The organism is Alcanivorax borkumensis SK2, from assembly GCF_000009365.1.
GTDB classification, from domain to species: domain Bacteria; phylum Pseudomonadota; class Gammaproteobacteria; order Pseudomonadales; family Alcanivoracaceae; genus Alcanivorax; species Alcanivorax borkumensis.
The window spans coordinates 407,501-464,357 of sequence record NC_008260.1 but is presented as its reverse complement, the minus strand read 5'-3'; the positions used below and the strand labels follow the sequence as shown (position 1 = coordinate 464,357).

At 53.8% G+C, this 56,857-nt stretch carries 60 protein-coding genes, 5 tRNA genes and 2 rRNA genes (2 of these 67 cut by a window edge); 4 read left to right on the top strand and 63 right to left on the bottom strand.

What is annotated here, in order from left to right:
* Together ABO_RS02210 and ABO_RS02205 are read left to right on the top strand one after the other, a co-directional pair.
* Positions 1 to 1,240 carry the 3' portion of a glycerophosphodiester phosphodiesterase family protein gene (locus ABO_RS02210; protein WP_011587712.1) on the top strand. It extends 86 nt beyond the left edge of the window, so 1,240 of the gene's 1,326 nt are visible here — the last part of the coding sequence; its start codon lies beyond the left edge, outside the window; the stop codon is at positions 1,238 to 1,240.
* A gap of 123 nt (positions 1,241 to 1,363) precedes the next feature.
* Complete coding sequence (locus ABO_RS02205) at positions 1,364 to 1,741, top strand: hypothetical protein (protein WP_035459313.1); 378 nt, start codon at positions 1,364 to 1,366, stop codon at positions 1,739 to 1,741.
* Positions 1,742 to 1,750: 9 nt separating this feature from the next.
* Here the strand turns inward: ABO_RS02205 and ABO_RS02200 are convergent, their stop codons facing one another.
* The 29 genes from ABO_RS02200 to rpsJ form a co-directional block, all read right to left on the bottom strand.
* Entirely contained in the window at positions 1,751 to 2,086 is a 336-nt protein-coding gene (locus tag ABO_RS02200; RefSeq protein ID WP_011587710.1) for a DOPA 4,5-dioxygenase family protein, read from the bottom strand.
* Between the two features lie 104 nt (positions 2,087 to 2,190).
* On the bottom strand, positions 2,191 to 2,574 hold the full coding sequence (rplQ, locus tag ABO_RS02195) for a 50S ribosomal protein L17 (RefSeq protein ID WP_011587709.1): 384 nt from the start codon (positions 2,572 to 2,574) through the stop codon (positions 2,191 to 2,193).
* A gap of 49 nt (positions 2,575 to 2,623) precedes the next feature.
* Positions 2,624 to 3,631: a DNA-directed RNA polymerase subunit alpha gene (locus ABO_RS02190; protein ID WP_011587708.1), complete on the bottom strand. Its 1,008-nt coding sequence runs from the start codon at positions 3,629 to 3,631 to the stop codon at positions 2,624 to 2,626.
* 20 nt (positions 3,632 to 3,651) lie between these two features.
* Positions 3,652 to 4,284 carry a 30S ribosomal protein S4 gene (gene rpsD, locus ABO_RS02185; RefSeq protein WP_011587707.1) on the bottom strand — a complete coding sequence of 211 codons (633 nt, stop codon included), beginning with the start codon at positions 4,282 to 4,284 and terminating at the stop codon, positions 3,652 to 3,654.
* 16 nt (positions 4,285 to 4,300) lie between these two features.
* Positions 4,301 to 4,699: a 30S ribosomal protein S11 gene (rpsK, locus tag ABO_RS02180; protein ID WP_011587706.1), complete on the bottom strand. Its 399-nt coding sequence runs from the start codon at positions 4,697 to 4,699 to the stop codon at positions 4,301 to 4,303.
* A gap of 36 nt (positions 4,700 to 4,735) precedes the next feature.
* A complete protein-coding gene (gene rpsM / locus ABO_RS02175) occupies positions 4,736 to 5,092 on the bottom strand; it encodes a 30S ribosomal protein S13 (RefSeq protein WP_011587705.1) in 357 nt (118 codons plus the stop codon).
* A 117-nt stretch (positions 5,093 to 5,209) separates the two neighbouring features.
* Positions 5,210 to 5,326 carry a 50S ribosomal protein L36 gene (gene rpmJ / locus ABO_RS14200; protein WP_008928865.1) on the bottom strand — a complete coding sequence of 39 codons (117 nt, stop codon included), beginning with the start codon at positions 5,324 to 5,326 and terminating at the stop codon, positions 5,210 to 5,212.
* A 17-nt stretch (positions 5,327 to 5,343) separates the two neighbouring features.
* Entirely contained in the window at positions 5,344 to 6,726 is a 1,383-nt protein-coding gene (gene secY / locus ABO_RS02170) for a preprotein translocase subunit SecY (RefSeq protein WP_011587704.1), read from the bottom strand.
* An 11-nt stretch (positions 6,727 to 6,737) separates the two neighbouring features.
* Entirely contained in the window at positions 6,738 to 7,172 is a 435-nt protein-coding gene (gene rplO, locus ABO_RS02165) for a 50S ribosomal protein L15 (RefSeq protein WP_011587703.1), read from the bottom strand.
* 3 nt (positions 7,173 to 7,175) lie between these two features.
* Positions 7,176 to 7,358 carry a 50S ribosomal protein L30 gene (rpmD, locus tag ABO_RS02160; RefSeq protein ID WP_007149547.1) on the bottom strand — a complete coding sequence of 61 codons (183 nt, stop codon included), beginning with the start codon at positions 7,356 to 7,358 and terminating at the stop codon, positions 7,176 to 7,178.
* Positions 7,359 to 7,382: 24 nt separating this feature from the next.
* Positions 7,383 to 7,880 carry a 30S ribosomal protein S5 gene (gene rpsE / locus ABO_RS02155; protein WP_035459318.1) on the bottom strand — a complete coding sequence of 166 codons (498 nt, stop codon included), beginning with the start codon at positions 7,878 to 7,880 and terminating at the stop codon, positions 7,383 to 7,385.
* A 12-nt stretch (positions 7,881 to 7,892) separates the two neighbouring features.
* Complete coding sequence (gene rplR, locus ABO_RS02150) at positions 7,893 to 8,243, bottom strand: 50S ribosomal protein L18 (protein ID WP_011587701.1); 351 nt, start codon at positions 8,241 to 8,243, stop codon at positions 7,893 to 7,895.
* Positions 8,244 to 8,260: 17 nt separating this feature from the next.
* Positions 8,261 to 8,794, bottom strand: coding sequence for a 50S ribosomal protein L6 (gene rplF / locus ABO_RS02145; protein ID WP_011587700.1), 534 nt, complete (start codon positions 8,792 to 8,794; stop codon positions 8,261 to 8,263).
* Between the two features lie 31 nt (positions 8,795 to 8,825).
* Positions 8,826 to 9,218 carry a 30S ribosomal protein S8 gene (gene rpsH, locus ABO_RS02140; protein WP_011587699.1) on the bottom strand — a complete coding sequence of 131 codons (393 nt, stop codon included), beginning with the start codon at positions 9,216 to 9,218 and terminating at the stop codon, positions 8,826 to 8,828.
* Positions 9,219 to 9,253: 35 nt separating this feature from the next.
* Positions 9,254 to 9,559 (bottom strand): 30S ribosomal protein S14, encoded by a 306-nt coding sequence (gene rpsN / locus ABO_RS02135; protein WP_011587698.1) that lies wholly within the window; start codon positions 9,557 to 9,559, stop codon positions 9,254 to 9,256.
* Between the two features lie 11 nt (positions 9,560 to 9,570).
* Entirely contained in the window at positions 9,571 to 10,110 is a 540-nt protein-coding gene (rplE, locus tag ABO_RS02130; protein ID WP_011587697.1) for a 50S ribosomal protein L5, read from the bottom strand.
* A gap of 12 nt (positions 10,111 to 10,122) precedes the next feature.
* A complete protein-coding gene (gene rplX, locus ABO_RS02125; protein WP_011587696.1) occupies positions 10,123 to 10,431 on the bottom strand; it encodes a 50S ribosomal protein L24 in 309 nt (102 codons plus the stop codon).
* Between the two features lie 15 nt (positions 10,432 to 10,446).
* Entirely contained in the window at positions 10,447 to 10,815 is a 369-nt protein-coding gene (gene rplN / locus ABO_RS02120; protein ID WP_007151625.1) for a 50S ribosomal protein L14, read from the bottom strand.
* 51 nt (positions 10,816 to 10,866) lie between these two features.
* Positions 10,867 to 11,130, bottom strand: a complete 264-nt coding sequence (rpsQ, locus tag ABO_RS02115; RefSeq protein WP_011587695.1) for a 30S ribosomal protein S17 — start codon at positions 11,128 to 11,130, stop codon at positions 10,867 to 10,869.
* Positions 11,131 to 11,132: 2 nt separating this feature from the next.
* A complete protein-coding gene (gene rpmC / locus ABO_RS02110; protein ID WP_011587694.1) occupies positions 11,133 to 11,324 on the bottom strand; it encodes a 50S ribosomal protein L29 in 192 nt (63 codons plus the stop codon).
* A 3-nt stretch (positions 11,325 to 11,327) separates the two neighbouring features.
* On the bottom strand, positions 11,328 to 11,741 hold the full coding sequence (gene rplP, locus ABO_RS02105; RefSeq protein WP_007150407.1) for a 50S ribosomal protein L16: 414 nt from the start codon (positions 11,739 to 11,741) through the stop codon (positions 11,328 to 11,330).
* A gap of 13 nt (positions 11,742 to 11,754) precedes the next feature.
* Complete coding sequence (gene rpsC / locus ABO_RS02100; RefSeq protein ID WP_007149325.1) at positions 11,755 to 12,447, bottom strand: 30S ribosomal protein S3; 693 nt, start codon at positions 12,445 to 12,447, stop codon at positions 11,755 to 11,757.
* A gap of 4 nt (positions 12,448 to 12,451) precedes the next feature.
* The gene (gene rplV / locus ABO_RS02095; RefSeq protein ID WP_007149326.1) at positions 12,452 to 12,796 is read right to left on the bottom strand and encodes a 50S ribosomal protein L22; all 345 of its coding nucleotides are present in this window, start codon (positions 12,794 to 12,796) and stop codon (positions 12,452 to 12,454) included.
* A 10-nt stretch (positions 12,797 to 12,806) separates the two neighbouring features.
* Positions 12,807 to 13,082, bottom strand: a complete 276-nt coding sequence (gene rpsS, locus ABO_RS02090; protein ID WP_007151633.1) for a 30S ribosomal protein S19 — start codon at positions 13,080 to 13,082, stop codon at positions 12,807 to 12,809.
* 22 nt (positions 13,083 to 13,104) lie between these two features.
* On the bottom strand, positions 13,105 to 13,929 hold the full coding sequence (rplB, locus tag ABO_RS02085) for a 50S ribosomal protein L2 (RefSeq protein WP_011587693.1): 825 nt from the start codon (positions 13,927 to 13,929) through the stop codon (positions 13,105 to 13,107).
* Between the two features lie 18 nt (positions 13,930 to 13,947).
* Positions 13,948 to 14,244, bottom strand: coding sequence for a 50S ribosomal protein L23 (gene rplW, locus ABO_RS02080; RefSeq protein ID WP_011587692.1), 297 nt, complete (start codon positions 14,242 to 14,244; stop codon positions 13,948 to 13,950).
* A complete protein-coding gene (rplD, locus tag ABO_RS02075) occupies positions 14,241 to 14,843 on the bottom strand; it encodes a 50S ribosomal protein L4 (RefSeq protein WP_011587691.1) in 603 nt (200 codons plus the stop codon). Before rplD ends, rplW begins: the two co-directional genes overlap by 4 nt.
* A gap of 14 nt (positions 14,844 to 14,857) precedes the next feature.
* Positions 14,858 to 15,493, bottom strand: coding sequence for a 50S ribosomal protein L3 (gene rplC, locus ABO_RS02070; protein ID WP_011587690.1), 636 nt, complete (start codon positions 15,491 to 15,493; stop codon positions 14,858 to 14,860).
* Positions 15,494 to 15,535: 42 nt separating this feature from the next.
* Entirely contained in the window at positions 15,536 to 15,847 is a 312-nt protein-coding gene (gene rpsJ / locus ABO_RS02065; protein ID WP_007148458.1) for a 30S ribosomal protein S10, read from the bottom strand.
* 400 nt (positions 15,848 to 16,247) lie between these two features.
* Between rpsJ and ABO_RS02060 the strand changes: the two genes are divergently transcribed.
* Both ABO_RS02060 and ABO_RS02055 read left to right on the top strand, forming a co-directional pair.
* Entirely contained in the window at positions 16,248 to 17,681 is a 1,434-nt protein-coding gene (locus tag ABO_RS02060) for a mannose-1-phosphate guanylyltransferase/mannose-6-phosphate isomerase (RefSeq protein ID WP_011587689.1), read from the top strand.
* Between the two features lie 370 nt (positions 17,682 to 18,051).
* Positions 18,052 to 19,347 carry a right-handed parallel beta-helix repeat-containing protein gene (locus ABO_RS02055; RefSeq protein WP_011587688.1) on the top strand — a complete coding sequence of 432 codons (1,296 nt, stop codon included), beginning with the start codon at positions 18,052 to 18,054 and terminating at the stop codon, positions 19,345 to 19,347.
* Here ABO_RS02055 and ABO_RS02050 read toward each other — a convergent pair.
* From ABO_RS02050 to ABO_RS01885, 34 genes are all read right to left on the bottom strand, one after another.
* Positions 19,304 to 20,374 carry a polysaccharide lyase gene (locus tag ABO_RS02050; protein ID WP_144412617.1) on the bottom strand — a complete coding sequence of 357 codons (1,071 nt, stop codon included), beginning with the start codon at positions 20,372 to 20,374 and terminating at the stop codon, positions 19,304 to 19,306. The genes ABO_RS02055 and ABO_RS02050 overlap by 44 nt on opposite strands.
* Positions 20,362 to 21,672: an alginate O-acetyltransferase AlgX-related protein gene (locus ABO_RS02045; protein WP_231483399.1), complete on the bottom strand. Its 1,311-nt coding sequence runs from the start codon at positions 21,670 to 21,672 to the stop codon at positions 20,362 to 20,364. Before ABO_RS02045 ends, ABO_RS02050 begins: the two co-directional genes overlap by 13 nt.
* Positions 21,673 to 21,805: 133 nt before the next feature.
* The gene (locus ABO_RS02040) at positions 21,806 to 22,435 is read right to left on the bottom strand and encodes an alginate O-acetyltransferase AlgF (RefSeq protein ID WP_011587685.1); all 630 of its coding nucleotides are present in this window, start codon (positions 22,433 to 22,435) and stop codon (positions 21,806 to 21,808) included.
* On the bottom strand, positions 22,368 to 23,507 hold the full coding sequence (locus tag ABO_RS02035) for an alginate O-acetyltransferase (protein WP_011587684.1): 1,140 nt from the start codon (positions 23,505 to 23,507) through the stop codon (positions 22,368 to 22,370). The genes ABO_RS02040 and ABO_RS02035 overlap by 68 nt, the downstream gene beginning before the upstream one ends.
* Positions 23,508 to 23,519: 12 nt before the next feature.
* The gene (locus tag ABO_RS02030) at positions 23,520 to 24,938 is read right to left on the bottom strand and encodes an MBOAT family O-acyltransferase (protein WP_011587683.1); all 1,419 of its coding nucleotides are present in this window, start codon (positions 24,936 to 24,938) and stop codon (positions 23,520 to 23,522) included.
* A gap of 2 nt (positions 24,939 to 24,940) precedes the next feature.
* Complete coding sequence (locus tag ABO_RS02025) at positions 24,941 to 26,323, bottom strand: alginate export family protein (protein WP_011587682.1); 1,383 nt, start codon at positions 26,321 to 26,323, stop codon at positions 24,941 to 24,943.
* The gene (locus ABO_RS02020; protein WP_041704780.1) at positions 26,304 to 27,650 is read right to left on the bottom strand and encodes an SEL1-like repeat protein; all 1,347 of its coding nucleotides are present in this window, start codon (positions 27,648 to 27,650) and stop codon (positions 26,304 to 26,306) included. Before ABO_RS02020 ends, ABO_RS02025 begins: the two co-directional genes overlap by 20 nt.
* Positions 27,632 to 28,768 carry a PilZ domain-containing protein gene (locus ABO_RS02015; protein WP_011587680.1) on the bottom strand — a complete coding sequence of 379 codons (1,137 nt, stop codon included), beginning with the start codon at positions 28,766 to 28,768 and terminating at the stop codon, positions 27,632 to 27,634. The genes ABO_RS02020 and ABO_RS02015 overlap by 19 nt, the downstream gene beginning before the upstream one ends.
* A gap of 48 nt (positions 28,769 to 28,816) precedes the next feature.
* On the bottom strand, positions 28,817 to 30,283 hold the full coding sequence (locus tag ABO_RS02010; RefSeq protein ID WP_011587679.1) for a glycosyltransferase: 1,467 nt from the start codon (positions 30,281 to 30,283) through the stop codon (positions 28,817 to 28,819).
* Positions 30,284 to 30,288: 5 nt separating this feature from the next.
* Positions 30,289 to 31,602: a nucleotide sugar dehydrogenase gene (locus ABO_RS02005; RefSeq protein WP_011587678.1), complete on the bottom strand. Its 1,314-nt coding sequence runs from the start codon at positions 31,600 to 31,602 to the stop codon at positions 30,289 to 30,291.
* A gap of 737 nt (positions 31,603 to 32,339) precedes the next feature.
* Positions 32,340 to 33,530 carry an elongation factor Tu gene (tuf, locus tag ABO_RS02000; protein WP_011587666.1) on the bottom strand — a complete coding sequence of 397 codons (1,191 nt, stop codon included), beginning with the start codon at positions 33,528 to 33,530 and terminating at the stop codon, positions 32,340 to 32,342.
* Between the two features lie 32 nt (positions 33,531 to 33,562).
* On the bottom strand, positions 33,563 to 35,662 hold the full coding sequence (gene fusA / locus ABO_RS01995; RefSeq protein ID WP_011587677.1) for an elongation factor G: 2,100 nt from the start codon (positions 35,660 to 35,662) through the stop codon (positions 33,563 to 33,565).
* 78 nt (positions 35,663 to 35,740) lie between these two features.
* Positions 35,741 to 36,211: a 30S ribosomal protein S7 gene (rpsG, locus tag ABO_RS01990; protein ID WP_011587676.1), complete on the bottom strand. Its 471-nt coding sequence runs from the start codon at positions 36,209 to 36,211 to the stop codon at positions 35,741 to 35,743.
* A gap of 133 nt (positions 36,212 to 36,344) precedes the next feature.
* On the bottom strand, positions 36,345 to 36,716 hold the full coding sequence (rpsL, locus tag ABO_RS01985) for a 30S ribosomal protein S12 (protein WP_011587675.1): 372 nt from the start codon (positions 36,714 to 36,716) through the stop codon (positions 36,345 to 36,347).
* A gap of 217 nt (positions 36,717 to 36,933) precedes the next feature.
* Positions 36,934 to 41,136, bottom strand: a complete 4,203-nt coding sequence (gene rpoC / locus ABO_RS01980) for a DNA-directed RNA polymerase subunit beta' (protein ID WP_011587674.1) — start codon at positions 41,134 to 41,136, stop codon at positions 36,934 to 36,936.
* Positions 41,137 to 41,230: 94 nt separating this feature from the next.
* Entirely contained in the window at positions 41,231 to 45,373 is a 4,143-nt protein-coding gene (rpoB, locus tag ABO_RS01975; RefSeq protein WP_011587673.1) for a DNA-directed RNA polymerase subunit beta, read from the bottom strand.
* A 146-nt stretch (positions 45,374 to 45,519) separates the two neighbouring features.
* Positions 45,520 to 45,897 carry a 50S ribosomal protein L7/L12 gene (gene rplL, locus ABO_RS01970; protein WP_011587672.1) on the bottom strand — a complete coding sequence of 126 codons (378 nt, stop codon included), beginning with the start codon at positions 45,895 to 45,897 and terminating at the stop codon, positions 45,520 to 45,522.
* Between the two features lie 64 nt (positions 45,898 to 45,961).
* Positions 45,962 to 46,492 (bottom strand): 50S ribosomal protein L10, encoded by a 531-nt coding sequence (gene rplJ, locus ABO_RS01965; protein WP_011587671.1) that lies wholly within the window; start codon positions 46,490 to 46,492, stop codon positions 45,962 to 45,964.
* A 306-nt stretch (positions 46,493 to 46,798) separates the two neighbouring features.
* Complete coding sequence (gene rplA, locus ABO_RS01960) at positions 46,799 to 47,494, bottom strand: 50S ribosomal protein L1 (protein WP_011587670.1); 696 nt, start codon at positions 47,492 to 47,494, stop codon at positions 46,799 to 46,801.
* Positions 47,495 to 47,497: 3 nt separating this feature from the next.
* Positions 47,498 to 47,926, bottom strand: a complete 429-nt coding sequence (rplK, locus tag ABO_RS01955) for a 50S ribosomal protein L11 (protein WP_011587669.1) — start codon at positions 47,924 to 47,926, stop codon at positions 47,498 to 47,500.
* Between the two features lie 115 nt (positions 47,927 to 48,041).
* On the bottom strand, positions 48,042 to 48,584 hold the full coding sequence (nusG, locus tag ABO_RS01950) for a transcription termination/antitermination protein NusG (RefSeq protein ID WP_011587668.1): 543 nt from the start codon (positions 48,582 to 48,584) through the stop codon (positions 48,042 to 48,044).
* A gap of 9 nt (positions 48,585 to 48,593) precedes the next feature.
* On the bottom strand, positions 48,594 to 48,968 hold the full coding sequence (gene secE, locus ABO_RS01945; RefSeq protein ID WP_035459622.1) for a preprotein translocase subunit SecE: 375 nt from the start codon (positions 48,966 to 48,968) through the stop codon (positions 48,594 to 48,596).
* 43 nt (positions 48,969 to 49,011) lie between these two features.
* Positions 49,012 to 49,087: transfer RNA gene (locus ABO_RS01940), tRNA-Trp, on the bottom strand.
* Positions 49,088 to 49,153: 66 nt separating this feature from the next.
* Positions 49,154 to 50,344, bottom strand: a complete 1,191-nt coding sequence (gene tuf, locus ABO_RS01935; protein ID WP_011587666.1) for an elongation factor Tu — start codon at positions 50,342 to 50,344, stop codon at positions 49,154 to 49,156.
* 156 nt (positions 50,345 to 50,500) lie between these two features.
* Positions 50,501 to 50,576, bottom strand: a tRNA-Thr gene (locus ABO_RS01930).
* Positions 50,577 to 50,620: 44 nt separating this feature from the next.
* Positions 50,621 to 50,694, bottom strand: a tRNA-Gly gene (locus ABO_RS01925).
* Between the two features lie 76 nt (positions 50,695 to 50,770).
* Positions 50,771 to 50,854: transfer RNA gene (locus ABO_RS01920), tRNA-Tyr, on the bottom strand.
* 77 nt (positions 50,855 to 50,931) lie between these two features.
* Positions 50,932 to 51,007: transfer RNA gene (locus tag ABO_RS01915), tRNA-Thr, on the bottom strand.
* 83 nt (positions 51,008 to 51,090) lie between these two features.
* A complete protein-coding gene (locus ABO_RS01910) occupies positions 51,091 to 51,711 on the bottom strand; it encodes an SPOR domain-containing protein (RefSeq protein ID WP_232501286.1) in 621 nt (206 codons plus the stop codon).
* Positions 51,712 to 51,755: 44 nt separating this feature from the next.
* Positions 51,756 to 52,493, bottom strand: coding sequence for a type III pantothenate kinase (locus tag ABO_RS01905; protein WP_011587664.1), 738 nt, complete (start codon positions 52,491 to 52,493; stop codon positions 51,756 to 51,758).
* Positions 52,490 to 53,452 (bottom strand): biotin--[acetyl-CoA-carboxylase] ligase, encoded by a 963-nt coding sequence (locus ABO_RS01900; protein WP_041704769.1) that lies wholly within the window; start codon positions 53,450 to 53,452, stop codon positions 52,490 to 52,492. Before ABO_RS01900 ends, ABO_RS01905 begins: the two co-directional genes overlap by 4 nt.
* 5 nt (positions 53,453 to 53,457) lie before the next feature.
* The gene (locus ABO_RS01895) at positions 53,458 to 55,140 is read right to left on the bottom strand and encodes an AMP-binding protein (RefSeq protein ID WP_011587662.1); all 1,683 of its coding nucleotides are present in this window, start codon (positions 55,138 to 55,140) and stop codon (positions 53,458 to 53,460) included.
* A gap of 760 nt (positions 55,141 to 55,900) precedes the next feature.
* Positions 55,901 to 56,016, bottom strand: a 5S ribosomal RNA gene (gene rrf / locus ABO_RS01890).
* A gap of 199 nt (positions 56,017 to 56,215) precedes the next feature.
* A 23S ribosomal RNA gene (locus ABO_RS01885) occupies positions 56,216 to 56,857 on the bottom strand; it runs 2,249 nt beyond the window's last position.

Here is a 56,857-nt window from a genome sequence, read left to right as displayed (position 1 = left end):
TCACAACACCCCACCAGGTGACGCCAATCGCACAGCCCCTCAGCACGCCACGGCTCATAGCAGTAGCGTATCGCTCGGCCCTCGCCCCTATTACTTGGTCTCTGATATGGATGCCGGGCCAGTCAAAGAGGCCCTACAGGCCTGCGCCGCGGAGCACCGCCCGCAGCGACGGACCGACTTTTCCATCGGCCACCGCGGTGCGCCGCTGCAATTCCCGGAGCACACCGAAGAATCCTACCGTGCAGCAGCACGTATGGGCGCAGGCATTGTGGAATGTGACGTTACCTTTACCAAAGACCGGGAGCTGGTTTGCCGTCACTCACAGTGCGACCTCCATACCACTACCAACATCCTGGAAACCGAGCTGGCCAACCAGTGCAGCGAACCGTTCAGCCCGTTTGATGGCACACACGCCGCCAGTGCGAAATGCTGTACCAGTGACATCACTCTGGCCCAGTTCAAAACCCTGAAAGGGAAGATGGATGGCGCCAACCCTCAAGCCACCACCGTAGACGAGTACCTGAATGGCACCCCCGACTGGCGCACCGAGCTCTACCGCCAACGCGGCACCCTGCTCAGCCACCAGGAAAGCATCGCCCTGTTCCGCCAGCTGGGAGTCAAAATGACCCCGGAACTGAAGGCCCCTCAAGTACCCATGCCCTATCAGGGTGATTACAGCCAGCAGGACTATGCACGGCAAATGATCCGTGACTACCAAGAGGCAGGCGTAAGCCCCCACCGCGTCTATCCACAATCATTCAACCTAGAGGATGTACGCTATTGGTTATCGGCCACACCAGCCTTTGGCCGCCAGGCGGTTTACCTAGACGGCCGCGACAGCAACGGACTCGACCCGCAAAACCCCGGCACCTGGCAACCCGACATGGCAACGCTGAAAGGCTACGGGGTCAACATCATCGCCCCGCCGTTATGGATGCTGGTTACCACAGATGCCCAGAACCGCATCATCCCAAGCGTCTATGCCCGCTCCGCACAACAGGCCGGCGTAAATATGATTGCCTGGTCCCTGGAACGCTCCGGACTATTGGCCAACGGTGGCGGCTGGTACTACCAAAGCATCCCTTCAGCCACCAATAACGACGGCGATGTCCTGACGCTACTGGATGTACTGGCCCGCCAAGTCGGCGTCATCGGTGTCTTTTCCGACTGGCCCGCCACCACCACCTTTTATGCCAACTGCCTGCGACAACACAACACCCCATCCCGCGCACGACAATAGCGCAGCCACACCGCTATTTACCCCGCCCGCCCTGTGGCTGTGCATTATCGCCACCAGGCGGGCTGAATTGATGGCACGTTTTCTGCTTTGTACCAAGCTATATACAGGCCGAGGAGTACGAGCATGGAATCCACCCTAGACCACCGTTGGCTGATGCAGTACAACATCGTTAATCTGGTCAACCAGTGCCGCCGCTTAATTCGCGCTGAATTTGATGAAAATCTTTCACTCACCGATCCGGAACTACGAATCAAACTGGCCCATTTTGCAGGCTACACCCGCTCACAAGGGCTTCAGCGTTTGTACGGTGAGGTTCGGCTCGCATTACTCAACCTGGAAGGTGCTGACCCACGGCCCCAGCGGTCAGCTCACCCTTCAGCCCGCCTCTATCGCGGGCAAAAAGTGATCAGCCCAAGGTCAGGTAACTCAGCCGCGAAGACACACCCGCGTCCTGAACAAAAAGCAATAATGTATCGAGGTAGAACCACCGCACAAAACTAACAGGGTGATTTACGGGGAAAGCCCAAAGGTGCTCAAATCCAGCGGCAGGCTGTCACCCAACCACATAACCAGTTCTGTATGATCCCGCAGGTCATCGCCGCTAAGGCCATGCACAAACACCGTGAGCCCATTTCGGCTGGCCATCAACCAGGGAATCACCTCTCCAACAAGACGCCGGGGGAGAGTCAACTGGCAGCTCCAGCATGGATGTGGGCCCACCGGTTTTCGGTGCATATGCCCCATGGGAATCGAAAAACGCTGGTGGGCCGCCTGGCAGAGCGCCGCAGCCTGGGAAAAGGTGTGCTCGTCGAAATAGACGTGAGCATGGAAGCCGTTGATCGCCATATGCTATGCCCGTTGATTACATCACCAGCATAGCCCATGGATTCGCACATGCAACAGGCATAAAAAAACCGGGCATCGCCCGGTTTTTTTAGAACAATTAACGCTTACTCTTCGTCAGCGTCAACCAGTTCAGGACGGTCAACAAGCTCAACATAGGCCATCGGTGCGTTATCGCCCGCACGGAAACCCATCTTAAGAATGCGGATGTAGCCACCCGGACGCTCTTGGTAACGAGGCCCCAGTTCGTTGAAAAGCTTACCAACCATTTCCTTAGAACGGGTACGGTCGAAAGCTAAACGACGGTTTGCAACTGAGTCTTCCTTGGCCAAAGTGATCAGCGGCTCAGCCACACGACGGAGCTCTTTAGCCTTCGGCAAAGTGGTCTTGATCGCTTCGTGCTCCAGCAGAGACACAGCCATGTTACGGAACATCGCCTGACGATGAGAGCTGTTCCGGTTCAGTTTTCTGCCGCTTTTGCGATGACGCATGATTCTGTTCCTATGTTCAGGGGCGCTTCACAGCGTCCACAACAACTAATTAGCGCAACTTGGCGTTCAACCGGTCATCGTCGCGAAGGCTGACCGGTGGCCAGTTCTCCAGACGCATACCCAGTGAAAGCCCTTTAGAGGCCAGCACATCTTTAATCTCGGTCAGCGACTTCTTACCCAAGTTCGGGGTTTTCAGCAGCTCGACCTCGGTACGCTGTACCAGATCACCGATGTAGTAGATGTTTTCCGCTTTCAAACAGTTAGCGGAGCGAACCGTTAGCTCAAGATCATCAACCGGGCGTAGCAAGATAGGATCGATCTCCTCACGTTCTTGCTTCGGCTCAGGCTTGGCATCCTGTTCCAAATCTACAAACACCGCAATTTGCTGCTGCAGAATTGTTGCTGCACGACGAATCGCTTCTTCTGGCTCAATGGTTCCGTCTGTTTCCAGATCAATGACCAGCTTGTCCAAATCAGTACGCTGCTCAACGCGTGCCGCTTCGACCACATACGCGACACGACGAACTGGGCTGTAACTGGCATCCAGCTGCAGACGGCCAATTCCGCGGGTTTCGTCATCTTCAGACTGACGGGAATCCGCTGCGACATAACCGCGTCCTTTCTGTACTTTCAGCTTCACACGCAGTTCGGTGTCGCCAGTAATCGTACAGATCAGGTGATCCGGGTTAACAATCTCAACGCTGTGATCACGCTGGATATCATTCGCGGTAACGACACCAGGACCTTTCTTGACCAGCTCAAGGGTCGTTTCTTCGCTATCTTCCATTTTTAAGGCAACGCCTTTGAGGTTAAGAAGAATATTGATCACATCTTCTTGCACCCCTTCAATGGAAGAGTATTCATGCTGCACACCGTCGATTTCCACCTCGGTGATCGCACAGCCAGGCATGCTGGAGATCAAGATGCGGCGCAGCGCAGTCCCCAGGGTGTGCCCAAAACCACGCTCCAGCGGTTCCAGAACCACTTTAGCGTGAGTCTGGTTGATCGCGTTGACCGCGATCGAGCGGGGCGTGAGAAAGTCGTTCACGGCGGTCATAGAGATCCCTCAGGCAGTCCTTACTTGGAGTACAGCTCGACGATCAGATTTTCGTTGATCTCGGCAGGCAGGTCGATACGCTCAGGCTTAGCCTTGTAGGTACCTTCCAGCTTCTTATCATCAACTTCAATCCACGGCATAAAGCCACGCTGCTGAGCGAGCTCCATGGCGTTTTTCACGCGCAGCTGGTTCTTGGACTTCTCACGAACGTTGATCTGATCGCCAGGCTTAACCTGGTAAGAAGCAACATTCACGGACTGACCGTTAACCAGAATGGCACGATGGCTAACCAGTTGACGCGCTTCGGAACGAGTAGAGCCAAAGCCCATACGGTAAACCACGTTATCCAGACGCCCTTCCAAAAGCTGCAGCAGAACTTCGCCTGTAGCACCTTTGGAGGCAGCGGCTTTTTTATAGTAGCTACGGAACTGTTTTTCTAACACACCATAGGTACGACGAACTTTTTGCTTCTCGCGCAGCTGCACGCCGTAGTCAGACAACCGTGCTGGGCGGCGGCCGCTCGCACCAGCAGCCTGACCAGGAGCCTGGTCAGCTTTACACTTGGATTCCAGAGGGCGAATACCACTCTTCAGGAACAAATCAGTGCCTTCTCGACGGGAAAGCTTGCACTTGGGACCGATGTATCTTGCCATCTTGCTCTAACTCCCGTTACACGCGACGCTTTTTAGGCGGACGGCAACCGTTATGGGGAATCGGCGTTACGTCCTCAATATGGGTGATCTTGTAACCGCAGCCATTCAGGGCACGAATAGAAGATTCACGACCCGGACCTGGGCCTTTCACCCGCACTTCAAGATTTTTCAGACCGTAGTCCTTCGCTGCGTTACCCGCGTTCTCAGCCGCCACCTGGGCAGCAAACGGGGTACTTTTACGGGAACCACGGAAACCAGCACCACCAGAAGTCGCCCAAGACAACGCATTGCCCTGACGATCAGTGATTGTGATGATGGTGTTATTGAAGGAAGCGTGCACGTGGGCGATACCGTCTGCAACGGTACGCGTTACCTTCTTACGACGTGCGCCACTATCTTTCTTTGACTTAGCCATAATGCCTATCCAAATCCAGCCGCTGTCTAATTCAGCTTATTTGCGAATCGGTTTACGCGGACCTTTACGGGTACGCGCATTGGTCTTGGTACGCTGACCGCGAAGCGGCAAGCCGCGACGATGGCGAATACCACGGTAACAACCGAGGTCCATCAGACGCTTGATGTTCATGTTGATTTCCCGGCGCAGGTCACCTTCGGTAGAGAACTTGGCAACCTCGCCACGAATGGCGTCAAGTTGCTCACCGGTCAGCTCGCGAACTTTCGCGGTCTGCTCAATACCGGTCGTTGCACAGATAGATTCTGCACGGGTACGACCGATCCCGAAGATGTAGGTGAGAGAAATCACCGTGTGCTTATTTTCCGGGATGTTAACGCCTGCAATACGGGCCATCCGAATATCTCCGATTCACAAAACGGGTGGCGCCAGGCTCATAGGCGCCGAAAGGCGGCAGAGTCTAGCGCTACGCCGACTGAATTTCAACCAAACACTTAAAAGAAGACTAAAACCTTAACCTTGGCGCTGCTTGTGCCGGGGTTCGGCACTGCAGATTACCATGACACGCCCCTTACGACGGATCACTTTGCAGTTACGGCAGATCTTCTTTACAGAAGCCTGAACTTTCATCGCACTCGCCTCGTTCGTTAACGCACCAGACCGGTGCCACCATACCCTTTCAGGTTGGATTTCTTCATCAACTTCTCGTACTGGGTGGACGTCAGGTGCGAATTAACCTGTGACCAGAAGTCCATTACCACAACCACGACGATCAGCAAAGAGGTACCACCCAAGTAGAAGGGCACATTGGCAACAGCTTGCAGACCCAGCGGCAGTAAGCACACCAGCGTCATGTATACCGCACCGATCAGAGTCAAACGGCCCATCACTGTGTCGATATAGCGAGCGGACTGCTCGCCCGGGCGAATGCCCGGAATATAAGCGCCGGATTTCTTCAGGTTGTCAGCGACATCCTTCGGATTAAACACCAGCGCTGTATAAAAGTAGCAAAAGAATACAATTGCCAAGGTAAACAGCAAAATATACAGCGGCGTACCCGGCAGCAGAGCTTCACTCACATTGCGCAATGCCTGACCCCACCAAGAATCCGGATTGGAGTCACTGAACCACTGGGTCAATGACGCCGGAAACAATAGTATTGAGCTGGCAAAAATCGCAGGAATAACGCCTGCCATGTTCACTTTCAGCGGCAGATGACTCTGCTGCGCCGCATACACTCGACGGCCTTGTTGGCGACGTGCGTAATTTACGGTAATACGACGCTGTCCACGTTCCACATAGACCACACCGAAAATCACGGCCATGGCAACCAGGAACACAAACAACATCATGATCAGGCTCAGATCTCCGGTTCGCGCAGACTCAAAGGTCTGTGCTACCGCACCAGGCAGGCCTGACACAATAGAGGCGAAAATCAGCATGGAAATACCGTTGCCGATACCGCGCTCTGTAATTTGTTCACCCAGCCACATCAGGAAAACGGTACCAGTAACCAATGTGCTGACAGCAACAAAATAGAAGCTGGCAAGCTGCATAGTGCTGGCCGTCTCCGGCAGCAGTGTAATGCCTTGGCTATTGAGACCGGCAACCATGCCAAAAGACTGGATCGCCCCCAAAACCACCGTTAGGTAACGTGTGTATTGGGTTATTTTACGCCGCCCCTGTTCACCTTCTTTGCGAAGCTGTTCTAGGGTTGGTACCACAGCAGTCATCAGCTGAATAACAATGCTAGCCGTGATATAGGGCATAATGCCCAACGCAAAAATACTCATGCGCTCCAGTGAGCCACCAGAGAACATGTTAAACAGGCCAAGAATGGTGTCCCGGTTGTTGTTGAACATCTGTTGCAACGCTTCCGGGTTCATGCCCGGGACCGGGATATGCGCCCCGACCCTGAACACCACCAAGGCGCCCAACAGAAAACCGATACGCCGCCAGAGTTCACGCATTGCGTTACCGTCTGCTTTGGGCGCACCACCATTTAGTGTTTGAGCGCGATTCTTCGCCATAAAGCGCAGCCTTACTCTTCGACTTTACCGCCAGCTTTTTCAACCGCTTCACGGGCGCCTTTAGTAAGGGCAACACCACGAACGGTCACTGCGCGATCGATTTCACCTTGCAGAACAATCTTAGCGCGCTTCATGTCACGACGAACAATGTTGGCTGCTTTCAAAGAAGCCAGATCGATCACGTCACCTTCCACTTTCGCTAGTTCAGCTAGACGGACCTCAGCGGTACCCATTGCCAATTTGGACGTGAAACCGAACTTCGGCACACGACGCTGCAGCGGCATTTGACCACCTTCGAAACCGGGCTTTACAGAACCACCGGAGCGAGACTTCTGACCTTTATGACCACGGCCACCAGTCTTACCCAAGCCGGAACCGATACCGCGACCTACGCGCTTACCTTCCGGACGGGAACCTTCAGCGGGATGCAAATCATTAAGACGCATCACTTATTCTCCCTCTACCTGCACCAGGTACGACACCTTGTTAATCATGCCGCGCACTGACGGGGTATCTTCAACTTCAACGGTGTGGCCAATGCGGCGCAGACCGAGACCACGCACACAAGCCCTATGCTTTTCAAGCCGGCCGTTGGTGCTCTTAACCAGCTTTACCTTGATCTTTTCAGCCATCGTATCGATTCCGCTTATCTGCGCTTAGTTCAGAATCTCATCAACAGACTTGCCACGCTTGGCAGCCACAGATTCCGGAGAAGCCATGGATTTCAGACCATTGAAGGTAGCCCGAACCACGTTTACCGGGTTTGTGGAGCCGTAGCATTTGGCCAGTACGTTCTGAACGCCTGCGACTTCCAGTACGGCGCGCATAGCACCGCCGGCAATCACACCGGTACCTTCATCGGCCGGCTGCATGTACACCTTAGAGGCACCATGACGGGCCTTCATTGGGTGCTGGATGGTGGTGCCATTCAGCTCCACCTGAATCATGTTGCGGCGGGCAGCTTCTAAGGCTTTCTGGATAGCAGCAGGCACTTCACGCGCCTTACCACGACCAAAGCCAACTTTACCCTTGCCGTCACCCACTACAGTCAACGCGGTAAAACCAAAAATCCGGCCGCCTTTTACTACTTTAGCAACCCGGTTTACCTGAACCAGTTTTTCCTGCAGACCTTCGTTGGGATCAACCTTCGCCATAACCAAGCACCCTTAGAATTCAAGCCCGTTTTCACGCGCGGCATCAGCCAGCGCCTTTACGCGACCGTGATATTTAAAACCAGAACGGTCAAAGGCTACGCGCTCAATGCCCGCTTCTTTAGCACGCTGAGCGATGATCTGACCAACTTTGGTCGCTGCATCAGCGTTGCCGGTAGCGTCAGCACGCAAATCTTTCTCCACTGTGCTGGCAGAAGCCAACACCTGGTCGCCTGCCGCAGAGATTACCTGCGCATAAATATGACGCGGGGTACGATGTACGCAAAGGCGAACTTCACCCAACTCGCGAATCTTCAGACGAGTGCGTTTGGCCCTGCGTAGACGTGCAACTTTTTTGTCTTTCATGGCATCAATCTCGACGATTATTTCTTCTTGGCTTCCTTACGGCGCACTTGCTCATCAGCATAGCGCACCCCTTTGCCCTTGTAAGGCTCAGGCGGACGGAAGGCCCGAACATTGGCAGCAACTTGACCTACCAGTTGCTTATCAATGCCTTTAATGACAATTTCTGTCTGGCTCGGAGTTTCAACGGTAATCCCTTCTGGCAATTGGTAAGCCACCGGATGGGAGAAACCGAGGGTCAGGTTAAGAACCTTGCCCTGAGCCTGCGCGCGGTAACCAACACCCAAGAGTTGAAGCTTACGCTCAAACCCATCGGCAACGCCGGTTACCATGTTATTCAGCAGAGCACGCGTGGTTCCAGCTAACGCCCAGCCCTTCTGAGAGTCGTCGTGGGGTTTAACCGACACCACGCCATCTTCCAAGGACACTGCTACCAGCTCGTGAACTTCATGCTCCAGGCTGCCTTTGCCACCTTTTACAGCGACTTTTTGGCCATCGATTTTAACCTCGACGCCTTTAGGCAGATTTACCGGACTTTTTGCTACTCTAGACATTGCTGCACCTAACCTGTCTACGCCGCTTCTGTTAGGACACTTCGCAGATCAGCTCGCCACCAATATTGGCTTTGCGCGCTGCGCGGTCAGAAATAATGCCCTGATTAGTGGATACGATCATAACACCAAGGCCATCTTTAACCTTGGGGATCTCACCCGCGGACTTATAAACCCGCAGACCAGGACGGCTTACCCGTGCAATCTTCTCGATCACCGGACTGCCTTCGTAATATTTAAGCTCAACCGTCATTACCGGTTTTTTATCGCCAGTTACTTCGTAACCTGCGATGTAGCCCTCGTCCTTCAGTACTTTGGCAACAGCTTCCTTTGCTTTTGAAGCAGGAATCTCTACCTGTACTTTCTTGGCCATCTGGGCGTTACGGATACGTGTAAACATATCCGCCAGGGTATCTTGCATGCTCATGCCGCAATCGCTCCGCTACCTAAACTCTTGGCTTATTACCAGCTGGCTTTAACCAGACCTGGAACGTCACCGCGCATCGCTGCTTCACGCAGCTTGATCCGGCTAAGGCCGAATTTGCGGTAGTAACCGTGCGGACGACCGGTCAGACGACAGCGATTACGCTGACGAACCGGAGAAGAATCGCGCGGCAATTTTTGCAGCTGAAGCTGAGCATCCCACTTCGCTTCAGGTTCTGCATTGGGATCCTGGATGATCGCCTTAAGCGCTGAGCGCTTGGCGGCAAAACGCTGAACCAGCTTTGTGCGTTTTGCTTCCCGGTTTTTCATGGATTCTTTAGCCATGATAAATCCTCTTAGCCCTTCAGCGGGAAGTTGAAGGCGCGCAGCAGCGCCCGTGCTTCGTCATCAGTCTTGGCTGTAGTGGTAATCGTAATATCCATACCACGCAGCTTATCGACCTTGTCGAAATCGATTTCCGGGAACACGATCTGCTCACGCAGACCCATGGAGAAGTTGCCCCGGCCATCGAAGGATTTCGGATTCAAACCACGGAAGTCACGAATACGTGGAATGGCAACAGAAACCAGACGCTCAAGGAATTCATACATTCTCTGATTGCGCATGGTCACCTTGCAGCCAATCGGCCAACCTTCACGGATCTTGAAGCCTGCAACAGACTTCCGCGCGTTGGTTACCAGCGGCTTCTGACCAGAAATGGCCGTCATATCCGACAAAGCACCTTCCATCGCTTTACGATCCGCAGAAGCTTCACCAACACCCATATTAAGGGTGATCTTGGTGATCTTCGGCACTTCCATGATGTTACCGAGACCAAGCTCTTCTTTCAGCTTGGGCGCGATTTCGTCTTGATAAATCTTTTTCAGATCACTCATGGGTCACCTAACCTACAGCGCTTCGCCGTTGGACTTGAAGAAGCGAACTTTTTTGCCGTCTTCAAACCGGAAGCCCACACGATCCGCTTTCTGCGTCTTGGGATTCCAGATGGCAACGTTGGAAGCGTTTAGCGATGCTTCCTGTTCTACGATGCCGCCTTGAGTACCACGGTTAGGATTGGCTTTAACATGCTTCTTGACCATGTTAACGCCAGCAACGATGAGGCGACCATTGTCCAGAACTTGCTGAACAGAGCCACGCTTACCTTTGTCCTTTCCCGCAATTACGATGATTTCGTCATCACGCTTAATCTTGAGCATTACCTTCACCCGCCTTTACAGAACTTCAGGTGCCAGGGAAATGATCTTCATAAATTGCTCAGTACGCAGCTCGCGCGTTACTGGGCCGAAGATCCGAGTACCAACCGGTGCTTTGTTGTTGTTCAACAACACGGCGGCATTTTCATCAAAACGAATCAAAGATCCGTCAGGACGACGTACACCTTTACGGGTACGAACAACCACAGCGGTCATCACGTCGCCTTTCTTGACACGGCCGCGAGGAATCGCTTCCTTTACTGTGACCTTGATGATGTCACCAATGCCTGCATAGCGGCGGTGAGAACCACCCAGCACTTTGATGCACTGTACTCGACGGGCGCCACTGTTATCAGCAACCTCGAGCATGCTTTCGGTCTGAATCATCGCTTAATCTCTCCAACTCTGCCCTTACAGGCAGCCACAGCAACGGTCCGTTTAGGCCTTAGACTGTTCAACTACGTTAACCAGCATCCAAGCTTTACGCTTAGACAGCGGCCGGCACTCCTCGATGGTGACCAGGTCACCTTCACGACATTGATTTTCTTCATCATGCGCCATCAGTTTAGTGGAACGCTTGATGATCTTGCCGTAAATCGGGTGCTGAACCCGGCGCTCTACCAACACAGTGATAGTTTTGTCACCTTTATTAGAGATGACTTTGCCGGTAGCGGTCCGGCGCATTGTGTTCGCCTCTGCCATGACTAGTTACCCTGTTTCTCTCTCAGAATGGTCTTTACGCGCGCAATATTGCGGCGAACCGTCCCAAGCTCATGGGTTTTAGAAATCTGACCGGACGCGCTCTTCATACGCAGCTTGAATTGTTCCTCAAGCAGCTCGATTTGCGTCTGCTGCAGCTCCTCGACACTCTTTTCTTTCAGCTCGCTCGCTTTCATGGCTTACATCACCGTCCGAGTAACGACACGGGTGCTTACCGGCAGCTTGGCCGCGGCCAGACGGAACGCTTCACGCGCAACGTCTTCTGACACACCTTCCATTTCGTAAAGCATTTTCCCGGGTTGAATTTGAGCAACCCAGTACTCTACAGAACCTTTACCTTTACCCATCCGCACTTCAAGAGGCTTATTGGTAATCGGCTTGTCCGGAAATACCCGGATCCAAATTTTACCGCCCCGCTTGATATGGCGGGTCATTGCACGTCGGGCTGCTTCGATCTGGCGCGCAGTAATACGGCCACGACCAGTCGCCTGCAGGCCAATGGTGCCGAAAGACACCTTGCTGCCCCGCTGTGCCAGGCCACGGTTACGGCCCTTCATCACTTTCCGGAATTTGGTACGCTTCGGCTGCAACATCGTTCGTTACCCTTTAACCGCGGCCGCGCTTCTTCGCGCCCTTGGACTGCTTCTGCTCTTCCTGTACCTGCTCCATGCCACCAAGCACTTCGCCGCGGAAGATCCAGACCTTCACACCGATGGTGCCGTAAGTGGTTTCAGCACGTACGCTTGCGTAGTCGATGTCAGCACGCAAAGTATGCAGCGGCACTCGGCCTTCGCGGTACCATTCGGTACGCGCAATCTCTGCACCACCCAAACGACCGGACAACTGAATACGAATACCTTCAGCACCAGACTTCATGGCGTTCTGTACCGCACGCTTCATAGCGCGGCGGAACATAACTCGACGCTCCAGCTGGCCGGCGACATTGTCACCTACCAAGCGGGCATCTAAGTCAGGCTTGCGTACTTCCTCGATATTGATGTGCACAGGCACACCCATCTTGGCCGCAACATCCCGACGCAGACGCTCAACGTCTTCACCTTTCTTGCCAATAACAATACCCGGACGCGCAGTAGCAATAGTGATGCGAACGTTTTCAGAAGGACGCTCGATCTTGATACGGCTTACCGATGCACTTTTAAGGCGCTTAAAAAGATATTCACGCACTTGTAGATCGGTAACCAGGCAGTCTGAATAAGACTTCGGTCCGGCATACCAAAGCGAATTATGCTCTTTGACAATGCCAAGGCGAATACCGACCGGATGAACTTTCTGACCCATCTGGTTACTCCTGACCTTCTGAGACTTTCACAGTAATGTGGCAAGTACGCTTTAGGATACGGTCTGCACGGCCTTTGGCCCGCGGACGAATCCGTTTCATCGTCATACCTTCATCCACGAATACCGTGGACACCTTCAGCTCATCTACGTCAGCGCCGTCGTTGTTTTCCGCATTTGCAATCGCGGACTCCAGCACTTTCTTAACGATTTTTGCCGCCTTCTTCGGGCTGAATTCCAGAAGATTCAGCGCCTTCTCAACCTCCAGGCCACGGACCTGGTCAGCTACGAGGCGGGCTTTCTGAGCCGAAATTCTTGCACCGCGCAGACGGGCTGCAACTTCAGTAGCCATAACTGTCACCTTATCGCTTAGCCTTCTTGTCCACGGCATGCCCGCGGTAATTGCGGGTCAGGGCAAATTCGCCCAGCTTGTGGCCAACCATATGCTCGGAAACCATTACCGGCACATGTTGCTTGCCGTTATATACCGCAATAGTCAGGCCCACCATCTCCGGAATGATCATGGAGCGGCGAGACCAGGTTTTAATCGGCTTACGGGAGCCGGCTTCCACCGCATCTTCCACCTTGCCTAGCAGGTGGTGATCCACAAAAGGACCTTTTTTCAGTGAACGTGGCACAGCCTGAACCTCTCTCTATCCCTTACTTACGACGGTCACGCACAATCATTTTGGTCGTGCGCTTGTTTGTACGGGTCTTGTAGCCTTTGGTCGGAACACCCCAAGGTGTAACCGGATGACGGCCACCAGAGCTGCGCCCTTCACCACCACCATGTGGATGGTCTACCGGGTTCATCGCCGCACCGCGAACGGTAGGTCGAACACCCCGCCAGCGCTTAGCGCCCGCCTTACCCAATGAGCGCAAGCTGTGCTCACTGTTGGATACTTCACCGATGGTAGCCTTGCAGTCAGCATGAACTTTGCGCATCTCGCCGGAGCGCAGACGCAGAGTCACATACTGGCCATCTTTTGCCAACAGCTGCACGGAAGTCCCTGCAGATCGAGCAATTTGACCACCTTTCCCAGGCTTCATTTCCACATTGTGGATAGTGGAACCTAGCGGAATATTACGCAGCGGAAGTGCGTTACCCAGCTTAATCGGTGCATCTTCACCGGACTGGATACGATCTTCTGCTTTCAGCCCTTTAGGAGCCAGAATGTATCGACGCTCACCGTCCAAGTACTTCACCAGCGCAATATGCGCGGTACGGTTCGGGTCATACTCCAGGCGCTCAACAACACCGGCGATACCGTCTTTGTTACGACGGAAATCGATCACACGATACTTCTGCTTGTGACCGCCACCCTTATGACGAGTGGTAATACGACCGTTGTTGTTACGACCACCGTTTTTCGCCTTGGCTTCTAACAGTGGCGCGTAGGGAGCACCTTTGTGCAGATCTTCGTTGACCACCTTGACTACAAAGCGGCGGCCCGGAGAAGTCGGCTTGCACTTTACAATCGCCATTATTCCTTACTCCCTTCCTTACTCTGCGCCCAGGAAGTCAATGTCCTGGCCTTCCGCGAGGGAAACATAGGCCTTCTTCCAGTCAACGCGCTTACCCGCTACGCGACCAAAGAATTTGGACTTGCCTTTCATGTTGGCGGTACGAACAGCTTCAACTTTCACTTCAAAAAGCGCTTCTACTGCTTTTTTTATTTCCAGCTTGCTCGCATCTTTAGCAACCTTAAATACAAAGGTGTTGTTCTGATCAGCCTGAACAGTGGCCTTTTCAGAAACATGCGGCGCACGCAGCACCTGCAAAATACGCTCTTGATTCATGCCAGGGCCTCCTCAAGCTTCTTCAGAGCCGGCACAGTAATCAGCACCTTCTCGAAAGCAATCAGACTCACCGGATCAACGCCCTGAGAATCGCGCACATCAACCTTCGGCAAATTACGTGAAGCCATAAACAGGTTCTCGTCAACATTGTCAGTGACGATGAGCACGCTAGTCAGCTCCATACCTTTCAGCTTTGCCGCAACAGCTTTGGTCTTCGGCGAGTCCACAGTAAACTCATCAACAACAACCAAGCGCTCCTGACGAACAAGCTCAGACATAATGCACTGCAGCGCACCGCGGTACATTTTACGGTTCACTTTCTGAGAGTGGTCCCGCGGTACCGCAGCAAAAGTCTTGCCGCCGCCACGCCAGATCGGGCTACGAATCGTACCCGCTCGCGCACGGCCAGTGCCTTTTTGACGCCACGGCTTACGACCACCACCACTCACATCGGAACGGTTTTTCTGAGCCTTAGAACCCTGACGGGCACCAGCCAGAAACGCAGTCACAACCTGATGAACCAGAGGCTCGTTAAAGTCCTTGCCGAAGGCGACTTCGGAAACGGTAACGGTACCTCCAGAGGCAGTATTGAGATTCATCCTCTATTCCTCTTTCAGGCCTTCGCCTTCACTGCCAGACGCACGATCACATCACCACCGGTAGCACCGGGGACCGCACCTTTAACCAGCAACAGATTCTTGTCAGCATCGACACGCACCACTTCCAAATTCTGGACGGTGACACGCTCTGCACCCAGATGACCGGCCATCTTCTTGCCTTTAAACACTCGACCCGGGGTCTGGTTTTGACCAATAGAACCCGGAGCACGGTGAGACAAGGAGTTACCGTGAGTGGCGTCCTGGGTACTGAAATTCCAGCGCTTAACACCGCCAGCAAATCCTTTACCCTTGGAGGTACCAGTGACATCAATCATCTGGCCAGCCTCAAACCCCTCAACAGTCACCGAAGAACCCGCCTCAAACTCACCAGCTTCAGCACGGAATTCCCAGACACCACGGCCCGCCTCAACACCAGCTTTCGCGAAATGACCGGCTTGCGCCTTAGTCACGCGGCTGGCACGGCGCTCACCGACAGTTACCTGCACGGCTTGATAGCCATCCGACTCTTCGGTCTTGACCTGGGAAACCCGGTTAGGGCCAACCTCAATCACAGTCACCGGCACACTGACACCTTCTTCAGTGAAGACCCGGGTCATGCCGCATTTTCGACCGATCACACCAATCGCCATTGTTTACCTCTTCACAACCTGTCGGGATAAACCCGCCCGTTGTTAACCCAGGCTGATCTGCACGTCCACACCAGCAGCCAGATCCAGCTTCATCAGCGCGTCTACGGTCTTATCCGTAGGCTCGACAATATCAACCAGCCGCTTGTGGGTGCGGATCTCATACTGATCTCGCGCATCTTTGTTTACGTGCGGAGAGACCAGCACTGTAAAGCGTTCTTTACGCGTAGGCAGCGGGATTGGCCCCGTTACTTGCGCGCCTGTCCGTTTGGCCGTATCCACAATCTCTTGGGCAGACTGATCAATCAGACGATGATCAAAGGCCTTGAGACGAATACGGATTCTTTGGTTAGCCATAGCTAACAAACTCCAGACCGTTTCGAGCCACATATTATATGGCAAAAAGCCCACTTACCTAATCACTATTGATAGGTGAGTGGTATCAAAACAAGCCCGGGAACAATGCCCCGGTTGGTTCTGCCCGAAGACAGGGGGCGAATAATAGAGAGCCCCCCCTATCTTTGCAAGGGGTAATTTCAATCAAAGTGCAAATTAGCCGTTAGGAGGAGCACTGCATCCGAAAACTACTCCTTTCGGGGCGTTACCAAATTATCCATGCGTACGTAATTTCGTAAAACCTGCGGTGCCGGCCTTCCCTGTATCACCAGCAACGGCGCATGTTTGGTGGTCAGGAGCACGCTTGTGCACCACCCCCACCATTTTGTGGGCTTGCTAGATAGGAAGGAAGAAATCGCTGATGCTGATTCCAGTCATTATTGCCGGCGGCACCGGCTCACGCCTGTGGCCGCTTTCTCGCTCTCATTACCCCAAGCAGTTGCTGCGCCTGAATGGCGAATTCAGCATGCTGCAGGCCACGATCCTGCGCCTCCCCGCAGAATTACGCGCTGTACGGCCTATTGTTGTCTGTAATCAAGAGCACCGCTTTCTGGTTGCAGAACAACTTCAAGATATTGGCATCGAGGCCGACATTTTGCTTGAGCCCTGCGGGCGCAATACCGCACCAGCTGTGGCTCTGGCCGCACTTCAGGCTCGCCAACGCAACACCAATGCGAAAATCTTTGTTTGCCCTGCAGACCATGCCATCCGTAACCCGGAGGCGCTCGAGGAAACGATCAACGTCGGCTGCGAAGCAGCTGAAACCGGCTTGCTCGTCACCTTCGGCATACAACCAACCCGGCCAGAAACCGGATATGGGTATATCTGCATGGGGGAAGCCCGCGGGAAACACCATCTGATTGAACGCTTTGTGGAAAAACCAGACGCTCCCACCGCGCAACAGTTCCTGGATGACGGCAACTATCTATGGAACAGTGGCATGTTCTTGTTCCGAGCTGAACGCTATTTACAGGAATTACGTGAACGGCATCCACATATGCTAGCCCACTGCACTCACTCCTTGCTTCAGGCTGAGGCCGACCTTGATTTTATTCGCTTAGATGAACCCAGCTTCGCCCGCTGCGAAGAACTGTCCATCGACTATGCCATTATGGAGCACACCGCTGACGGAGCTGTGGTGCCTGTAGAGCTACTCTGGAATGACCTTGGCTCCTGGCAATCCCTGTGGGATCATCTCGACAAAGATGGCGACGGCAATCATCTGCGCGGCGATATCATTACCCATGGGAGCAGCAATAATCTAGCCATTAGCGACGATCGCCTCGTTGCCCTGCTCGGCGTAGAAGATCTGGTGGTCGTAGACACCCCGGATGCCATTCTGGTGGCCCACAAGAGTCAAGCCCAGGAAGTAAAACGCATTACCGACACCCTCAAGGCTCGCAAACGACCAGAAACAGAGAATCACCGCCTTGTTCACCGCCCCTGGGGCAAGTACGATTCCTTGGACAAAGGCAATCGCTATCAGGTGAAGCACATAACCGTAAAACCCGGCGAACAGCTTTCTGTCCAGATGCACCACCACCGGGCCGAGCACTGGATTGTGGTTTCTGGTACTGCCAAAGTTACCTGCGGGGAGAAGACGTACTTGGTTGCGGAGAACCAGTCCACCTTCATTCCTATCGGCGAAGTGCATTCATTGGAGAATCCAGGCCGCATTCCTCTCGAACTGATCGAAGTCCAGTCCGGCACCTATCTGGGTGAAGACGATATCATCCGTATCAGCGATCGCTACGATCGCGATGACGCTTCAAAAAAAGTGGCGCTTCTGCCATGAGCCCGGCCGGCCTGGGAGGCACCGAGGAGGCATATGTCGACCCCCTCCACCTCCAGGCCGACCGCGGCCACGCCTTCATCTAAGGAGCACATGCGCAAGGATGATACCCTCTACGGAGGTACGATGAGTGCCACCACTGCTTCAGGAGCCGAAGACTATTCGGTATCCGAGGGAGTCGATTTCCCCGCGCCTGACAGCCGTTTGGCTCTACGAAAAATACTCGACCAGCCTTCATTCAGAATGACACCGATGGCGTAAGCCTAGCGTTCAGCGCCACCCTCCTTGTCCGACTGAATGAGGAAACCTAATCCAATCCGGAAATGCTAGCCAGCAAGACCGGGGAACTGAGCACCCTGCTACGGAATGCATAATGAAGACATTTCTCGCTGCACTGTTAGTCATGCTGACATTCCAGCCCGCCCTGGCTGCAGTTCAGCTGACGCCCATTTACGCAAACGAAGCCAGCAATTGGCCTCTCGAGACTTTTGCCAGCAACGGTCTATTCCGACAGATCGCCCGATATCAACAAGGCCATCCCCAAGCCATCGTCCTTAATGGCGGCGAATACACGCTTGCGCAATTGGCTCGCCAGCTGGACACCCGCGCCCTTAGCCGAACAGCATCCGGCTGGACGCTGCACTATCCGCTGATAATTGGTCCCGGCGCTCGGCTGATCCTCTCCGCCAGCACTTTGTTTATAGAAGGTCGTCACGGCGGCTGCCTGATCAACCGGGGCAAGCTGCTCATTGATAACAGTTCCCTGTCCAGTAACGGCGATCAAAACAGTGGCTTTATCCATGGCTGGGGCGGCTCGACTACCCGAATCAAGAATAGCGTCTTGGCAGACCTTGGCCGTGCCGATTACCGAGCCAACGGGGTCAGCGTAGCACGCCATCGGTATCAGGGCGCAGGCGCTCCTGCGCAACTGTTCATTCACGATTCCCGTTTCAGCAACCTCCACCGAGGCGTAGACGCAGAAGCAGGCAGCCGCGTCAGCATTGTCAATCTCTCTATCAGTGCCAGCCGAGAGCAGGGAGTCGTGCTGTACAACAGCCCAGCCCACATTGAGCGATTACAGGTCAACGATTCAAAAGGGCATGGCTTGCGCGCGGGCGGCAACCGCACCATTTCTATTGCCGATAGCCAACTTCAGAATAATGGTGGCAGTGGCCTGTTACTGGAGGACCACACCGGTGAGATACACATTAGCCAAGTGGCCAGCCTCAATAACCAAGAATACGGCATCCAGATCAAAAGCCAGCGCGGACAACAGATTACCCTAATGGATACACTGAACCTGAACGGCAATGGCAGCGACGGCCTGCGGCTGGATGGCAGCATGCACATCACCCTGAACAGCGCTGACATCAGCCACAATCAGCGCTATGCCATTTCCATTCAAGCAGAAGACGGTCGGCAGATCACCGGCAACATGGCGGAGCTGCACCTGCATCTCAACCGGCTGGCGGCCTTGCATACCGGCGGCGAAGGCTCGCTGCAGTTAAAGAGAGTGAGTCTGCGCCATCGCAGCAATCAGGGAAAATATCTGGCAGGTAACCTGGCCGGCAAGGAAGCCGACCTATTACCCACGTTGTTACAGACTCAGGAGGTGGTCGTCCCGTTTACGGAGTCGCTTGCCACAATCCCGCTAACGAGCCCCCTGTGAATCGAGAGCCAAACCGATCAGCATCGCCTGCCGGTAACGGCAGGCGCTCAGGAAAGCGATGGGCATACACCGGCCACCAAGCCATTTTGTGATCATCAATGGCCACCTGCCGTTGAGCAAACGAGACACCCTTGCCATCCTGCGCCCAGAAATGTACCACCTGAGCAGCCAGAGCATGCAGCTGTTGACCATCACCTTCATAGAGCGGCAAGCCATTGCGAGTACCCGCCTCCGCCATCAATATCAACGGCGTAATTGCAAAAGCATGGTACTCCTCCGCGCGCTTGCCACGAGCAGCCTCCCGAGGCAACACCACCCCGCCGTTTCTGGGCGTAATCTGCCCGATGGCCAGCCAGTAGCCCTGCTCAGCCCAAGATAGCCGCGCCGGCTCATCAAGCACCAATCCAGCGGCCATAACCGCCCAAGACGACCAGTAATCATGATTATTGTAGAGATCCATGCGCTGACGCCGGGGAGTGGCATAAATCTGCACCCTATCCGCCAGCAACCTCAACCAATCGCGCTGCTCCTCACTCACTTGCCAGGCCGTCAGGGCCTGAGCCTTCATCATGTTCATGGCCAAGGCAGACAAAAACCATTTCCGAACTGCCTCCCCCTGCTTACTGGCGTCTTTTTGTGTAAGCGCGCCCGCTTGAGCCCAAGATGCCACTGCCATGGAAAAGCATTCCTTCGCCGCCGCGCGAATGGCAGGATCGGGTTTGCGCATATATTCCGTAACCTGACCCAGAAAGGCCAAGTAACTGTAGATCGCGCTCACCTGACTCTGGTAACGGCGGGCGGCCTTCTCGTCCAACACATCCTTGCTGGCCTGGCCCTGATCATACTTGCTGCCCATTTTCAGCTGGCCCGGATAAGGCGGATACCCCTGAGACTCAGCCTGACATCGATTCAGCGCCCGCACATCGGGCTTAACCTGATCCAGAGGCTGACTATCGAAAAGCGGCACCAACGAGGCTTGCGAACACCCGGTAACCAACACCAACAATATTCCCTTCAGTAGTCGCACAGTGATGTCTCCACTTTCATCGCCTCAGCTACCGGTTGTTCAAACTCCAGCAGCACGGATAACAGATTGCTTTGGCGCCCCGGTGGATCCAGACGCAACATAAAGCGGCCGGTATCCAAACGAGCAGGGCGTCGAATGCGGATTTTCTCGCGCTGACCATTATCGTAATACGCTAGCACATAAAATTCCTTGAGGTTATTGGCCGAGAAATTCATGTCCAGCAACAGATGGGACTTGCCCGCCGTAACACGCCGATGTTGCCCGGCATTCGCCAAAACCTCTGCCCTCTCGTCCGCTTCGGATATTGGCAAGGTCACCGTATCACTAGCCAACAGGGTTTTATCCGTACACCCACCAGATGCTTCTGGCAGTAATTGTCGCCAGATTGACTGGTCGTCTATGGCATAACTCACCGGCAGCTCCCAGATCAGATAACGGAACTGACCATTTTGATAGGCCTCTGAAAGCAGCACATCTTCCAGTGAGCCGGTGGCACCACCACCGGTCATAGCAAAATTCACAACATCACGACTCAGGTATTGCTGCAAAAAACCCTGAAAATTGTAGTTCTTATAGCGATCATCACGGTTATCGGAATTACTGGTGCCCACCAGAGCGATGGCTGGCGTCGCCACATCACCGAACAGGGTATCGGCACTATCCATTCCCTCTTTCGGCACCGTGACGCTGCCGCGAACCCACTGATAGTTATACGCATTGCCGCAGACGACTTTGACCGCCACATTCATGGTGCCCATCTTGCGCAGCAAAATACCCGGCCGGGTTTCAAACGTCATCTCGGCAAGTTGATCGATACCGGGGTCCGCCAACATCGCCTTCGCCACCTGTCTGGCGCTCACTTGCGCACCATAGGGTGTCCAGTGGTGATCACGGCGGAAAAAATATTCCTGCTCGTGCTTGCCGGTTAGCACTGGCTCCATGTCAACAACCATTGCCCCTAGCGAGCGTAATGTTTGCGCCTTTTCCAGGAAAGACTGCCGCGCGGCAGCCCTCGAGTAGCGCTCTTTCCAAGGCGATACCAGAGCATCCGCGTGCATCAGACCACGGGTCGGCTGCAACATCACCACCAACCTGACACCTCGCCGCTCCAGTCGCTCCACCAGTTCAGCAAACGCCTGCCGACTGGCCGCATCCAGAGGGAACGATTGCTGCAAATCCACTTCGGTACGAAAAAACCAGTAAGGCTCACCGGCGACCAGCTGCCGCATACTGGCCATGACACCTTCAGCGTAGATATCAGGGTCGGACAGAGCGGCACAGGTGAACGGGGGTTTCAAGAAAGCGCCATGCATAACATCACGCTCTTCTATTTGCCGGCCAGAAACTTCGCCGTCTCCATTATCCCCTTCGGCTACCGAGCACACACCTGCCAGCCCGAGACATAAGCACAGGGCTAGCCATGTTGCACAATCAGGGAGTCGCAGTTGCCACATGGGTTTCCTCCAATCGCGCCTGACTGCCACCACTGCCCTGAGTCACCAGCACGGTATAGACCCGACCGCGCTGCAACACCACCTCCTCCAACGGTAGCTCGACGCCACTGTCGAGAACCACCTTCAAGGACACTTTCACCCCGTTTATTTGTCGCTCATCACTGCTGCCTGCCGGCAGTGGTCCGATCACGTTCACCGCACCGTTGCTGGTCTGCAGCGTGGCCGGCTGGGTTGACAGGTTGTACATTACCAGTAGCGCTTTCAGCCGGCTGGAAAAATAAGTGTCCTGGTGCGGCACCAACGAAGTGCCATCAAACACCAGTGTCTGCACCGATCGCTTGGCGAAGTCGAACGCAAACTGCTTGCCGTTAACTTGCAGCTGAGCGGCGCCCCCAGGGCGGTAGAGATAGTCTCCCGCTTGCCCGGGAGACAAAGACTGACGCCAGTCATCCATCGCCAAGGCCACCTGTTCATCGGTCACATTAATGACCCGTATAAAGGCTGAGTTCGGCGGTGCAGCCATTTCATACAGCCCTTCGTTAGCGTCCTGAGCTGCCCACCCCGGCAAACTCAGCAGCACGGTCAGAATCATTAGCCATACACGCATGACGTTCCACCTCCACAATCGGTTCCATTGGTTGAATCAGCGCCCGTTCAGGCACCTCCCAGATCACATACTTCACACGCTCATCCCTGGCTGCAGGGCTGTTGATAAACTCATGCATCGCCGAAAATGGGCCCTGAGCCTCCAGCGCATAGACCAACACATCCGCCCCCAGCTCTTGCCGAAGAAATCCGGGGAAGTGCCATTCATCCATAGCGCTGTAGCTAGTCCCCACTAGGGCCACCGGCGGCATGTTATCGCCAAGTAGAGCGTCTGCATCCTGAGCCTGATCAACCGCTGAGGTCTCGTAACGGGTCAGCGGCTCCTGACGCTGCGGCCCAACACCGTTACTGGTAGGCAAGTAGCGAAGCAGATCACCCTCATAGGCCCCCACGGCGACTTCCCGGGTCTGGTAATGATGCGCCGGCGACAGCGACAGCCTTGAGGCCACCCCGGCGGCCACTACCTCGGCCCCGCGCGGGCTCCAGTGAGTATCCGTGCGCATGAAGACAGCATCCTCGGCAGCGGCATGCTGCATTAACGGCAGAGTGTCGAGCCAGGTGATGCCGGATTCACCCAGATAGGAAGTGATGCGTTGGTACAAAGAATCCATTCCCGGAGACACGGCTCGATTACTCCTCTGCACATACAACCGTCTCTTCGCCGGTACCGGCACCATCAACACCTGCTTACCCAATTGCTCAAGGGCACACACCGTCAGCGCCAGCTCGTTCAGGTTCCTCGTTAACCGCTGCTCACTGAGGCTGTCGTAATAATACTCTTCACGGGTAAAAAGCCAGTCATCCTCTCCCACCAATACGCCGGGCCGTCCTGCATGAAAAAACAGAAAACTTGCATCGGCCCATAGGGAAATAGACGGCTCGCGCAACACAAAAACCTCATCCACATGCTTCTCCAGCTTGCGCACCAGTTCGCCCTTGCGAAACTGATCCCAAGCCGCAGTTTCCGTCCCAAAGAAATGCGCTACCGGGTAGAGGAGTGAGGCCAAACCAGAGAAAATAGTCGCCAGGAAGAGCCAGCCATTGATCAAGGAAGCTTTTTTCATAGGAATCATGGCAACCCCCTGTCAAAACTGAAAATAAAGAAAGGGAGAGAACGACTCGGCAGACAATCGCGTCACCGCAAGCGCAAAACCACACCACAGAATAGGGACGCGCCAACCGCTCACATCCTGGTATACATTGCTCTTGTCGATCCCAAGGTAGAAACGCTTGTTGTAATACGCACTGGCCCGCTCCCAGAACATCGCCACCACACAAAAGAACAGCGTCATGGGGGAGACCCACAAGGAAAGATTGTGCAGGCTGCCCCAGCCATTCATGCCGAGCAGGCCTGACATTATCCGCCAAGCATCATCTATATTACCGGCGAGGAACAACGGCCAAATAAACCACAGGAAAGCCATGGTGCGATAGTTCTTCCAGAGCGAGTAAGGGGTCGACAGGGTGGTTACTGTGCCTATCCACCGCTCCAGAACCATCATCCCACCCAACGAAGCCCCCCATAGCACAAAAGACAAATCTGCCCCGTGCCACAGCCCTGCCAAAGTCAGGGTGGTAAACGTGGCGACCGCCACGGACCACCCCAAGGATCTCTTCAGGGGGCGGTAGAGATAATCACGCAGCCATTGAGTCAGGGTAATGTGCCAGCGTCGCCAGAACTCGGTGACACTTTGGCAGGTATAGGGCTGATTAAAGTTCTCCTGAAACTTGAAGCCCATCATCATGCCCAGCCCGATAGCCATGTCCGAATAACCGGAAAAATCGAAATACAGTTGCAGGCTGGATATCACCACACCAAACACACTATCCACAAAACCCGGATCAGGGGCGGCCATGAGATACGTTGCTACCGGCGCGATGCTGTCAGCAATCAATACTTTCTTGATAAATCCCAGCAGGAAACGACTGGCCCCCAAAGAAAATAACGCCATGGAATGGGTGCGTTTCTCGAACTGTCGCTCAAGATTTCGGTAACGCAGAATCGGCCCAGCAATAAGCTGAGGAAAAAAGGAAATGAACGCGGCGAAGTTGATAAAGCTGCGCGTGGGTTTGGCATCCCCCCGGTACACATCTACCAAGTAGGCCAACGCCTGAAAAGTATAAAAAGAAATCCCCAACGGCAGAATAATCGTCTCAAGAAAGAAGGGGTTAAGCCCCACTGACAGCATTAACGTGCTGATACTTTCCACACCAAAGTTGGCATATTTGAAATACCCTAGTGCAGCCAGGTCTCCAGTAACCCCGAGCAACAACCAGTAAAAACAACGAGGGTGATCCCGGTATTTCTGTATCAGCAGAGCAAAGGCATAATTCCACAGCGTAATTGCCACAAAAAGCAGTAGAAAATCCGGCCGCCACCAAGCATAAAAAAGATAGCTTCCTAGCAGGATAGTCCAGTTTCGCCAGCGCGTCGGTGTTATGTAATACGCCGCCAAAAACAGCGGCAGAAAGAGAAAGACAAAAAGATTAGACGAGAAAACCACCGTCACCACCTCCCTGCGACAACAAACAGGAGCTGGTGATTTTTATCCGGCCGTTGGTAAGCTTCCCCCATGTAGAACACTGAGTAGCTCAAGCGGGCAGACACTTGCATCTGCCGCCGCTCTGACAATGCCAAGGGAAAAGACTGCCAACCTAGCGCCACATTCACTACATTGCCCAAACGATCTTCCCCATCCACGAGAGGATTATTGATAGGGCTGTTGACGGTCACAGAGTTATTCAGCCGCCGTACGGTGCCCGTCAGCACTTCCATTTCTGCTCGGGGCCATAATTGCTGCCGGTACCAGGCCGCTGCATAGGCCAAGTTATTCATCTCATAATCAAGCAAATCACCGAGTACGCCAGTGGAAAGCTCTGCCACACCAGAACGGCGATTACTTTGTACCCGGCTCTGGAAATAGCCATCGTTCACGCTAAGGCTCGGCTCATCCGTTGTCGCTGCCCGCACACCCAATACCGGGCGCCAGTCGAGGCTATCTATCCGACTGTAGAGCTCCCCCTGAACCAAATAGCCCAGTAGCCGGTTTTCTCTGTCGACACGATTCCCATCGCCATCAATGGCATAACTCTTCAAATCCCCCTGCTGAAAGAGGGCGTTTACGGTGTATCCCACTGCAGTGGCCTCGCCCCCTTCGCCGTGCAATCTCACCCCACCCCAGTACCCCGTGAAATCCCGCGCATCCATGAGGCCCTCCAGCCTATCCTCTGGATCCCCGGAGGTATCATCCTGATAGTGCAACTGCAAATCCCACCAGTGCCCCGGCCTCCACTGATGACCCACTCCAGCGAGCATTCGGACGATACCATCATCGCGAGGGTCTAGGTCGGAGCCATCAGATCGCCAAGTCGTCAGCTGCTGCCCGACAGCCAAATTTGCGCGCCAGAGAGTCGACCGATAATCCAGGTTCAGACTCTCCATCGGCAGATCCCAGATCACCCCTTCCTCATCTTTGTAAGACTGCCGCCCCAGCGCCAGTGACAAGGAAGGCGACCCAAACAGCATCCGACGGCGCACCCAAGCATCGCGCAGTTCAGCGTAATGCTCATCCTCACGGATACTATCCGTCTCGTCGGCCTGCAAACTGCTGGGGCGCCCCGTCGCCACCAATAACTTGGCGCGTAGCTGCGCATCCCAGCGATGCCATTCCGAATCGCCACTACGCCAGTAATACCGTGGTTCATAACGCAGCAGGCCATTGAGCTCTGTCTGATCATCGGTGTACGGCTTCAAATAATCTGGCGACTCTCCTGCAGTCAAATAGAGCCGTTGATCATAGGTATGAATGGGCAGCGGAGTCGCAGCGGCGACATTGCCCGCGAGAACAATCAGCAGCAAGCTGGCGGAATTAGAAAGACATCGCGACACTGAACTGCTCCTCCAGCCAGCGACGACGCTGCTCAACCAAATTTTGTGCGGCCTGCTTTCCAGCAGGCAGAAGACTTTCAGGCAACGGCAGGTGTTCGCGGGTTTCATCCCGGGCCGTTCTCGGCAGCAATACCTTGCTGGCTTCCTTGTGCGCATAGGCCTTGACCGGGTCACGCATCACCCCTCGTCCATAAAGGTACAGAATGGACAGCGCCGCATCACCTTGAGCGAATCCAGCTTCTGCCGCGCGGGTGTAGTACATTATCGCCCTTTCCATATCGGCCTCCCCTAGAAAACCACTTTCATAAAGCGAACCCAAAGCCATTAACGCCTGGGTCATTCCCTGCTCAACAAGAATCTCGAGATCCCTACGGGCCCTCTCCGGCTTCAGGGAATACCACAAAGGTTCCAAGTCCCCCTCCGCCCGGTAGAAAGTGGCAACGGCTGGATCTTTTGGCATCAGGTTCGCCACTTTGTCCATGAAGACCTGATGGGAATAAAACTCCGGCCAAGACAGCATGTAACGCAGCTGCTCGGACAGGGCCGCAGGCTCCCCGTTGTCCGCCGCCCGCTGCAACCATCGCATTACTGATGGATCATGTTCGTCAGATGTCGTATTGGCCTTGAGCAACGTCGCCACCCGCAGGCAGTAGGCTCCGCCCAGTGACACATCCCCTTCTAAGTTCCGCATCATCTCGACAAACCGTTCCTGCTTACCATTTTTCCAATGCATATCCTGAAGATATTCCACTGCACGGGGGTCACGATGCAGGGCACGGGCGTAAATCCGCTCCGCCTCATCAAACTCGCCCCGGTGCTGGGCATACCGTCCCGCGTAGGTGTCGAAGTAACAGTCGACAACACAGCTACGGCGGTACAGGTGCAGCCATCGCTGCCACTGTTCGTCCGTCGCCGCGCCGGGATATAGTGCAGCGATGCTCAGCGCCAACCGCAGATGCTCCGGGTTCTCCTGAGGACGCAAAGGCACGAGCAATTCACGGGCACGGGCTTCCCCTAAGGCCAGACTGCCTTGATAACGTTTGAACAGGCGAAGACTTGCGGGGCCGGCCCGATAATCCTGTTGTTGCCAGGCGCGCTGATACCATTGCAAGGCTTCGCTGGGATCCGCATTCTGCTGCCCCGCCAGTAGCTTGCCGTATTCCACTTGGGCTGCGGCATCACCCGCTTCGGCCAGCTGACGTAGCTGCTCTTGGGCTTCGGCAGTGTTGCCCTGAGAAAGCAGATACCGGGCGGTCACGGTATCTGCAGGCATCTGGCACCCGGCCAACGCTGCGGCCAAGCAGAGAATCAAAGTACGGGAAGCCATGCGGGATGCACCGTAACGTTGACAGGCTGATTATGGGAGGAGGATGGCAATTCACGCGCACCGGTAATTTGCATACGCAGCAAACCACTTTCCTCATCACGAACTAATTGGGAAATGATAGCGCTCTCGTCCGTTACGCCATCCAGATAGCGTACAGTCACCTCATCACCTATGGCCCCACCCAGTGTATGGGCACTACCATCGAACAGCGCAGTGATGGTGGCTGGACCGCCAGGATCGACCAGTTTCATCAGCACACTGTTTTTGTGAACGAACTCACCATCTCTTACAGGCAACTCGGTGATTTCACAGTCACAGGGGCTGTTCAATGTCACCTCAAAGACCGCCGCATCGACAAGAGCACGAATCTGTTTGGCATCTAGGCTATCCAGCACCACGCCATCATTAAGTCTTGAGACCAAACGGGAGGAGACGGTCAGCAGTGGCTGCCCCTGCTCTACTCGAGTTTCGCCTTCCGGCAGCAGAAGCCGCACATAACCATTCTCTGGCATCAACACCGTCTTGGCTGGCAGCGACACCCAGGCATCATCGGCACGCGTTACAAAGGCATGCTGATAAAGCTTCCAGGCCACAAACATGAAGGCCAGCAGACCGGCCACAAAGAACAGCACACTCCCGAACAAGGCGCGGACACGATCCCGCAGGGTGCGCGTCTTGCCCTGCTGGTTGTTCTTGCGGATCGCTGTATAGTTTTCACGCTTCATGTTGTCGATCACATCATCCAGCTCGGTGAGCTCACCCGCCAGATGGTTGCTGATCAACAAACGCAGCAAGTCGGTATTTTCCTGATCAATGACGGAGTACTGTCCTCCGACAAGCTGATTCTCATCCTGCTGGTAAATCACCTTGAAGCTCACGGGCATGGACAGGTTAGCGCGACCAAGACGAAATACGATCTCTCCGTGACACAAAGTGCCCGGTGCCAGGCTTACTTGGCCAGCAATGAACGACAGCCCTCCCAACGACACATCTTGCACCGAAAAGATGCCTTTCACCGGGCTTTGTATCTTCAGCCTCAAACTTCCCTGCAGCTTTACTCGTACATGCTGCCGCTCTTCTTGAGACTCATGCACCTGACGAACCTTATTCTCTTCCATGGTCTTCCCTTCTATAACAGAGCCACCCCCGAACCAGTCGCGCTGCATTTAGCTGCTGGTCAGCAGCACCATCAAACAAACAAACACACTTCCCGCCGCAAACAACATCGTTTTCGAACTTATGCGATTGAAGACTGCATCAAAGCCTGCATTCTGTACGGACAAAGTGGTTTTCTGCCTTGTCCAGCTTTGTCGATCGAGATGAAACAGCGCGAAAATTTTTACCAGCGACCCCACTATTTGGTTGTAATACAGCAGCACTGGATACAAAGGTCCTACCGGATGGCAGGTCAGCGTGAGTAGTGCTGCCACCAAGGTGCGCGAAAGCGCAATCCAAAACACATACACCGCAAACACCTGCCAGTGCTGCAGTGACGCCATCATCAGTGCTACTGTCAGGCCAATTAGGCAAGTCCACATACTGATGCGCTGGTCATAAAGCACAAAGGTCGCGAAGACACCCAGACGCCGCCAACCTAACTGAGTCGCACGAAGATTCTGCCGCAACGAATTGCCGTACCAACGAAACATCAACTGCAATGTCGCCGGCACAAAACGATGATGAGGCGGATGCTCCACCGTCAGGGTGTGAGCATCAGGCACATAAAAGGTATCCCAGCCCAGTGTCATCAGAGCGTTCCAGCTGGACTTGTCATCCCCGGTAAGAAAGCGGAATTTCCCTAGGCGCCAATGCACCAGATAATCCGATTCCACATCGGCGATAAACTCAGGGGAGGTTAGCACCGCAGCACGAAAGAACGACATGCGACCGGTCATGGTCAACACTCGGCGCGACAGCGCCATGGAACACATATTCAGATGTCGTTGTGCAAAGCGCATGGTGTGCCAATCACGCATCAGGCGACTGCCTCGCACCACACATTGCTCATTGGTGGTCAGGCCTCCCAAGTTTGGCATCAACCCGAAGAAGCACACCGAATCGCGCACACAATCTGGCGCCAGCATGGTGTCGCCATCAACCACGCCAACCACCGCATCCTTATCCGGCATAGTGCGACTCACCGCCCGGAATGCCAAAGCCAAACCATCCCGCTTGCCAGTGCCACGAGCCCGGCAAATGATCAGCTTGACACAACCCTGCTGATCAAACTCACGGTGACACTGGCGGATCAAGTTCTCATCTGCACGCTCAACAATGGATACCACCACAGTAGCCGGAGTCCCGCAGTTCACGGCTTCCCGAAAAACGCTCGCATACACATTCCACGTTGTGTCTGCAGGTATACGAAAGCTGGTAACCACAAGATAGATATGGCTTGGGGCATAGCTTTGCGGATCCCGCTCGATGCAGCGGCGCATGGCAGGAAAGGTTACTCGCATAAACCAAAGGCCACGCAACAAATGCAAGCCACCAATGGAGTAACGCCACAGGCCAATGGCACCGATCAGCAAGATGAATTTACTGTCGCCACTGTCCAAGTAGTCGGGATCAATGAGTAATGCCAGCCCCATCACCACGGATAGCCACAATAGCCATTCGGCCATGTTCTTCATAACAATTACCAGCAGATGCCCTGGCGATCTTCGCTGGACACTCCTGGCAGGTAACCACACAGGTCTATCAACAAACGGCCACTATTTACGGTATCTGCCACCGCCTTGAATGTGGGGGTAGCATGACCAAGCACAACGACTTCACTGCCATCCACCAGTTGATCCATGTCTTCGACTAAACACTCGAACAGCTCGCCATAACTATTCCAAAGCTGCTCGGCCACCGGGCTGTTCTTGCTGGCATAGTTGACATTGCTATCGTAGATAGCCAGGCGGTACCCCTCTGACAGCAGCTTTGCCGCAAGACTGATTAGCGGACTTTCCCGCAAATCATCAGTACCCGGCTTGAAGCTGAGACCCAGCAGACCAATCTTTTTCATGCCAGATTCACGAATCATGGCCATGGCCCGCTCTACTTGGTTATCGTTACTGGTAGACAGTGATGCCAACAGTGGTGACGTCAATGACTCCTTGTCACACCAAGCATTTAACGCCCGAACATCCTTGGGAAGACAGGAGCCACCATAAGCAAACCCGGGCTTCATGTAGTAGCTGGACAGATTCAGCTTGTTGTCCATACACACCACTTCCATGACCCGACGTCCATCGACACCCGCCTGCTTGGCGATATTGCCGATCTCATTAGCAAATGACACCTTGGTGGCATGCCAGGAATTACAGGCATATTTCACCAGTTCTGCTTCCTCAATAGTCATTTTTATCATAGGGGCATCTAGTCCCTGATAGAGTACAGCAAGGGCGTCGGAGGCTTCGTCGTCGATGCCGCCAACCACTGTCATCGGCGGATTGAAAAAGTCGTAGATGGCAGTGGACTCACGGAGAAACTCCGGGTTTACTGCCAGCATAAAATCGACCCCAGCCTTTTTACCCGAAGCCTTCTCTAGAATCGGTAGCAGATCGCCGCGCACCAGTCCTGGCAACACCGTGCTGCGGATCACCACAAGGTGAGTGTCATCTTTGTCTCGAAGCGCAAGGCCGATATCCTCACACACCGTTTTCAAATAACAGGTATTAAGAAAGCCGTTCTCATCGCTGGGCGTCCCTACGCAGATAAAGGACACCTGGCTGTCGAACACGGCCTGCCGGGCATCTGTAGTCGCGCTAATCCGACCTTCCGCTACCCCCTCAGACAACAACTCCGCGAGCTGCTCTTCGACAATCGGCGACTCTCCGCGCTGGACCTGACCCACCTTCCCCTCGCTGACATCCATGCCAATAACCGTGTGACCTTTCTTGGCAAAACATGCCGTGCAGACCGCGCCAACATAGCCCAGCCCAAAAATTGAGATAGTGGACATTTCCTTTCCCTAATAGTTAACGGCATCTCACAATGACCGTAAAGCAACTTGATCGGATGGAAGCCATCTAACGCTGGGCAAAGTAAAATGTGTAGAGGGGTAACACTAAAAGGGTTCGCCCTGATTAGAGTGAAATGAGAGAGCGCGAGCAACGCACCAATAACTAGCCTCAGTGTGTCTGATTCAGCTCCAGTCCGCGCCCCCGCGTAACGGCTACCAACCAGCCCGCCTCTTGATTAAAGGTGCCAGCACCCGCCGTATTCGAAACCGGAATTCATTTGGGTACCACCATTAACTTTTGAGGTGTTCGATGAGCAGCTCTGAGGTGTTGTCCGTCAACCTATCCCGCCTCACGGAGTGACTGCGCAGCAACTAGACTAGATCCCTCGCCGGTCGACAAGGCGCGTGGATCGAGCGCTGGCGCCCCTCGTCGTACTGCAAGAGGTATAACCAGTAGAGGCCCAGACCCACTGACCCAGGGTACGTATGGTCTATGTCACCTGCTCTAAGTGGTGATCAGAAAGTTCGGCTGGGTGGCAATAGATCGTGCGAGGGAGGACAAAACCAATAAGCTACATGATGACAAGCCCGCGCGAAAACGAGTGAAGCAATGCCGGGACGTCCTCACAATCCGGAAAAATTGAAAAGGGATCGAAGATCAACGCTATTTGATCGAAATTCCGTATAAACAAAAAAAGGCCGCCGAAGCGACCTTTTTCTGATTATCGGGTAACGAATTACTCGGTGATTTTGGCTACTACGCCGGCACCAACGGTACGGCCACCTTCGCGAATCGCGAAGCGCAGACCATCTTCCATGGCGATCGGAGCGATCAGCTCAACGTCCATTTGCACGTTATCGCCAGGCATTACCATTTCGGTTCCTTCCGGCAGAGTACATGCACCCGTCACGTCAGTTGTACGGAAGTAGAACTGCGGACGGTAACCGTTGAAGAACGGGGTGTGACGGCCACCTTCGTCTTTGCTCAGGACATATACCTCAGCAACGAACTTGGTATGCGGGTTAATGGAGCCTGGCTTGGCCAATACCTGACCACGCTCAACTTCATCACGCTTAGTACCACGCAGCAAGACACCAACGTTCTCACCAGCACGACCTTCGTCCAGCAGCTTGCGGAACATCTCAACACCAGTACAGGTAGTCTTGGTGGTGTCGTGGATGCCCACAATTTCGATTTCCTCGCCTACTTTAACGATGCCACGCTCTACACGACCGGTTACTACAGTACCGCGACCAGAGATAGAGAACACATCCTCGATCGGCATCAGGAACGGCTGATCAACGGCACGCTCTGGCTCCGGAATGTACTCATCCAGAGTCTCAACAAGCTTCTGCACCGCAGGCATACCGATATCGCTAGTGTCGCCTTCCAGTGCTTTCAGCGCTGAACCCTTAATGATCGGAGTATCATCACCCGGGAAGTCGTAGTCGCTCAGCAGCTCACGCACTTCCATTTCTACCAGCTCAAGCAGCTCTTCATCGTCAACCATGTCCGCTTTGTTCAGGAACACAACGATGTAAGGTACGCCAACCTGACGGGACAGCAGGATGTGCTCACGAGTCTGCGGCATGGGGCCGTCTGCGGCGGAACATACCAGGATTGCGCCATCCATCTGCGCGGCGCCGGTGATCATGTTTTTCACATAATCAGCGTGACCGGGGCAATCTACGTGGGCGTAGTGACGAGTTGGAGAATCGTACTCTACGTGAGAGGTCGCAATGGTAATACCACGCTCACGCTCTTCCGGGGCATTATCAATACCATCGAAAGCAACGGCGTTGCCGCCCCATACTTCTGCACACACGCGGGTCAACGCGGCAGTCAGGGTGGTTTTACCATGGTCAACGTGACCAATGGTGCCTACGTTTACGTGCGGTTTATTACGTTCAAACTTTTCCTTAGCCACGGCTCTATACCTTTAACAAATTAACCGTAAATTTAAGATTTTTTGCCGCTGATGACTTCATCAGCGATATTCTTCGGTGCTTCAGCGTACTTCAGGAACTCCATGGAGTAACTAGCACGCCCCTGAGACATGGAACGCAGATCAGTAGCGTAACCGAACATTTCAGACAAAGGCACCTCGGCACGAATAATCTTGCCAGCCATGGTGTCTTCCATGCCCTGAACGATACCACGGCGACGATTCAAGTCACCCATCACGTCGCCCATGTAATCTTCTGGAGTTACCGCTTCCACCTTCATAATCGGCTCAAGCAGCACAGCACCCGCTTCCTTCGCTGCGTTCTTAACAGCAAGCGCGCCAGCCATACGGAAAGCGTTTTCGTTGGAATCCACCTCATGGTAGGAACCATCGTACAGAGTCGCTTTCACACCCAGAATCGGATAGCCCGCAAGCACACCAGCCTGAAGCTGTTCGTCGATACCCTTCTGCACGGCACCAAAGTATTCTTTCGGTACGGAGCCACCGTGAATTTGCTCCTCAAACTGGAACTCTTCATCACGATCAATAGGCTCGAACTTAACTTTGACGTGACCGTACTGACCACGACCACCGGATTGCTTGACGAACTTACCATCCACATCCGCACCGCGGGTGAAGGTTTCACGATACGCAACCTGCGGCGCACCGATGTTCGCTTCCACTTTGAATTCACGTCTCATACGATCGACAAGAATATCCAAGTGCAGCTCACCCATACCAGAAATGATGGTCTGCCCGGTTTCTTCGTCGGTCTTCACACGGAAAGACGGATCTTCCTGCGCCAGGCGACCCAGCGCCAGACCCATTTTTTCCTGGTCGGCTTTGGACTTCGGCTCTACCGCAACAGAGATTACCGGCTCTGGGAATTCCATGCGTTCAAGAACAATTGGGTTTTTCAAGTCACACAGAGTGTCGCCTGTAGTGACATCTTTCATGCCCACACAAGCAGCAATGTCGCCCGCCAGCACTTCTTTAATCTCTTCGCGGCTGTTCGCATGCATTTGCAGCAAACGACCTACACGCTCTTTTTTCTCACGCACAGAGTTAAGAACACTGTCACCAGAGTTCAACACGCCTGAGTAAACACGAATAAAGGTCAATGAACCTACGAAGGGGTCGGTAGCAATCTTGAATGCCAGAGCCGAGAACGGCTCATCATCGGAAGATTTCCGCGCTTCAACGGTTTCGCCATCCGGCAACACACCCTGGATAGCTTTAACTTCGTCCGGTGCTGGCAGAAATTCGATAACTGCATCAAGCAGGGCCTGAACACCCTTGTTCTTGAACGCAGAACCGCAAAGGCCGAGAACGATTTCATTAGCCAGAACCTGCTGACGCAGCCCCGCCTTGATTTCGTCATTGGAAAGGTCACCTTCTTCCAGGTACTTTTCCATCAACTCTTCAGAACCTTCCGCCGCAGCTTCGGTCATCTGCTCACGAAGTTCGTCACAACGGTCTTTGATGTCGTCCGGGATATCCTTCTCTTCGTAGGTCATCCCCATGTCTTCTTCATTCCAGAAGATCGCCTTCATACGGATGAGGTCGACAACACCCTTGAAGTTATCTTCTGCGCCGATATTGTATTGAATCGGCACGACACTGGCACCCAGACGCTTACGAATCTGGTTACAAACAGAGTCGAAGTCCGCGCCAGCACGGTCCATCTTATTGACGAACACGATACGCGGCACTTCGTACTTATTGGCCTGCCGCCATACAGTCTCTGACTGCGGCTCAACACCAGAGGAACCACAGAACACAACAACCGCACCATCAAGCACACGCAGAGAACGCTCAACCTCAATAGTGAAGTCAACGTGCCCTGGGGTATCAATGATATTGATTCGGTGCTGGTCGTACTGTTGATCCATACCCTGCCAAAAGGTGGTGGTCGCAGCAGAGGTAATGGTAATACCACGCTCCTGCTCCTGCTCCATCCAGTCCATGGTGGCAGCACCATCATGCACCTCACCAATTTTGTGAGACACACCGGTGTAAAAAAGAATACGCTCGGTAGTGGTCGTCTTGCCCGCATCTACGTGCGCACAGATACCAATATTACGATAGCGATTGAGAGGAGTCTTACGAGCCACGCTGCTAACCTCGATTCTGTGGTTCAAATACTAAAACCGGCCTGAATACAGGCCGGTTTCACTCGCTTGCTTTGCGCCTTAGAAGCGGAAGTGAGAGAAGGCCTTGTTGGCCTCGGCCATGCGATGCACGTCTTCACGCTTCTTCATCGCAGCGCCTTTGCCTTCAGCGGCATCCATCACTTCGCCGGCCAGACGAGCAGGCATGCTCTTCTCACCACGCTTACGGGCAGCATCTACCAACCAACGCATTGCCAGAGCAGTACGACGACTGGGACGAACCTCAACAGGAACCTGGTAAGTAGCACCACCAACACGGCGGCTCTTTACCTCGACAGCCGGACGAATATTGTCCAGTGCCTTTTCAAACGTTTCTAGGGAATCTAACCCTTTACGCTCAGTGATAATATCCAGGGCGCCGTAAACAATACGCTCGGACACGGATTTCTTACCACTAACCATCACATGGTTCATGAATTTAGCCAGAATCTGACTTCCAAACTTCGGATCCGGCAGGATCTCCCGTTTAGCGACAACGCGACGTCTTGGCATCGGATGTGTTCCTCTAACATTCCCGCTTTGGGCGGGGAAAACTTCAGGTGATTCCGGAACGGCATGCCGTCCGGGCCTTACTCATCCCTCCGCAGCCACTCGGGCCACGGCATTCAGAAAAGGTAGCTAGGTATTACTTAGGACGCTTGGCGCCATACTTGGAACGACGCTGCTTGCGATCCTGCACGCCTGCCGTATCCAGAGTGCCACGTACGGTGTGGTAGCGAACACCGGGAAGGTCTTTTACACGACCACCACGGATCAATACTACGGAGTGCTCCTGCAGGTTATGCCCTTCACCACCAATGTAGGAAGATACTTCATAACCGTTGGTCAGACGCACACGACACACTTTACGCAGTGCGGAGTTTGGCTTCTTCGGGGTAGTGGTATACACCCGGGTGCAAACGCCGCGACGCTGGGGGCAGCCCTGAAGGGCTACGGAGTCGCTCTTTTCTACCTTGCTTTTGCGCGGCTTGCGCACCAGCTGGTTTACAGTTGCCATGAAACTACTGCCTCACGCTTACAGTTCTGTGACAAAAACCGTGAATTCACGGCCTGTGTCACCCAATTACCGCCCATGAAACCATGGGGGGCAGCGATTGTAGGGAGCTGCCGGCATCCCGTCAAGGCACCGACAAATCTCTACTGTTGCCCCTGAGGGGGCTCATAGCCACCGCCACTGCTGGCGGAGGCCATTATCGGTCAAGAAAACGCTCAGCTTACTCGCCTGAGGAGCTAAGAGCTTCTGACAGCGCAGCTTCTACCTCGTCCATGGTTGGCGCTTCTGGCCCGCGCGCATCCGCACGCTGACGACGACGCTCCATGTGATAGGCATAGCCGGTACCGGCGGGGATCAAACGACCCACAACAACGTTTTCTTTCAAGCCACGCAAGTCGTCTTCCTTGCCGGTTACCGCCGCTTCGGTGAGAACGCGGGTGGTTTCCTGGAAAGACGCCGCAGAGATGAAGGACTCTGTCGCCAGGGAAGCCTTGGTGATACCTAATAGCAGTCGTTGGTACTGCGGCAGCATCTTGTCTTCGGCTTTCAGGCGATCAATTTCCTCCATAACGCGGGCATATTCTGCCTGCTCACCCTTAATGAAGTGAGACTCACCCACTTCCAGGATCTCTACTTTGCGCAACATCTGGCGGATGATCGTTTCAATGTGCTTGTCATTGATCTTCACACCCTGCAGACGGTAAACCTCCTGCACTTCGTTAACGATGTAACGGGCCAGCTCAGACTCACCTTTAAGGCGCAGGATGTCGTGCGGGTTCAGCGGTCCATCAGAGACAACCTCACCTTTCTCAACCCGCTCACCTTCAAATACGTTGAGCTGACGCCATTTCGGAATCAATTCTTCGTAGTTGTCATCACTATTATCCGGAGTGATAACAAGGCGAACCTTACCTTTGGTTTCTTTACCGAAGGATACGGTACCAGTCTTTTCAGCCAGGATTGCCGCTTCTTTCGGGTTCCGTGCTTCGAACAAATCAGCAACACGGGGCAGACCACCGGTGATGTCGCGAGTCTTAGAGGACTCCTGCGGAATCCGCGCGATCACATCACCAACGCCGATATTCGCGCCATCTTTCAGGCCACACAGTGCACCACCCGGCAGGAAGTACTGGGCTGGCATATCCGTATTGGGCATCACGATGGGCTTGCCCTTGCTGTCCAGCACACGGATAACCGGACGCATGTCCTTACCTGCTGAAGGACGGTTCTGGGAACTGAGCATTTCAATGTTGGTCAGGCCGGTGAGCTCGTCGGTCTGATGGTTTACAGTGATACCTTCTTCCATATCACCGAACTGCACCTTACCCTCCACTTCCGCAATGATCGGGTGTGTGTGCGGATCCCAGGTCGCAACGACCTGACCACCACTAACCTCATCACCTTCATTCACGGTAACCGTGGCACCGTAGGGCAGCTTATAACGCTCACGTTCACGGCCCAGCTCATCAGCAACAGCCAGATCAGCAGAACGGGAAACGATTACCAGACCGTCCTTATGCTGCACGTGCTTGGCGTTATGGAAACGCACCTTACCGCCGTGTTTGATCTGGATGCTGGATACTGCAGACGCTCGGCTAGCCGCCCCACCAATGTGGAAGGTACGCATGGTCAGCTGGGTACCCGGCTCACCAATGGACTGTGCTGCGATAACACCGACAGCCTCGCCCACATTGACCTGATGGCCACGAGCCAAGTCACGCCCATAACAGGTCGCACACACGCCCCAACGAGTCGCACAGGTAATCGGCGAGCGCACCAGCACTTCGTCCACACCCATGGTTTCCAGCTGCGCAACCCAAACTTCGTCCAGCAACGTGCCGGCTTCAACCGCTACTTCGTCCTGGTTGAGAGGATTCATCACGTCACGGGCAACCACACGACCGAGTACACGCTCGCGCAGCGGCTCTACCACGTCACCACCTTCAATCAGCGGCGTCATCAGCAAACCTTCTTCGGTGCCACAGTCGATATGGTTGACCACCAGATCCTGCGCCACATCCACTAGACGACGAGTCAAGTAACCAGAGTTCGCTGTTTTCAGTGCGGTATCCGCCAGACCTTTACGAGCACCGTGAGTAGAGATGAAGTACTGGAGTACGTTCAAACCTTCACGGAAGTTACTGGTAATAGGCGTTTCGATAATGGAGCCATCCGGCTTCGCCATCAGACCACGCATACCGGCCAGCTGACGAATCTGAGCAGCGGAACCCCGTGCCCCGGAATCGGCCATCATGAAGATGGAGTTGAAAGAGCCCTGCTCTTCGTCCTTGCCGTCGCGGTTTTTAACCACTTCAACACGGAGGTTTTCCATCATCGCCTTAGCGATCTGGTCATTGGTACGAGCCCAAATATCCACGACCTTGTTGTAACGCTCACCGCGAGTCACCAGACCGGAAGCAAATTGCTCCTCGATCTCGCGCACTTCCTCTTCGGCAGCGTCGATCATGGTGTACTTGGCATCCGGAATCACCATGTCTTCCACACCAATGGAAGAACCAGAAAGCGTTGCTTCGCGGAAGCCCAGGTACATCAATTGGTCAGCGAAGATACAGGTCTCTTTGGTGCCAAGAATCCGGTAACAGGTGTTCAACAGCTTGGAGATGGCCTTCTTGGTCATGTTCTGGTTGACCATGTCGAAGCCCAGACCCGCCGGCACGATATCCCACAGCTTACAACGACCAGGGGTAGTATCGGCGATAAAGGTACGCTCTTCCACGTTACCTTCCAGGTCTTTCACCACTTCATGCACACGCACCTTAACGCGGGCGTGGATGTGCACCTGCTTGTTACCCAGCGCACGCATCACTTCCTTGGTGTCGGCAAATACATGGCCTTCACCTTGCGCATTCACACGGTCACGGCTGATGTAATACAAACCCAGCACCACGTCCTGGGTTGGGCCGATAATCGGCTCACCATTGGCGGGCGAAAGAATGTTGTTGGTGGACATCATCAATGCACGGGCTTCAAGCTGCGCTTCCAGGGTCAGCGGTACGTGCACCGCCATCTGGTCACCATCGAAGTCGGCGTTGAAGGCCGCACACACCAGCGGGTGCAGCTGGATGGCCTTACCTTCAATCAGCACCGGCTCAAACGCCTGAATACCGAGACGGTGAAGGGTTGGCGCCCGGTTCAACATAACCGGGTGTTCGCGAATAACTTCAGCGAGGATATCCCACACTTCAGCGGTTTCGCGCTCGACCATTTTCTTGGCCGCCTTAATGGTGGTCGCCAGACCACGCCCTTCCAGCTTGGCAAAGATAAACGGCTTGAACAGTTCCAGCGCCATTTTCTTGGGCAGACCACACTCGTGCAGCTTGAGAGTCGGACCTACCACGATCACGGAACGACCGGAGTAATCGACTCGCTTACCCAACAGGTTCTGACGGAAGCGGCCCTGCTTACCCTTGATCATGTCGGCAAGGGACTTCAAAGGACGCTTGTTAGAACCGGTAATGGCACGGCCACGACGACCGTTGTCCAACAACGCATCTACAGATTCCTGCAGCATACGCTTTTCGTTCCGCACGATGATGTCCGGCGCGCTCAGATCCAGCAACCGCTTGAGGCGATTGTTACGGTTGATTACCCGGCGATACAGATCGTTCAAATCGGAGGTCGCAAAACGACCACCATCGAGCGGCACCAGCGGACGCAGATCCGGCGGCAGTACCGGCAGCACGGTGAGAACCATCCATTCGGGCGCGTTACCGGAATCCTTGAAGGCTTCCATCAGCTTGAGGCGTTTGGACAGCTTCTTCAGCTTGGTATCAGAGTTCGTGGACTCCACTTCCTCGCGCAGGATCTTGATCTCTTCGACCAGATCCAACTCCATCAGGAGTTGCTGTACAGCTTCGGCACCCATCTTGGCTTCGAATTCGTCTCCGAATTCTTCCATGGCGTCGAAGTACTCTTCATCGGTAAGCAGCTGCCCACGCTCAAGCGTTGTCATGCCTGGCTCGGTCACAACGAAAGATTCGAAGTACAGGACCCGCTCTATATCACGCAGGGTCATATCCAGCATCAAACCGATACGGGACGGCAGAGACTTCAGGAACCAGATGTGTGCAGTAGGGCTTGCCAGTTCGATGTGGCCCATGCGCTCACGACGCACCTTGGAAAGGGTGACTTCTACGCCACACTTTTCACAGATAACGCCACGATGCTTCAAACGCTTGTACTTACCGCACAGGCATTCGTAGTCTTTGATCGGACCAAAGATACGCGCACAAAACAGACCATCACGCTCAGGCTTGAACGTGCGGTAGTTAATGGTCTCAGGCTTTTTCACTTCGCCAAAAGACCAGGAGCGGATCAGATCCGGCGGCGCAAGCGCGATGCGGATCTTGTCGAACTCCGTGACTTGTCCCTGACTTTTGAGCAAATTCAGCAAGTCTTTCAAGGCCAGTCCTCCGTAGTGAGCTTTCGCTCTAGATTCTTTCCTAAACCCGGGTAGCCAGTAGCTCTCCGCCATCAACCTGGCGGAGCCCACTGACTTAGTCGTTTTCCAGCTCGATATTGATACCGAGAGAACGAATTTCCTTCAGCAATACGTTGAAGGATTCCGGCATACCCGGATCCATGCGGTGATCACCGTCCACGATGTTCTTGTAAACGCGGGTACGGCCATTCACGTCATCGGATTTCACAGTGAGCATTTCCTGCAAGGTGTACGCGGCGCCATAGGCTTCCAGCGCCCACACTTCCATCTCACCGAAACGCTGACCACCGAACTGCGCCTTACCACCCAGCGGCTGCTGGGTAACCAGGCTGTAGGAACCAGTGGAGCGCGCATGCATCTTGTCGTCCACCAAGTGGTTCAACTTGAGCATGTACATGTAGCCCACGGTAACCTTGCGATCAAAGGCTTCACCGGTACGACCATCCCATAACTGCACCTGACCGGAGCGATCGTGCCCAGCCAGCTCCAGCAGCTCCTTGATCTCGAACTCTTTGGCACCGTCGAATACCGCGGTTGCCATAGGCACACCGCCCACCAAGTTCTTGGCCAGCTCGATGATTTCATCATCGCTAAAGCTATCCAGATCTTCTGGGGTACCGCCGGCGCCTGCCTGGTTATAGATCTTGTCGAGGAAGACGCGAATGTCTGCAATCTTCTTCTGCTCGGCCAGCATTTCGCCGATCCGCTCACCAAGACCCTTGGCAGCCCAGCCTAAGTGGGTTTCCAGAATCTGCCCCACGTTCATACGGGACGGTACACCCAGCGGGTTCAAGACCACATCCACCGGCACGCCGTTCTCATCATGCGGCATATCTTCTTCAGGCATGATTACAGAAATCACACCCTTGTTACCGTGACGGCCAGCCATCTTGTCACCGGGCTGGATGCGACGCTTAATGGCCAGGTAGACCTTAACCACTTTCAGCACACCATGGGCGAGGTCATCACCGCCGGAGATCTTGGCCTGTTTATCCTTGTAGCGTTCGTCCTGCTCTTTTTTGTGCTGCTCCAGATACTGCTGAGCACGCTCAAGTTGCTCAGCGACATCATCATCAGCTGGGCGCAGTTCGAACCATTTCTCGGCATCCAGACCATCCAGGATCTCGCCGGTCATCTCAGTGCCGCGCTTGAAGCCCGCACCACCATTGACCTTCTTGCCTACCATGACGGCACGCAGACGTTCCAGAATATCCAGCTCGAGAATGCGGTACTCGTCTTTCAAATCTTTGCGGAACTGCTCAAGGGCAGCCTGCTCAATTTGACGGGCACGCTCATCTTTCTCAACACCGTCGCGGGTAAAGACCTGCACATCGATGATGGTGCCTTTAACGCCGGAAGATACGCGCTGAGAGGTATCTTTAACGTCGGAGGCCTTCTCGCCAAAGATGGCACGCAACAGTTTTTCTTCCGGGGTCAGCTGAGTTTCACCTTTCGGCGTTACCTTGCCCACCAGAATGTCACCGGCTTCCACTTCTGCACCGATGTAGACAATACCGGACTCATCCAGCTTGGATAGCGCGGCCTCACCCACATTGGGGATATCAGCGGTAATCTCTTCCGGACCCAGCTTGGTATCACGAGCAATACAAGTGAGTTCCTGAATGTGGATGGAGGTGAATCGATCATCCTTCACCACTTTCTCAGAGATGAGGATGGAATCCTCAAAGTTGTAACCATTCCATGGCATGAAGGCCACGCGCATGTTCTGGCCCAGGGCCAGCTCGCCCATGTCCACAGAAGGACCGTCAGCCATGATGTCGCGTGCAGCAACCCGGTCACCCACTTTCACCAGCGGACGCTGATTGATGCAGGTGTTCTGGTTGGAGCGGGTGTATTTAGTCAGGTTGTAGATATCTACACCTGCTTCACCTTCGCTCACTTCGTCATCATTAACCTTCACAATGATTCGCGATGCATCAACCTTGTCGACGATACCGCCACGGGTAGCAACCACACAGACACCGGAGTCACGGGCAACGTGACGCTCGAAGCCCGTACCTACCAGTGGCTTGTCAGCACGCAGGGTAGGCACAGCCTGACGCTGCATGTTCGACCCCATCAAGGCCCGGTTCGCATCATCATGCTCGAGGAACGGAATCAGGGACGCCGCCACGGATACCACCTGACGAGGGGAGACATCCATATGGGTAATGGTGTCCCGCTCCATCACGGTAAATTCGTAACGGTGACGTACAGTAACGAAGTCTTCTTCGAAACCGCCCTCTTCTGTCATCTTCGCGTCCACCTGTGCGATCACGCACTCGGCCTCTTCGATCGCTGACAGGTATTCGATTTCCTCACTGACCTTGCCGTCAATCACCTTCAAGTACGGAGACTCAAGGAAACCGTACTCGTTGGCGCGGGCATAGGTAGCCAGAGAGTTGATCAGACCAATATTCGGGCCTTCAGGTGTTTCGATAGGACATACACGACCATAGTGAGTCGGGTGCACGTCACGCACCTCAAAACCAGCACGCTCACGGGTCAGCCCGCCCGGGCCCAACGCAGAAACACGACGCTTGTGGGTGATCTCGGACAGCGGGTTGTTCTGATCCATAAACTGAGACAGCTGGGAAGAGCCAAAGAACTCTTTCACTGCGGCTGCCACCGGCTTGGAATTGATCAGATCCTGCGGCATCAAGCCTTCGGATTCAGCCAGACTAAGACGCTCTTTGACCGCACGTTCAACACGCACCAACCCAACACGGAACTGGTTTTCGGCCATCTCACCCACAGAACGTACGCGACGGTTACCTAGGTGGTCGATATCATCCACCACCCCGTTACCGTTACGGATATCCACCAAGGTTCTCAGTACATCAATGATGTCGGAGGTTTCCCCCCCCATCTGCTCGAAGTACTGCTTGCCTTCTTCATCAGAGCGCGCACTAAAGTAGCGACCGTCATAGAGAATGCCAGGACCCGTTTCATCTTCACGACCAAGGCGGCGGTTGAACTTCATCCGGCCAACGGTGGACAGGTCATACCGCTCATCAGTGAAGAACAAGTTTTTGAACAGGTTTTCGGCGGCCTCTTTCGTCGGCGGCTCGCCTGGACGCATCATCCGGTAAATCTCGACTAATGCCTCCAGCGGCGTACGAGTCGGATCGGCCCGCAGGGTGTCCGCCATGAACGGCCCGTTATCCAGGTCGTTTGTATAAAGTGTTTCAAAGTCGGTAATACCACCTTGCTCAAGCTTTTCCAGCGTCTCCGCGGTCAGCTCGGTATTACACTCCACCAGAATTTCACCGGTATCCTGATCGATGATCGACTTAGCCAGATACTTGCCCTGCAAGTACTCGGCCGGGATGTCCAGATATTCGATGTTGGCTTTTTCCAACTGACGAATGTGACGTGCAGTAATACGACGGCCACGCTCCACCACGACTTCACCATCGGCAAGGATGTCGAAGGTCGCGGTTTCACCACGCAGACGCTCCGGCACCAGCTTCATGCGGTAAATGCCGTCTTCCACTGCGATTTCGTTGGTGTCGAAAAACATCTCCAACACTTCGTCAGAGGTATACCCCAACGCACGCAGTAGGATGGTCGCCGGCAACTTGCGGCGACGGTCGATCCGTACAAAGACTTGGTCTTTAGGATCGAACTCGAAATCCAACCAGGAACCACGGTAAGGAATCACCCGGGCAGAATAGAGCAGCTTACCGGAAGAGTGAGTTTTACCTTTATCGTGGTCAAAGAAAACACCAGGCGAGCGGTGCAACTGAGACACAATCACACGTTCGGTACCATTAATAACGAAGGTACCGTTTTCGGTCATTAAGGGAATCTCACCCATGTAGACCTGTTGTTCACGAATATCTTTAATCGCCCCGGATGATTCACGATCGTAAATCACCAGACGAATACGCACGCGCAATGGCGCCGCATAGGTAGTACCGCGAATGATGCATTCTTTTACATCAAAAACGGGTTTGCCGAACTCGTAGCCGGCATACTCCAGCGCTGCATTTCCTGAATAACTTGCGATCGGAAATACCGACCGGAAAGCGGCTTCCAGACCTTCTTCCAGGCGCTCTTCAGCGCTCTTATCTTGCTGCAGGAATTTGCGGTAAGAATCGAGTTGTATCGCCAGGAGATAAGGCACCTCCATAACTTTCGGAAGCTTGCCGAAATCTTTGCGGATCCGCTTTTTCTCAGTGAATGAGTATGCCATCTGCGTTCCTCAGCTGTTGACCTATCACCTTGTGGTGATATTTCTGCATGAAACCCTTCATACAGAAACGACAAAAGGCTGGCAGCCAAAAAGCTGCCAGCCGGCGCCTTTGCGCGTTAACGCGAAAAGGCATAGCGCCAATGCGCTTACTTGAGCTCGGCAGTACCGCCAGCCTCTTCGATCTTTTTCTTGATCTCTTCGGCTTCGTCTTTGGTAGCGCCTTCTTTAACAGGAGCAGGAGCACTCTCAACCAGCTCTTTAGCTTCTTTCAGACCCAAGCCAGTTACTTCACGAACAGCTTTGATCACGCCAACTTTCTTGTCACCGAAGCTGCTCAGAACAACGTCAAACTCAGTTTGCTCTTCAGCAGCAGCAGCATCACCACCGGCAGCTGCTGGAGCAGCAGCAACAGCGGCAGCGGCAGTTACGCCGAACTTCTCTTCCATGGCCTCAATCAGTTCAACGAGGTCCATAACACTCATATCGGCGATAGCGCCGAGGATATCTTCTTTGGAAACGGCCATTTTCAATCTCCTAAATCACCACTGTGGCGATCCGATTAGATCGGGTAGTTACGCAACCTGAAAATCAGGCAGCACTCTGTTTCTGGTCCTTAACTGCAGCAACCGTACGAACAAATTTGCCAGGCACCTCGTTGAGGGTACGAACAAACTTGGCCACAGGGGCCTGCATAACGGACATGAGCTGAGAAATTGCTTCGTCGCGAGTCGGCAACTTGGCGAGGACATCGATATCCTGAGCACCATAAGTTACGCCACCCACGGCCAGAGCTTTTACTTCCAGCGCGTCATGGTCTTTGGCGAAATCCTTGATGAGGCGAGCAGCAGCGCCCGGATCATCCTTGGAGAAAGCCAAAACAGTGGGGCCAACCAGTGCATCGTTCAGACACTCGAATTCTGTGTCTTTCACGGCGAACTTCGCCAGCGTGTTCCGTACTACTTTCAGGTACACACCGGTTTCACGGGCCTTACTACGCAACTCAGTCATCTGAGAAACAGTGAGACCACGATAGTCAGCAACCACAGCAGACAGCGCTTCAGCAGCAACAGCATTTACCGAAGCAACAATCGCTCGTTTGTCCTCCAGATTCAAAGGCATGATGTACCTCCTGGATTCACAAACATTAACCGTCAAAATCGACTACGATCTGATTTTGAGGCGGTCGCCAAGGTCGGTTTCCCGACCAATATCGCGGAGCCACAACCTGAACAAATCAGGAAACAACTACCGCGCCTGCGCAGGCGGTTACCCCTTAATCTCGGCGGTTTACTTACCTCATAAAGGCAGACACCAAAACACACCGAAAACCTGCGGTCTTTGACGCCCCGATAACGCTCACTACAGGTGACGCGGCATCGGGATCAAAGCCCTTTTGATCCAGCCTTTCGGCAGGATCGAAACTCATTACATCACCAAGGATGCCGGATCGATAGACAGACCAGGACCCATAGTGGTGGACAGCGTTACTTTCTTGAAGAAAGTCCCTTTAGCGGATGATGGCTTGGCCTTCTTGAGATCAGCAATCAACGCTTCCACATTTTCTTTGATGGCATTGGTATCAAAACCTACCTGACCCACCGTGCAGTGGATTATGCCACCTTTATCGGTGCGGTAACGGACCTGACCACCTTTGGCATTCTTGACAGCCTGAGCCACATCCGGAGTCACGGTACCAACCTTCGGGTTAGGCATCAGACCACGAGGGCCAAGAATCGTGCCCAACTTGCCGACAACGCGCATGGCGTCGGGGGAGGCGATCACCACATCAAAGTTGATCTCGCCACCTTGAACCTGTTCAGCCAGATCATCAAAACCGACAACGTCTGCGCCCGCTTCTTTTGCTTCTTCAGCTTTCGCGCCTTGAGCAAAAACAGCAACACGGACAGTTTTACCTGTACCGTGGGGCAGGACAGAGGCTCCACGGACGTTCTGGTCGGATTTACGCGGGTCAACACCCAGGTTTACCGCTACATCCACAGACTCTTTAAATTTAACGGCAGAAAGCTCAGCCAGCAGGGCAACCGCTTCTTCCACCGGATACAGCTTACCCGCTTCAATTTTCTCGCGGATGGCACGGTTACGCTTAGACAGTTTAGCCATTGGTTAACCCTCCACATCCAGGCCCATGGAACGGGCAGAACCCGCGATAGTGCGCACGGCGGCATCCATATCCGCAGCGGTCAGATCAGGCTCTTTAGCCTTGGCGATCTCTTCCAGCTGCGCACGGGTTACCTTGCCCACTTTCTTGGTGTTCGGTTCACCGGAACCACTCTTGATCCCTGCTGCCTTCTTCAACAGGTAGGCCGCCGGCGGCGTCTTCATGGTGAAGGTAAAGGAGCGATCGTTGTACACGGTGATCACAACCGGAACCGGTGCCCCGGCATCCAGCTGCTGAGTCTGGGCGTTGAACGCCTTACAAAACTCCATGATGTTCACACCGTGCTGACCCAGAGCAGGACCAACCGGCGGTGAAGGATTAGCCTGGCCAGCTGCAACCTGCAGCTTGATGTAGGCTTGTACTTTCTTCGCCATTTTAAGACTCCTTGGGTGCAAACGCCGCGTCTATAACGGGCTCCCCTCAGGTTGTCAAAACGCCCCGACCGCCTTTTACAGCGACCGGGGCACCTCATTTAAACGCTCTGCTTTATCAGGTTTTCTCGACCTGACCAAACTCCAGCTCAACAGGCGTTGATCGACCAAAAATCATCACCGCAACTTGCAGGCGACTCTTCTCGTAATTCACCTCTTCGATCACACCATTGAAGTCAGCAAAGGGGCCGTCATTAACACGAACCACCTCACCCGCTTCAAATAACGTCTTGGGCTTCGGCTTCTCTACTGCATCATCCATGCGCCGCAGAATAGCATCCGCTTCTTTCTGGGTAATCGGTGAAACGCGACCCGGATTTTTCGAATCTTCACCAATAAAGCCCATCACTTTCGGGGTTTCCTTGATCAAGTGCCAGGAATCGTCACACATCTCCATCTGCACCAGAACGTAACCCGGGAAAAATTTGCGCTCGGATTTACGCTTCTGGCCACCCTTGATTTCAACCACCTCTTCAGTTGGAACCAGAATGCCACCAAAAAGCTCTTCCATAGAACGCAATTTAACGCGCTCTTCAAGGGCGCGCTTTACATATTTCTCAAAACCTGAATAGGCGTGTACTACGTACCAGCGCTTTGCCATGCTCACCCCTTAGCCAATAACCCAGGACATAAGTCCACCGAGAATCCAGTCGAGCACAAAAAGCAACAGGGCTACAATCACAACAAAGACCAGAACAATCAGCGTAGTTTGCAGGGTTTCCTGACGCGTCGGCCACACAATTTTGCGCAGCTCAACCAAGGAGTCCTTCCGCAGCTGATTGAATGCCTTGCCCTGCTCAGTCTGCAGAGCAACAAATACCGCCACCAGAGAAACAGCAACAACACCGATTACTCGATAGAGGGTCGGCTGGTCGGAGAAATAGCTATTGCCCACTACGGCCGCAGCAACAAACCCCACAACCAACAACCACTTCACCGCCTCAAAGGCGGCAGAGCCGGAACGCGCTTCTGTTTTCTCGCTCATCTGACGATGCACCCCACCACCTTAGTGGCAGTTTTGGGAAAATTGGCAGGCCAGGAGGGACTCGAACCCCCAACAGCCGGTTTTGGAGACCGGTGCTCTACCAATTGAACTACTGGCCTGTAACTCTAAAAACCTAAAACAAACAGGGCAGCGAGCGAGGCCCGCCACCCTTACCACCGAACAACTTATTCAGTGATTTTAGCTACTACGCCGGCACCAACGGTACGGCCACCTTCGCGAATCGCGAAGCGCAGACCATCTTCCATGGCGATCGGAGCGATCAGCTCAACGTCCATTTGCACGTTATCGCCAGGCATTACCATTTCGGTTCCTTCCGGCAGAGTACATGCACCCGTCACGTCAGTTGTACGGAAGTAGAACTGCGGACGGTAACCGTTGAAGAACGGGGTGTGACGGCCACCTTCGTCTTTGCTCAGGACATATACCTCAGCAACGAACTTGGTATGCGGGTTAATGGAGCCTGGCTTGGCCAATACCTGACCACGCTCAACTTCATCACGCTTAGTACCACGCAGCAAGACACCAACGTTCTCACCAGCACGACCTTCGTCCAGCAGCTTGCGGAACATCTCAACACCAGTACAGGTAGTCTTGGTGGTGTCGTGGATGCCCACAATTTCGATTTCCTCGCCTACTTTAACGATGCCACGCTCTACACGACCGGTTACTACAGTACCGCGACCAGAGATAGAGAACACATCCTCGATCGGCATCAGGAACGGCTGATCAACGGCACGCTCTGGCTCCGGAATGTACTCATCCAGAGTCTCAACAAGCTTCTGCACCGCAGGCATACCGATATCGCTAGTGTCGCCTTCCAGTGCTTTCAGCGCTGAACCCTTAATGATCGGAGTATCATCACCCGGGAAGTCGTAGTCGCTCAGCAGCTCACGCACTTCCATTTCTACCAGCTCAAGCAGCTCTTCATCGTCAACCATGTCCGCTTTGTTCAGGAACACAACGATGTAAGGTACGCCAACCTGACGGGACAGCAGGATGTGCTCACGAGTCTGCGGCATGGGGCCGTCTGCGGCGGAACATACCAGGATTGCGCCATCCATCTGCGCGGCGCCGGTGATCATGTTTTTCACATAATCAGCGTGACCGGGGCAATCTACGTGGGCGTAGTGACGAGTTGGAGAATCGTACTCTACGTGAGAGGTCGCAATGGTAATACCACGCTCACGCTCTTCCGGGGCATTATCAATACCATCGAAAGCAACGGCGTTGCCGCCCCATACTTCTGCACACACGCGGGTCAACGCGGCAGTCAGGGTGGTTTTACCATGGTCAACGTGACCAATGGTGCCTACGTTTACGTGCGGTTTATTACGTTCAAACTTTTCCTTAGCCACGACTCTTCACCTCTTAATTTGGCTGTGCTTTTTCGCCATATGGCGCGCATACACCCGAGAAAGACACATTTAAGGACTGCATTCTATGCCTGCAGACCACCCTGGCACCATCAAGACACATGAAGCCAGGCCCAGGATATACCCGAGCCCGGAAACTGGAGCTCATGACCGGATTTGAACCGGTGACCTCACCCTTACCAAGGGTGTGCTCTACCTACTGAGCTACATGAGCATAACCTTCATGCCACCTTAGCGGCAGCCAAACTTCTCCGGATTTGGAGCGGGTAGCGGGAATCGAACCCGCACCATCAGCTTGGAAGGCTGAGGTTCTACCGTTGAACTATACCCGCTAACCTTGCTTGCCTTTCAGCAATCCGGCTTTTGGTTTCCCTAGCGACAACTGCCGCACAGCAAAACCAACTTATCTGGTGGAGGGGGGAGGATTCGAACCTCCGAAGCTTTCGCGTCAGATTTACAGTCTGATCCCTTTGGCCACTCGGGAACCCCTCCAGAAAAGGGCCTACATTCTCTTTACACTTCAATAACTTGTCAACTTCTTTTCAAGTAGCCACCAAGCATTTATAAATTGGAGCTGGCGAGAGGAGTCGAACCCCCGACCGGCTGATTACAAATCAGCTGCTCTACCAACTGAGCTACGCCAGCTCACAAGGGTTGCGAATTCTATAGAAAGGCATGGGGGGACGCAATCCACTTAGGCAACAAACGCCTAATAATTGCGCAGCAACTCAGAGACAGGACACTTTGGAAACATTAAGTGATTGATTTGCTTCAAGAAATACTTTTAGGTCAGGATTATTTTCAACCGATGAATCAGACAAATACAGCCAATACTCCGTCACATTGCGGGACGTTTCACGAACAAACGCCGGGTAACCCGCATTCCGCATCTTCACGCGAAGCCCTTCAGCTGATTCTGCACTAGAAAAATAGCCCAGAGAGATGGCATTGGCATCTTTTCCATTCTTAACTACAAAGCTGTCGATTCCATGATCCTGCAACTCACGCAATACTTGCAGAGCCCGCGCTCTGCCCGCATAAGGGGGCAAATAGACCCAATTAAGCCTATCCTTTTGCACACTCAAACTTCGCACGCTGCCCGCCAAGCCAATGGCTCTAAGCTGAACGGCGCCCGCCTCAGCTCTTTCTTGATTTTTCCAAGGCCCTACTACCGTACACAAACTCCCACTAGGCACACCGGCCTCGCCTCCACTGCGTGGCTGCGGCCGCTCTGCAAGCAATTGCAGCCGCTCATCATCCGCATGCCTTGGCTCAGAAAGATTCAGAGACGCTGATTCGGGGGATAGCGATCCGACCAACTGAAAGCCTACGTAGACCAAGTTGATCACTAACAAACTATAGAATATCCACCGCACAGCAGCCCCCTTATTATTTATTGTTGTCGTGCCGCCACCCGCTCCAATCCATCTAGGACTAAATCAGGGGCATGCAGGAACTCAAACGTAAACGCACCAATGAGCTCCGGGGCATCTCCGCCGGTAACTAGCACTTTGCAAGTATCATCAAGCACTTGGCGCAGTTCAAGCACCACCTCCGTGACAAAGGCCACAGACATGCGCAAGAGTCCGTTATGGACACACTCACCGGTAGACCGCCCCAATCCCAATTGCGCCATTCCCGGCTCAATGTGCACATCCGATGTGTCTCTCAGCAAGGCGCCTCGCAACATCCCAAGGCCAGGCACAATGTAGCCACCAAGAAAAGTGCCGCGCGAATCAACAGCATCAATAGTTAACGCACTGCCACAGTCTATAATGATGGAGGCACCATAACGCTGAAAGCCTTCAATCATTGCCACCCAACGGTCCACTCCCAGCTTTCTCGGCTCTGGATAACAGCTTTCCACGCCAAAATCTGACTGACAAGAATAATAGAAATGGGGCTCGCAACGAATAGCCTCCTTCAGGTAATAAGCAATTGTTTCATCAGCCTCCGGCCCAGCCACCGAGGCCACCCATATTTCACTCGGCATGCCTACTAATGATCTCAGCATGAGCTCAACCACTCGTGACCACTCACGCTCATGGCGCCCTCCGCCTTGGTGTATGACATCACCATCGCGGTAGCGCCACTTCATGGCGGTATTCCCCACATCAACAAACAGCATCATTGAATTCTCAAACTCACTTCTCCTCCATAAAGAGAACGGATCCCATCGTCAGTTTCCAGCAACAACGCACCATCAGACGCCACCCCGACAGCAACCCCGACAAGATTCTGACCTGTAGCACTGACCACCACTTTTTTACCGGACACGGCATCAAAGTCTGCAAACGCCCCCTTAAAGGCATCAAACCCTTGCGCCTGAAAAAGTGGCAGCATATCCATTAACTGAGTAATCACCTGGCTTGCCAGCTCCGTTCGCGAGGGCATCACCGTTAGCACAGTGGCTAGGTCAGTCCACCGTTGGTCGATCAACTCCGCCTGAGCGGCAGTCATGCGACCATTGAGCCCAACGCCAATCACAACATCCACCCGCCCCTCCATTTCACCTGCCAGCTCAATCAATATGCCGCCAACCTTCGCACCATTCACTAACAAATCGTTGGGCCACTTGAGCGCAACAGGAAGGGCGGGGTCGAACGCACGCAACGCCTCACCCACCACAACGCCAACCGCCAGACTCAAGCCGCCTAAGGCAGCAAAGCCACCATTTAGCGTGAAGCGAATAGAAGCATAAAGATTAGCCGCAAAAGGGGACTGCCAGGCACGACCGCGACGCCCACGACCCGCCTGCTGACATTCGGTAATGAAAACTTGAGGACGGACAACAGGGCCACTCAGAGCCAATGCATCCGCATTGGTAGAGCCTGTCACCCACTGATAATGTAAATCTGCAGCGCCATGCAAATGGCGCCTAACGATGTCTGGGTCAATCAACTCCAGAGGCTGAGCCAGCCGATAGCCCTTTCCTTTTACAGACTCAAGGGCAAGACCAAAGTCGGTAAGCCGCCGCACTCGCTTCCAGACTCCCGCCCGCGAAATACCAAGCTCATCGCCTAGCTCAGAGCCAGAACGAAAGGAACCGTCAGAAAGAAGGCGAACCAACGCTAGGTCCGCCTCCTTCATCTCGCTCACGCTTCCCAAACCACTCCTCGGGTCTTAGACCATCGAACAATTGCATCGCCATAACGTTTTTCGATTTCGTTACGCTTCAATTTCAGCGTCGGCGTGATCAGGTTGTTTTCAACGGTCCAGGCATCCTTACACACGATTAGGGTGGTCAAACGCTCATGCGGGTCCAGCTCTTCATTGACGCGCGCCAATAACTTCTCCAGCTCCTTGTTGAAGCGCTCTTTCTCACCATCCTTGCTCAAGCGCTCCTGCTCTTCCGGAGTAAGATTGAGCAATGCCACCGGCTGCCCCATACCTTGACCAATCACGCAGGCTAATTCGAGTCCAGGCATTGTCGACAGACGATTCTCGATGGGTGCCGGCGCAACATATTTGCCCTTCTCCGTCTTAAAAATCTCTTTAACCCGGCCAGTGATACGCAGGCGACCTTTACCGTCGATTTCGCCCACATCACCAGTGTGCAGCCAACCATCTTCGGTCAAATCTTCCGCTGTTTTATCCGGCTGCTTGTAGTAACCCTTCAGATTACCCACACTACGCACCAAAATCTCACCACCATCACCAATGCGGCACTCAACACCGTCATTGGGCGTACCAACCCAACCAATCTGTTGATCACCCTCTTCCGTAGAATGCGACCAAGCCAGGTTTTCTGTCATGCCGTACCCTTCAAGAATTTCTAGATCCAGTTTTTTGAACCAGGCAATAATCTCGGGGGACAGCGCAGCAGCCCCTGACAACGCGATACGGCATTCATCCAGCCCCATGGCACCAAGTATCTTCTTCTTGATAATCTTATTGACGATTGGAATCTTCAGTAAAAGATTCAGTTTTTTCGGTGGCAGCGCTTCAGAAGCTTTCTGATAAAACTTAGACCAGATACGGGGCACAGCAAAAAAGACCGTCGGTTGCGCACGCTTGATGTCTTCACCGAAGGTATCAAGCGATTCGGCGAAGAAAATTTTGTTCCCCACATAGAGAACAGCGATTTCCACAGCAACACGCTCAGCCACATGAGATAGCGGCAAATAAGAGATCATGCGTCCGTCCGGCTTCAGGTCATACAGTTTGATCATCTTTTCCCCCACAGTGGAAAGACCTTCAAAATCGTGCATTACCCCCTTCGGCATCCCTGTGGTCCCCGAAGTGTAAACAATGGTAGCGAGGTCGGTCAGGGCCGGAGCGTTTACTTCAAGCAAAGGTGCCGTGTCACGGATAATATCTGGCCACTTCGGGAAGTCCTTCAACACATCTGCAGGAGCTAGACTCAAGGCGATCTGCTGAACACCGTCAGGTACACCGGCTTTCATTATGTCCCAGTCGTCAAGCTTGCCGACAAAAAGGAATTTGGATTCGCTGTGCTCCAGAATTTGGCGCACGGTTTCAGCCACAAGGGTTGGGTATAAAGGAACGCTAACGCCTCCTGCCATCCAAATCGCCACATCGGTAATAATCCACTCAGCACAGTTCTTAGAAACCAGCGCAACATGGTCACCTTTCTGCATCCCGATAGATTGCAAATACGCCGCAATCTTGCGCGCTTCTTCATCTACCTGTTTCCAAGTGTATTCACGCAGCTCGCCACCACCTAGTGGCTGAACAAACGCTACTGCGTCACCCTGTTGCGAACGGAGCCGAGCCAGTGCCTTAAGGGGAGTGATCGTACTCTTATCTGTTATCATAATTCTTAACCTTTCCCGAGTTTAAGATCCAATGAAACGGCCAGCTAAAAGCAAACCGGAGCAGGCATATCCTGCGAATTCCGTTAACTGTGTTTAGCAAATGACTAGGCATCAGCCCGCTGAAGACGGCCGCGGCACGCAGAAACACCTCTCCTACCACACCTTCTTCACTGCCATCCCAAAACAACAAAAGCAACCATACCACTTTCCCTCATCACTATGGAGCCCCGCACTATCTTGAAACATCATGTAAACGCTTGTTTACTTTACAAATAACCAATCTCCGGGACCAAAGAGTAGAGCCTTACAGGTACTGAAAAAAGAACATTACGAAACGCATTAGAAAGGAAGCAACTGAATACAATTTAGCCCCGCATACTCTCCTATTATTAAGCTAACGCTCTTGAATAATCTGGTAGACCGGCTTGTGATATAGACCAAGCGAGACGTGCCAGCCCGGAAGACCAGAGAGGGAGGACTGAAGTGGACCTCTAACCGCAATTGATCTCCGCCCATCGCGACAACACTCCATAGCTTCACACCTCAGGACACTGAGGCGCACGTCGCTTTTCAACAGCTTGTAGCTAGTCAGTGATTCTTTCGTGAAAGGTGTAGTAAAAGCAGTTTTTTGACATGGTCGAAGAGCTGGCGAGGTTAGAAAAGGTCGTCGATAGTTATAATTTGATTTTAGGCTGCCCGGACAGGCGCCAATAAAAAAACCCCCGCCACTGACGCGACGAGGGTTTTTCTGTATTTAAGAGCCTGACGATGACCTACTCTCGCATGGGGAAGCCCCACACTACCATCGGCGATGTACTGTTTCACTTCTGAGTTCGGCATGGGATCAGGTGGTTCCAATACTCTATGGTCGTCAGGCAATCTGGTTTGGTTTTCCTGATTAAATCAGGAGGACCAAATAGGTTGCCTTCCCGGTGTTTTACCTAGGTAAATACTGCACACCGGCAAAGCCAAATTGGGTAACGAGAAGTTTGCTATTCAACTGCAAGGTTAGTTATCTCTCACACCGTATCTTTGCGTTACCTGGCGATAAGCCGAGTAACTGCTTTGGTGTTATATAGTCAAGCCTCACGGGCAATTAGTACTGGTTAGCTTCACGCCTTACAACGCTTCCACACCCAGCCTATCAACGTTGTGGTCTTCAACGGCCCTTCAGGGGAATCAAGTTCCCAGGGAGATCTCATCTTGAGGGAGGCTTCCCGCTTAGATGCTTTCAGCGGTTATCCCGTCCGAACGTAGCTACCCGGCAATGCCACTGGCGTGACAACCGGAACACCAGAGGTTCGTCCACTCCGGTCCTCTCGTACTAGGAGCAGCTCCTCTCAAATCTCCAACGCCCACGGCAGATAGGGACCGAACTGTCTCACGACGTTCTAAACCCAGCTCGCGTACCTCTTTAAATGGCGAACAGCCATACCCTTGGGACCGGCTTCAGCCCCAGGATGAGATGAGCCGACATCGAGGTGCCAAACACCGCCGTCGATATGAACTCTTGGGCGGTATCAGCCTGTTATCCCCGGAGTACCTTTTATCCGTTGAGCGATGGCCCTTCCATACAGAACCACCGGATCACTAAGACCTGCTTTCGCACCTGCTCGACTTGTAGGTCTCGCAGTCAAGCACCCTTCTACCTTTACGCTCGTTGCACGATGTCCGACCGTGCTGAGGGTACCTTTGTGCTCCTCCGTTACTCTTTGGG

What these genes read in the sequence shown, in the direction of transcription:
- ABO_RS02200 (WP_011587710.1), bottom strand. Translation starts at nt 2,086, where the DNA reads ATGGCGATCAACGGCTTCCATGCTCACGTCTATTTCGACGAGCACACC.
- rplA (WP_011587670.1), bottom strand. Translation starts at nt 47,494, where the DNA reads ATGGCTAAACTGTCTAAGCGTAACCGTGCCATCCGCGAGAAAATTGAA.
- rplE (WP_011587697.1), bottom strand. Translation starts at nt 10,110, where the DNA reads ATGAGTGATCTGAAAAAGATTTATCAAGACGAAATCGCGCCCAAGCTG.
- rplN (WP_007151625.1), bottom strand. Translation starts at nt 10,815, where the DNA reads ATGATTCAGACCGAAAGCATGCTCGAGGTTGCTGATAACAGTGGCGCC.
- ABO_RS02005 (WP_011587678.1), bottom strand. Translation starts at nt 31,602, where the DNA reads ATGTCCACTATCTCAATTTTTGGGCTGGGCTATGTTGGCGCGGTCTGC.
- ABO_RS02055 (WP_011587688.1), top strand. Translation starts at nt 18,052, where the DNA reads ATGAAGACATTTCTCGCTGCACTGTTAGTCATGCTGACATTCCAGCCC.
- rpoB (WP_011587673.1), bottom strand. Translation starts at nt 45,373, where the DNA reads ATGGCATACTCATTCACTGAGAAAAAGCGGATCCGCAAAGATTTCGGC.
- rplR (WP_011587701.1), bottom strand. Translation starts at nt 8,243, where the DNA reads ATGAAAGACAAAAAAGTTGCACGTCTACGCAGGGCCAAACGCACTCGT.
- rplB (WP_011587693.1), bottom strand. Translation starts at nt 13,929, where the DNA reads ATGGCGATTGTAAAGTGCAAGCCGACTTCTCCGGGCCGCCGCTTTGTA.
- rplF (WP_011587700.1), bottom strand. Translation starts at nt 8,794, where the DNA reads ATGTCTAGAGTAGCAAAAAGTCCGGTAAATCTGCCTAAAGGCGTCGAG.
- rplD (WP_011587691.1), bottom strand. Translation starts at nt 14,843, where the DNA reads ATGAATCTCAATACTGCCTCTGGAGGTACCGTTACCGTTTCCGAAGTC.
- rplL (WP_011587672.1), bottom strand. Translation starts at nt 45,897, where the DNA reads ATGGCCGTTTCCAAAGAAGATATCCTCGGCGCTATCGCCGATATGAGT.
- ABO_RS02040 (WP_011587685.1), bottom strand. Translation starts at nt 22,435, where the DNA reads ATGCGTGTATGGCTAATGATTCTGACCGTGCTGCTGAGTTTGCCGGGG.
- rpsC (WP_007149325.1), bottom strand. Translation starts at nt 12,447, where the DNA reads ATGGGTCAGAAAGTTCATCCGGTCGGTATTCGCCTTGGCATTGTCAAA.
- rpsE (WP_035459318.1), bottom strand. Translation starts at nt 7,880, where the DNA reads ATGGCGAAGGTTGATCCCAACGAAGGTCTGCAGGAAAAACTGGTTCAG.
- rpsD (WP_011587707.1), bottom strand. Translation starts at nt 4,284, where the DNA reads ATGGCAAGATACATCGGTCCCAAGTGCAAGCTTTCCCGTCGAGAAGGC.
- rplP (WP_007150407.1), bottom strand. Translation starts at nt 11,741, where the DNA reads ATGTTGCAGCCGAAGCGTACCAAATTCCGGAAAGTGATGAAGGGCCGT.
- rpsQ (WP_011587695.1), bottom strand. Translation starts at nt 11,130, where the DNA reads ATGGCAGAGGCGAACACAATGCGCCGGACCGCTACCGGCAAAGTCATC.
- secY (WP_011587704.1), bottom strand. Translation starts at nt 6,726, where the DNA reads ATGGCGAAGAATCGCGCTCAAACACTAAATGGTGGTGCGCCCAAAGCA.
- rpsJ (WP_007148458.1), bottom strand. Translation starts at nt 15,847, where the DNA reads ATGGCTAACCAAAGAATCCGTATTCGTCTCAAGGCCTTTGATCATCGT.
- ABO_RS02015 (WP_011587680.1), bottom strand. Translation starts at nt 28,768, where the DNA reads ATGGAAGAGAATAAGGTTCGTCAGGTGCATGAGTCTCAAGAAGAGCGG.
- rpsL (WP_011587675.1), bottom strand. Translation starts at nt 36,716, where the DNA reads ATGGCAACTGTAAACCAGCTGGTGCGCAAGCCGCGCAAAAGCAAGGTA.
- rplV (WP_007149326.1), bottom strand. Translation starts at nt 12,796, where the DNA reads ATGGCTACTGAAGTTGCAGCCCGTCTGCGCGGTGCAAGAATTTCGGCT.
- ABO_RS02190 (WP_011587708.1), bottom strand. Translation starts at nt 3,631, where the DNA reads ATGACCGCCGTGAACGACTTTCTCACGCCCCGCTCGATCGCGGTCAAC.
- rpsG (WP_011587676.1), bottom strand. Translation starts at nt 36,211, where the DNA reads ATGCCAAGACGTCGCGTTGTCGCTAAACGGGAGATCCTGCCGGATCCG.
- secE (WP_035459622.1), bottom strand. Translation starts at nt 48,968, where the DNA reads ATGAGCGAGAAAACAGAAGCGCGTTCCGGCTCTGCCGCCTTTGAGGCG.
- rpsN (WP_011587698.1), bottom strand. Translation starts at nt 9,559, where the DNA reads ATGGCTAAAGAATCCATGAAAAACCGGGAAGCAAAACGCACAAAGCTG.
- rplQ (WP_011587709.1), bottom strand. Translation starts at nt 2,574, where the DNA reads ATGCGTCATCGCAAAAGCGGCAGAAAACTGAACCGGAACAGCTCTCAT.
- rpmJ (WP_008928865.1), bottom strand. Translation starts at nt 5,326, where the DNA reads ATGAAAGTTCAGGCTTCTGTAAAGAAGATCTGCCGTAACTGCAAAGTG.
- ABO_RS02060 (WP_011587689.1), top strand. Translation starts at nt 16,248, where the DNA reads ATGCTGATTCCAGTCATTATTGCCGGCGGCACCGGCTCACGCCTGTGG.
- nusG (WP_011587668.1), bottom strand. Translation starts at nt 48,584, where the DNA reads ATGGCAAAGCGCTGGTACGTAGTACACGCCTATTCAGGTTTTGAGAAA.
- ABO_RS02205 (WP_035459313.1), top strand. Translation starts at nt 1,364, where the DNA reads ATGGAATCCACCCTAGACCACCGTTGGCTGATGCAGTACAACATCGTT.
- rplK (WP_011587669.1), bottom strand. Translation starts at nt 47,926, where the DNA reads ATGGCGAAGAAAGTACAAGCCTACATCAAGCTGCAGGTTGCAGCTGGC.
- rpsH (WP_011587699.1), bottom strand. Translation starts at nt 9,218, where the DNA reads ATGAGCATGCAAGATACCCTGGCGGATATGTTTACACGTATCCGTAAC.
- rplW (WP_011587692.1), bottom strand. Translation starts at nt 14,244, where the DNA reads ATGAATCAAGAGCGTATTTTGCAGGTGCTGCGTGCGCCGCATGTTTCT.
- rplO (WP_011587703.1), bottom strand. Translation starts at nt 7,172, where the DNA reads ATGCGTCTTAATGATTTGCATCCCGCTGAAGGTTCCCGTCCGGAAGGT.
- rpmC (WP_011587694.1), bottom strand. Translation starts at nt 11,324, where the DNA reads ATGAAAGCGAGCGAGCTGAAAGAAAAGAGTGTCGAGGAGCTGCAGCAG.
- ABO_RS01905 (WP_011587664.1), bottom strand. Translation starts at nt 52,493, where the DNA reads ATGATGCTGTTTGTTGATGTGGGGAATACCGCCATGAAGTGGCGCTAC.
- rpmD (WP_007149547.1), bottom strand. Translation starts at nt 7,358, where the DNA reads ATGGCTGAAAAGATCAAGGTAAAGCTGGTTAAGAGCACCAACGGCCGG.
- rplJ (WP_011587671.1), bottom strand. Translation starts at nt 46,492, where the DNA reads ATGCCTTTGAATCTGGAGGACAAACGAGCGATTGTTGCTTCGGTAAAT.
- rplX (WP_011587696.1), bottom strand. Translation starts at nt 10,431, where the DNA reads ATGCTCAAGATTAAGCGTGATGACGAAATCATCGTAATTGCGGGAAAG.
- ABO_RS02010 (WP_011587679.1), bottom strand. Translation starts at nt 30,283, where the DNA reads ATGAAGAACATGGCCGAATGGCTATTGTGGCTATCCGTGGTGATGGGG.
- ABO_RS01900 (WP_041704769.1), bottom strand. Translation starts at nt 53,452, where the DNA reads ATGAAGGAGGCGGACCTAGCGTTGGTTCGCCTTCTTTCTGACGGTTCC.
- rplC (WP_011587690.1), bottom strand. Translation starts at nt 15,493, where the DNA reads ATGGCGATTGGTGTGATCGGTCGAAAATGCGGCATGACCCGGGTCTTC.
- rpsM (WP_011587705.1), bottom strand. Translation starts at nt 5,092, where the DNA reads ATGGCCCGTATTGCAGGCGTTAACATCCCGGAAAATAAGCACACGGTG.
- ABO_RS02020 (WP_041704780.1), bottom strand. Translation starts at nt 27,650, where the DNA reads ATGGCTTCCCGTACTTTGATTCTCTGCTTGGCCGCAGCGTTGGCCGGG.
- ABO_RS02035 (WP_011587684.1), bottom strand. Translation starts at nt 23,507, where the DNA reads ATGATTCCTATGAAAAAAGCTTCCTTGATCAATGGCTGGCTCTTCCTG.
- ABO_RS01895 (WP_011587662.1), bottom strand. Translation starts at nt 55,140, where the DNA reads ATGATAACAGATAAGAGTACGATCACTCCCCTTAAGGCACTGGCTCGG.
- rpsK (WP_011587706.1), bottom strand. Translation starts at nt 4,699, where the DNA reads ATGGCTAAGTCAAAGAAAGATAGTGGCGCACGTCGTAAGAAGGTAACG.